This is a genomic window from Paenibacillus algorifonticola, assembly GCF_050481745.1.
Classification (GTDB): Bacteria; Bacillota; Bacilli; order Paenibacillales; family Paenibacillaceae; genus Pristimantibacillus; species Pristimantibacillus algorifonticola_A.
Window position 1 is genome coordinate 57,672 of the sequence record NZ_JBCNGR010000011.1, and the last position, 57,671, is coordinate 115,342.

The following is a 57,671-nucleotide window of genomic DNA, read 5'->3' on the forward strand; positions in this document are numbered from 1 at the left end:
CACCCATGATGAGCTGAACCGCAAGCTCATTGCGCTTCAATCCACCGAAGCCTTTTCATGGGCCAGCATGGCCGGCGTGTTCATTGCTGGCGTTGGTGGCAGTTTTCCAGCAGGCATCTCTTCTTTAATTAACTACAAACAAATGATCCATATGCAGGAGCATCCGTATAAGCAAGCCGAGCGTTTCCTATGCTGCAAATATTGCGGATTCACCAGTGATCAGTACGAGCATATAGCTTATATTCGGTACGCTGTTCATTTGGGTAATGCCTATGATTCAACCGTTGGTGCTTATGCCCATTTAACCGAATTAGCTGAGTTGACAGAACATGGGCCAATTGTTCCAACGGATGAGGATATTCAGAAGTTCACCCAGCTTCTGCACTTCATTGATGAGGCGGAAGACGATGAAACGCCCGGCAAATTGGAGAAGCGCCTCACCGCAGCGAAGCTTCTGAAAGGAACACCTGGCATGCGCCGCAGCGTTTTGCAATCCCTCGCATGGGTGGGCGTACTTCCCAATACGGTTCTCCCCCTCACTCCTGATTCTCGAACGAATATCGAGGACGTGTTGAAGGGCGGGCTCCAGCTAAGCAATACGAAAGGACGCTCTGATTTGGAGATGCCATGGGCAGGCTGGACGGGCGAGCTAGGCGTAGACTGGGATAAAGCTCGGCAGCTGTTCGGGGAATATATTTCAGGCCTGCAACTTGAACTACCTGCGAACGATGTTGTTCATAACGACCTGAAAGCAAAAAAATAGATGTTCCGAATCATAGCTTTCTTCCTCTGTATAAGGCTATAATTTAACCGAATACAACTGTTTATATTTTGTCATCGCGGAGGGCTTATGAAGCAGCTGTTCGAACCTGTTCTTTTTCAAAATCAGCAGTCGCTCGTGTGGAATTATAATCTGTATACGGACGACTACTACAAAGGTTATTATCACTGGCATCAATGCTGTGAAATGATGTACATCCATCGCGGTCAGGGGCATATTGTCGTCAATCAGCAAATGTACGATATTCGCGGAGGCATGCTGTTTTTCTTCCAGCCTTATCAGCTGCATCGCATTTATTCGGACGTTTCGACGGAAAAGCCATTTCATCGCTCGATTTTTTACATCGATCCCCATGTCGCAGAGAAGCTGCTGCTTGGTTTTCCCAATCGGAAGGCGATCTTTTCGGCTCTATGGCAGGGCACAAATGATCGCTGCGGCTTTGATCTGAAGGGGCGTGCCACGGTTATGGAATGGGTGCTTCAGTCCTACGACTGCACGCAACAGCCCAGCGGTTCGATTCTTCGTGAAAATGTTGAAAATATTACGATGCTGCTGCTTCAGCTCGTAAGCTGCCTGGAGCTTGGCGACAGCACCCTGCTGCCTGCCGAGCAGCATCGTTCGCTGCGCTATTCCGAGCGCATGATGCGCTGGATTGAGGAGCATTACCATGAAGAAATTCATTTGGAGCAGCTGGCGGCAGAACTGCATTTGTCCAAATCCTATGTATCCAGACTGTTTCATCAGGAAACCGGCAGCCGGCTTGTCGATTATTTGACTGCCCGGCGCATTAAGCAGGCTTGCCGGCTGCTGCGCACGACCGACTTGTCCGTTGAGCAGATTGGCATTGCCGTCGGTTTTCCGAACGCCTCCTATTTTAACCAGCTATTCCGCAAAGCGCTCGGAACCACTCCGCTCAAATACCGCAAAAATCAGTAATGACAAAATATAAACATTTCTTTATATTCAGTTGCAACTTTCCATGTCTCAAACGGGCTATACTCAGGTCACCACATATTCAAAGTGATGGAGGCCTGTACAATGACTACAACCTATTGGCAAGAAATAATGAATCGGCTGGATGGCAAGGCTGAGCGAATGGTTCAGCAGATTGGTGCGAAATGTCCGCATTTCGCTGGCAAGGATGGGAAATTTGACGATATTGGATCAGACTGGTGGACGACGGGCTTTTGGCCGGGGCTGCTGTGGATTATGCATGAGATGACGGGCAAGCCCGTATACAAGGATGCCGCATGGCAATGGGATGAAACGCTGGAGCAATGGTTTATTAAGCCGACGGTTGAGCTGCATCATGATGTCGGCTTTCAGTTTCTGCCGACTGCGGTCATTAAGCACACGCTCACCGGCGATGAGGACGCATTGCGTCGCGGCATAGAAGCAGCGAACTTCCTCGCTGCCCGCTACAATCCCGTCGGCAAATTTATCCGTGCCTGGAATGAGGACAAATATGGCTGGGTCATTATCGACTGCATGCTGAACATTTCCCTCTTGTTTTGGGCGAGCAAAGTGACCGGAGATCCGCGTTACAAGCATATTGCGATCAGCCACGCCGAGACGACGATGCAGCACGGCATCCGTCCAGACGGCTCCACTAAGCATATCATTTCCTTTGATGCTGAAAATGGCGCTTACCTCGAAAACTTCGGCGGCCAAGGCTACTCGCCGGAATCTTCATGGAGCCGCGGTACGGCTTGGGGACTTTACGGCTTTACGAATACGTATCGCCATACTGGAGATGCGCGGTTCCTGGATACGGCGAAGCGCATCGCCCATTATTTTATCGCTGGCCTGCCGGACGATCAGGTTCCGTATTGGGATTTCCGTCTCGGTGACGATGAGCGCCTGTTCCGGGACAGCTCGGCGGCAAGCATCGCCGCATCGGGCCTGCTGGAGCTGGCGCAGCTTGTGGCACCGGGCGAGAAAAGCTTGTATGCGAATGCGGCGGAGCGGATTTTGCGTTCGCTGACGGAAAATTATGCGACATGGGAGCAGCCGGAGCATGAGGCGATTTTGCTGCATGGAACGGGCAGCGGCACCAGCTTTATCGATGTATCGCTCATCTATGGCGATTATTATTATGTCGAGGCGATCGCCAAGCTGAACGGCTGGAAGCACCGCATTTTTTAACGGCTGGCAGCCTTCCCCCAAAAAACGATTTGAATGAATCAAAAAGAATGCCCTCCGGACATTCATTGCAACGCCTACAAGGGCATTTCAATGAGCTTCCAGAGGGCATTTTACTTAAATAGGAGCGACAGCGAGAACAGGTGCGCCTCGTTTAACGTTAACTGTTAAATAGTGTCGTCATTTCCGCTGCGCTGAGCGCTCGATTGTAAATACGGAAATCGTCAAGTCCCCCGTTTAAGTACGGGTCTCCCGTATATTGCGAACGTCCCAAATAGTTAAGCGTCGTGTTGCCAAGACTGGAAGGCTTAAGCGTCATATTCGCATTGGTGCCAACGAGGACGCCATCTACATACAGACTTGCCGTATTGCCCGAGAGGGTAACTCCGACATGCTTCCATACCCCTGTCGGGAATGCCGTCGTTGTTGAAATTCGCTGTTCCCCTCCGCTGCCGCTATTCGTAATGGCAAATCTTAAGCCTGCACCGCCCGGGCTTGGCGTTAAGAACATGTTCGCCGTTGTTCCCGTGCCAAAATCAAAAATTCGCGTCCAATCGGATACCGAATTCAGCTTCACCCAAGTCGCAATCGTAAAATCATTCAAGCTGCTTACGATGCCGGCTGGCAAGCTGCCATAGCCAGTAGTACCGTTAAAATTGACCGCGTTGGACGCATGCCCTGCAGCCCAAGTGATGCCGCCGCTCAGCGTGGCTGTTTTTCCATTGCCTGATGCATCCGCGGCCGAAGTTCCGCTTGTTTCATTAAATAAATATTGGGCAACGACATCGCTGACTGGCCCGCCTCCGCCTAAATTAATCGTAAACGATTTGGTGACAGGCGTGCTTTGCGTGTCGTAATCCCTTAGCTGAACAGTGAACGTATAGCTGCCTTGCGGCGCATTATTATCAATCGTTCCAGTTAAAGTCCCTTTAAAGCGATCCAGCGTCAGCCCTGGTGGCAGCGAGCCGCTCGTTATATTCCAATCATAGAAAGGCACACCGCCCTTGGCTGTAAGCTGCTGCGAATAAGCAGCGCCCTTCGTTCCGCTTGGCAGTGAGTTTGTTACGATGGACGGCGCTACGAACGGCGACAGATTTTTATTGATTTTCCAACCCGCATTTTCGGCGATCAAGAGACTTAGCTTCGTCATCATCCAGCGCTGGGAAGGAAACTTGTGGTTTCTGCCTCCGCTTTGGCCGCTGATTCGATCCCAATAAAGGGAATTGGCATCCGAAATATGATAGCTGGAATCTAGTGGAACGGCGTTCCCTTGATAAGCGATGACTTCCGCATCATTGCTGCCGCCGGCGCTATGGTAATTCACCATGCCGTTCCAGCTGCTGTGGAAGGCAACCGCATGGCCAAATTCATGAGCAATTAAGCCTAATACATCGGTCTGGCAGTTTGAGGTACAAGCAGATCCAGGCATTTGAGCCAAATAATACTCTTCATCATTCAAAGAGGAGAACGGTGTAAACCCTGAGTAAAAGTCCAAAATCAGTCCATATGAGCGGTGAATCGGACCTTGAACCCCTGCCCGCTTGTGGAACTTGCCGTTATCTGCCGGATAGCCCGTTGAATATGGATCATTTAAGCCGCGCAGAAATACCCATACGCCGTTGTAGGCGGCATTGTTGGTAGCCGTAATGGGATTCAGCCAGTTGTCGCCCGGAATTGAAATATTTTCAGCTCCTGCAGCTACTGTGTCATAAGGCGTCTCATCGAAGAAATAAAACCAGTCCTTGATGCCCTGCTCTGTGGCAGCCTTCACCCCTGCATCGGCAAATATGCCCGTAATCGTATCAAAACGATAATCAAAGTTAATAGGCAGCGACGGTTCTGCATTATCATCCTGATCCAGCACCCGAATCGGAATCGTCTGTGTACTCTGGGTATTATTGCTTTGGATGACCTGCATGCTCAGCGTATAATTTTCGATTTCATTCGGCCCGCCAATACGATCGGGGTGAATCTCTAATTCAAAGTCTAGCTGCTGGGATGCATTAGTAAAAGTTAGCGTTTTGGCCGAGCCCGTTGCCGATAACGTACTCGGCTTATTCATCATCAGCCTGGTCGTTCCCTGTGTACGCAGGTTAATCGTAACGGGGAAAACAGCGCTCGATGGCGGCTTAACCGTGAGCTTAACAGAAGGATTCGCAAGATACCCCTGCCAATCGACCAAGTCAATGCCGTTGTCATTAACGGTCCGCCCGAATATATCCACTACTTCCGCAAAATTGGCTGCCGCATACACCGGTTTTTGCGGAATCGTGCCTATTACGCCTAACAGCAAGGCCAAACAAACAACTGCTGACATCATTTTTTTAATGGATATGCGGTTCGTACCTCTTTTCAACATCGCCAAGCCTCCCTTTTATTTGTGGATTGCCTGCCTTCTGTGTCTAATTCAGCTTAATCTGTTTCTGTCACGCGGATGACCTTCCACTGCTCAATGCCCGTTGAAGTTGTTGGCTTTGCTTTCAGCGTTAGCCGAATTTTCGTCGTCGTCACCGGATCAAAGGTGGTCACATTATACTGGTCCGGCAATACGCCATATGCAGACGGATTGGAAACATGCGCCCAATTCGACCCATCCCAATATTGGATGTAGAACGACTCCGGCAAATCAATGCCGTCATTATCATCAAACCAATACACTTCACTTGATGATAGGGTAAAAGGCTGATCAAAATCATATTGCACCCATTGCTCAGTTCCGTGCGTATTCCAGTTGCCATATACCGGATGGCCTCGGTCTGCGGAGCTCTCCGGTTCGTACTCGTCATTCAGCCCTACCAGGCTCTCCCAAGGCGAGACGTAGGAGGTCGTAATGCTTCCTTCAATCGCCACATTAGGGTTTGCGGGCGCTGGCGGATCAACAACTGGAGGCACTGGCTCATCTGCTGCAAGACTGGCAATCTCAGCGGCAGACAAAGCGCGATTATAAAGCTTGATCTCATCCAAAATGCCATTCCAATACCGTTCATCGCTTTGAGACTTGCCAATGTAATGGTGCTCGCCCTTTAAAAGGGATTCGATCGCTCCCAGGGTCAAATTAGAGGTCCTCGCTGCTTCCGTCCCATTTACATAAAGGACCGCCGTATTACCCGATGCTGTCACCGCCACATGCTGCCATTTTCCAGAGGTTATGCCGCCTCCTGAGATGGTTGTTTCTTCTTTCCCCCCTTTTCTCGAAACCATAAAGCTCAAGGCCCCTTGGGAATCTGTCGATAGTGCCATATACTTCGCATCCGATGAGCCAAAATCAAAAATCCGCGAGCCTGTGTTATACACCGCATCGGTTACGCCAACTGAGCTTGGAGAATAGACACTATCCGTCACATTTACCCATGAAGAGAACGAGAACGCTTTTGCTTTTTTCAGCATGTCACGTGGCAGTTCAACATAATTGGAAGCCCCATTTAAGGCTATCCCACCCCCTCTCGCCCCATCTGTTCTGCTTGCATGCACGGTCGAGACATCGTACCCCGCTCCCGAATAATCTAGGGCAATCGTCCCGTCTGCTTCATCAAACAAATAGCTTCCTAAAAGCTCGCCTTGGCCCACATTTAATGTGAATGTCTTTTGAACGGGGGTTCCAAGCTCATCGTAATCGCGAAGCTGTACCGTAAACGGATAGCTTCCTTCTGCTTGCCCAGACACTTTTCCCGCGATTTTGCCGGTGAAGCGGTCCAATGTCAGCCCTTGAGGCAGCGAACCATCTACAATCGTCCAATCATAAAAAGGAACCCCGCCCTCCGCCTGCAGCTGCAGCTCGTAATTTTTCCCCTGCTTCGCATTTGGAATCGGCATGTTTTGAATGGACGGGCTCAGGAACGGAGTCAGCTTATCGTTCAGCTTCCATCCTGCTTTTTCCGCAATCAGCAACGTCAGCTTCGTCAGCATCCAGCGCTTATTGTGAAAAAGATGCGTCCGTCCGCCATTTTGACCGCTGATCCGGTCCCAATAAGGCTCCTCTCCCGGAATATGATAGGTTCCGTCGAGCGGAACGGGCCCGCCTTGATAGGCGACAATATTGTCCGCCGTGCCCCCGCTTCGCTTATAAGCAGCTACCCCTTTCCAGTTGCCGGAAAATACGAGCGCATGGCCAAACTCATGCATAATGAGGCCGTACACATCGGTAGACGTATTCGACATTTCCGTGAGATACCACTCCTCATCATCCATAGAGGTAAATGGCGTCGCCGTATCGTAAAAATCAAGAATCGTCATTAATGAACGATGAAGCTTATCCGGAATCGTAATGCCGCCGCGCTTATGATATTTTCCATTGTCCGTCGGAGCACCTGTTGAATAAGGGCCACTCAGCCCTCTTAGAAAAATCCACATCCCGTTGAACGGCTCATCATTCGTTACTTCAATATGGCCGTCAAAGTTATCTTCGGGAAGCATGCTTACTTCGGAGTTTGCAGGAACGGTATCAAATGGCTCCATATCAAAAAAATAAAACCAATCCTTTATGGCCTGCTCGCCCGCCTCGCGGATAGCAGGATCACTAAAATAAGGCTGTATCGTATCGAATCGGTAATCGAATTTTAAAGGAAGCTCGGGCTCCTTCTCGTCATCCTGATCCCATACGCGAATAGGCGTCGTCTGCGAACGAACGGCTCCTAGCGCATCGGTTATCGTCAGCTCAAGCGTATAATGCTCTATTTCGCCATTGCCGCCTATTCGATCCGGATGAATTTCCAGCAAAAACGGCTTGCGTTCGCCAGCAGTATCAAAGGCCAGCGTTTTTTGGGCACCTGCTGCGCTGAGTGTACTTGGCCGGTCCATCATCAAGCGTGAGGTGCCTTTAGCTTTAATGTCTATGGTGAGCGGATAAGCAGCATCGGCAGGCGGAATGACGTTCAACTTTACATAGGGGTTGGCCATATAGCCTTGCCAGTCAACCAGCTCCACGCCGTAATGATTGACGGTTCTGCCAAAAATATCTTCAAGCTTCGCTTCGTCGCTCGTTAGTTCCGGCTGAACAGGCTTAGGCTTCGCAGCAGCGGGCATAGCAAAAAGCGAAACGAATAACATACAACAAATGACGAAAGAAATCCCTTTTTTCATCAACAAGCCTCCCTCTACTTCCGCGTATTAGCTTTCCCGAATCCATACCGCCATTTCTCCTTCGCCACGATTCGCCCAAGCATAATAAGGGATAGCCCGAATGCTGCAGGCATGCTCCCCTCGCTTGCGGGATTCATATAGCCTTTGGCTGCTGCCCGGCTGTTCGCCCCGCACGGCCTGCCCTTCAATGACGACGATGCCGCCAAGCAGATCAGGCTTAAAATGCGCAGCAAGCGCCGCTTGCTCAGGCAGCGCAATATGCGATAAGGCCGCCCCGTTATCCGCTTCCTCCAAGCAATAAACGACAGGCCCCCGCTGCAAGGCCACCTTGCCTGCGTTCGCACGAACGAGAGGATGCGCATATAGGCGCTTAATGGCCATCGGAAATTTCAGCGCAATTTGATCTCCCGCCTGCCAGATGCGGTTTATCGCAGCATAACCTTTGTGAAATTGCAGCGAATCTGGCGAGATCGCTTGACCATTTACATTTGTTTCTGCCCCGTCACACCAATCCGGGATACGAACGGCGATCGTAAACGCTTCGTCACGCTCAGGTGTCACGTTAATGGCGACCGTCTCTTCCCAGGGGAAATTAGCTTGCAGGGAAAGGCTTACGTTTTGCCCGGCAACCTTTAGCGTGGTCTCGCTGCCAATATATTGATGGACATAAACCGCATGCTCGTTTTGGGAATAAATATAAGAGCCGAGCGAGGCGATAAGACGTGCCAAATTGGGCGGGCAGCATGCACATCCGAACCATTTTTGCCGGGAAGTCTTCACATGCCTTTTATCTGGACGTTTGCAGGCGGCAGGCCACACCTCCAGCGGATTGACGTAGAAAAAGCTTTTGCCATCCAGCCCCATGCCGCTAATGGTTCCGTTATACAAAGCACGCTCGATAACGTCTGCATATTTGCTGTCTGGATCAAGATGGAGCATGCTCTGCGCCCAGAAAACAAGGCCGATAGAAGCGCAAGTCTCGGTGTAAGCGGTATCGTTAGGCAAGTCATAGTCGAATGAAAAAGCTTCCCCGTCATGATTCGAGCCAATGCCTCCCGTTACATACATCTGCCTTTGCGTCACGTTTTTCCATAACCTCTTGCAGCTTTCGAGCAGCTCTGTATCATTCGTCGCGCCTGCCAATTCCGCCATGCCGGTATACATATATACCGCCCGCACGGCGTGCCCTGTCGCCACCAGCTGCTCCCGAACAGGCAGATGGGCTTGATTGTATTCGTAATTGTTTTTATACAGGAAATAGTAGCCTTCACGGAGCAGTGCTTCCCGGCCCCGTTTCTCAGCCCGCTTCTCTGCTTCAAGCTTGAAATAATGAGGCTCCTGGCCGCGCTCGTCAATAAAAAACCGGCATAGCTTCAAATATCGCTCCTTCCCCGTTACGTTATAAAGCTTCATTAAAGCTAGCTCTACTTCCTGATGTCCGGGATAGCCGCGCAGCTTGCCCTGCTCTTCGCCATACACCGAGTCGATATGATCCGCCAGCTTGCAGGCGATATCCAGCAGCTTGCGCTTGCCCGTCGTCTCATAATAAGCAACAGCTGCTTCAATCAGATGGCCTGCGCAGTAGGTTTCATGATTATCGCGTTCATTCGTCCAGCGCTGGTCCTGATTTTGAATCGTAAAATAAGTATTAAGATAGCCGTTCGGCTGCTGGGCTTTCCCTAGCAAATCGATCGTTTCATCCGCAAGCTTTTCCAGCTCCGCATTTGGATCGGCTTGCAAGCTGTAAGCGACAGCCTCTAGCCATTTGGTTACATCGCTATCTTGAAAAACATAACCGTAAAACGCGCCTTCCGCTTCGCCAGCCGCTATGCGATAATTTTGCAGCGCATGGCTGGGAGAAGCGCCCTCAACCCGGTCATTGATAGCCTCCCATTGATAGGGAATGACCTCATCACGAACGAGACTTCTATAATGGGACCAAAAGGGATCGTGAATTTTGACCGACTTATATGAAACCTTCCGCCATTTTTCTGTGTTTTCAGTTATTTTCAACGTTGCCACAGCCTTTCGCCCACATTTTGTAGACCTGCTCTCTTGCCTTTGGAATGCCCGGATGAAATTGAATTAAAGCGGAAGCCCGTACTTGCTGAACCTTCTGCTTCGCCTCCGCTAGTTTGGTATCGCTTTGCTCGCCAAGCAGCCCAACATCTCTGCAAATGGAAGTGGCTGCAAGCTGTCCCTGTGCCATCGCTACAAGCGCACTTTCGACACCGGTTATATTGCCGGCCACATACAGCCCTGACATAGGCGTCTGCATCGCTTCGCTATGAAGCGGAATATGGCCGCCGAGTTCTTTCATATAAACAAATGGACAGCCGGCCACCGAAGCTAGCTCAGCTAAAGGATATAATCCGCCCGCAAGAGCGACGAAATCAACCGCCTCCTCCCGCTCGCTTCCGGCAATCGTTTCGCCGCGTCCATTTACGTCGGCAAGCGTCACGGATTCTACCTGATCTTTGCCATTAATAGCTACAGCCGAGGTCCGCAGCTTTAAGGGAATATCCCACAGCTTGATCCCTCTTCGCGGAAAAAAATGCGATACTATCCCCGCCATTTTTAGCGAATGGGCCGCTCGGCCTCCCATTCTCATAAACGCGGACGGTGCTAAATGGGACAAGCCGAGCAGCTTTTCTACATTTTCTTTAGGCAAAGCGTCTGTTCCAGAAAGCGGGCTTTGCGAAGGCAGCACGATCGCTGCAATGGATACCCCGCTTACCGACAGCTCACGAGCGATTGCCATCGCTAGCACGTTGACCCCGATAATAAGGCCGCGGCGTCCGGGTTTAACGAAATGTACGTTAGCCATAACCTGCGCTGCGCCAATGGACATGACGCCAGGCAGTGTCCACCCGGGAGACGGCTGCGGAATTTCGGCACCGCCCGTTGCCAGCAATACGTTAGCTGCCGTGATGGAACCATCCGACGTTCTAATGACCCAATGCTGATCGTTTTTCCACATGCCGTGGACGGATACGCCGCAGCGGATATGAACACCTAATGCGCAGCACTGCTCGATGAGATGATGGGCGACCTGCTTTCCTACCCACCAGTGGCCCTTCTCTTCATGAAACTGGCCGAGCATGCGTCCTCCCGGTTCGGGAAACTCATCCAATATGATGACGGCCAGGCCATGTTCGGCAGCTACAACCGCTGCCGACAAGCCAGCTGGCCCAGCACCAACAATAATGAGATCAGGCTGGCTCTCCTTCGTCATAGCAGCGTCCTCCCTGTTATTTCGTTTGGAAGCTGCAGCCCTTCAGCTATACACATTCCTGCTTCAAGCGGAGTAAGACAGGAACGTACCATTCCTTTTCCTGCTACGCTCAGCCGGCATTCCATGCAATGGCCAATGGCACAATAAAGCCCGCGAGCATGCCCCGATTCCTCATGCCTGCGCAGCGTGCGAATATCGGCTGCGAGCAGTGCCGCCGCTATTGGCTCTCCCTTTAGTCCTGTCATTGGTTTTCCATTAAAGGAAAAAGCAACACGTTCACGGGGCGTCTGCCAACGGCCGAGTAGCGGATGGTTCTCAATCCTTTCCATTAATCTTCATCCTTTGCTAGCTGGCCAAACGTTATAGGCCGAATAGGCGGACGGTACGATAATAATTCAGCGTCTCGAGGACCATCTGGATTTTTCACATGAATCCATGTTTCTACAAGGGCTCGGCAAACCCGTCCCTGGCAGGCGCCCATCGTAGCCCTTGTTTTCATCTTCAGCTGACGTGAAGTGCAGCTTCCTGACGCATAAGCTTCTTCCAACTGCTCCATGGTCACTTCTTCGCAGCGGCAAACGACTAAGGATGGATGCTTCATTATATAAGCCCTCCTAGGTGAAACGGCTGTCGCTGTCCTCTGGCGGCGCAGCGCGTTTCATTCCGAGAAATATAGAGACATGATGACACTAGGATATCCTTTCCTATATTTCAAGCGTAAACGGCTGTCGACGTCCTTTGGCGGCGCAGCGCGTTTCAGTCCGAGAAATAGAAATACAGTAAGGCAAAACTTATTCATTCTTATATTCCAAGCGAAAACGGGTTGCTGTCCTTTAAGCGCAATGCTCGTTTCCCAGTAAAATAGACGCTAAAAATAACGGATGGCGCATGTCTTTAATTCCGTATAGAAATCCAAAGCCGCTTGCCCTTGCTCGCGCGAATGCGAGCTGGAGAGCTTCATCCCGCCGAATGGAGACTGATATTCCACGCCCGCTGTTTCCTGATTCACGCGAACCATGCCCGCCTGCGCTTCGTCCAAAAACCGATGGGCGTAGGACAAGTTTTGCGTAAACAGCGAAGCGCTCAGCCCAAAAATCGATTGATTGCATAAAGCGATAGCCTCTGCAAAATCGGAAGCTTGAAGCAGCGCTGCAACAGGTCCAAAAACCTCTTCCTGGATGAGAGGATGCCCCGCATCCAAGCCTGCGGCCACGATCGGCTGGATGTAATACCCCTCGTTTCGTTCAGCTCCAGCTACAGCTGGGCCTTGGGCAACAATCTCCGCCTGCTGCTGGGCCATATGGATGTAAGACATGACCGTTTCATACTGGCTCGCGGAGGCAACGGGACCTAAATAAGCGGCAGGATCGAGAGCAGGTGCCAGCTTAATTTGCGATACTGCCGTGCTGAGCGCTTTTGTAAAAGAAGCATAAATGCCTGACTCGACGATGATCCGGCTCGTTGCTGTACATTTCTGCCCTGCCGAACGGAAGGCTCCGCTGACAATGAGCGGAATCGTCTTTTCAAGATCAGCGTCGTTTAAAACAACAGCGGCATTTTTCCCGCCCATTTCAGTCTGGTATTTAATATTCCGCTTGGCACAAAGCTGGGCAATATGAGTGCCCGTTGAGGTGGAGCCGGTAAAGCTTAACGCGTCGAGCGAAATTTGCTCCAATAAGACGTCACCGATTTTGCTGCCCTTGCCAATAACGAGATTAATGACGCCTGCAGGAAGTCCTGCCTCTGCAAAAATCTCAATGAGCTTCGTTGCCGTTAAGGAGGCAAATTCCGCAGGTTTCCATATAACGGTATTGCCGCAAATAAGCGCAGGCGCGATTTTCCAAATAGGTATGGCAACCGGGAAATTCCATGGGGTAATAATGCCCACGACGCCCAAAGGAACCTTTTTCGTATGCTGCAAAACGTTTGGCTCACTTGAAGGAATGACAACCCCATTGGCACGTACCCCTTCCGCCGCGTAATATCGGAGCAAATTTACTCCGCGCATCACCTCGCCGCGCATTTCTGTAATCGGTTTGCCCATTTCCAAGCTTGCGAGATTCGCTACCTCAGCCAGCCTGGATTCCAGTGCGGCAGCAAGCTTATACAAATGCTCTGCTCGGGCAGCCCCTGTTAAACGAGACCAGACCTCAAACGATTTACGCGCTGCCTGCTCCGCCTGAATAACATGCGACTGGTCAGATAGATGAAGAATGCCAACCTCCTCTTTGATGTTCGATGGATTTTTAACGACAGATTCGCCTGCTGCTGGCGTAATCCACTCGCCTCCGATCCAATTTCGACTGCTCGTCATTTTGCGATCCCTCCTGTTCGGACTAGGCTACTTTAAACTCATCATTCCGTTAATTTGCTGGCTGATTAGGTCTAACCGCGTATTCAAAAGCTTCTCTAATGAGCTGGTAATCCGCTTCTGGCAAAGGCAGGCGGGGCGGACGTGTAGGACCGACCGGGAATCCCGCCAGCTCCATCATATATTTGATCGATTGAACGAGCTGAGGGCTGGCATCCATATGGAACAAGGGCAGCAGACGGCGATAAAGCGCGCTTGCCTCTTGCATTTTCCCTTGTCTGGCAAGGTTAAACAGCTCCACGCCTTCCTTCGGCAGCGCATTGGGCACACCGGAAATCCAGCCTGTTGCGCCAAATAGCGGGCCTTCCATCGCCAAATCATCTACGCCAATCATGACTTCAAGATCGGTTTGGGCCAAAATATCATGCACGCGGCGGATGTCGCCGGAAAACTCTTTTACCGCAACGACATTATCGAATTTGGAAAGCTTCGCAAGAAATTGCGGCGTCAAATCTACTTTATAATCATGGGGATTGTTGTACGCTACAATGGGAAGTCCCACCTCATTCAGCGCTTCGTAATGAGCGACAACTTCATGCTCTAGCGGCTTGTAATTGATAGGAGGCAGCGCCATAACCCCTGCCGCACCTGAATCTTTCGCATGCTGAACCCATGCGACCGCCTGCTTCGTAGAAGGCGCGGCCGATCCAACAACGACGGGCACCCGCCCTGCTGCGGCTTCTATGACCGTCTCCACTACCTTTGCTCGTTCCTCATTGCTCATCGTTGCATATTCGCCAAGAGATCCGGTAGGAACAAGCCCGCTTATGCCATTTGCGATAAGCCAATCGCAATGCTCCGTCAATCGTTTGTAGTCGACGTCATAGGAAGAAGTAAAAGGGGTAACAATTGCCACATAAACACCTTCAAATTTTGCCATTTCAAAATTGCTCCTCTCGAATGTTAATCGTTTAGATTTTTGGCGTTCTAGTACAGCACGAATCCATCAGCCAACGGATCGCTAGAATCGAGTACAAAATTCATAAAGCCCAGCACATAAGCACTTCCTATTAACTGTGGAATGACGGCCTTTTGCCCGAACGCACATATTTCCTCCTCCACGCTGCCAACTGCACGCGTTCCAGCGATGCCTTCATAAACAACCTGCTGCCCCCGCTTCAGCAGCCCCTTGCGGTTCAGAACCGTCATATGGGCGCAGGCCCCCGCTCCTCCGGGAGAGCGATCAAGCTGTTCGCCAGCAAATATGGACCAGCTGCGATAGACCGGATTTGCCGAATCTTCCTCAGCCTTTTCGTAAAAAAACACACCATGAATGCCCCTAATCCCTTCCAGCACGAGATGCTTAACCTCCAGCTGCGCTTCAATGGCTTTGCGGATTAACCCTCCGCATGCTTGAAGCTCAGGGATTGACCGTCTATCGCCAAGTCCGGCAGCATCGACAACCGCATAAAACTCCCCGCTGAAAGCAATATCGACACGTAGTTCAATGTCTTGGATCGTCAATGTAAGAGACTCCGCATAGACGAAACTCGGAACATTGTGGAAGGATACCGTGCGTACTTCCTGCCCTTCGCAGCTAGCAATAGCTTTTACCTTTCCCGCTGGGCAGTCAATTAATATACCTTCGGCGGCAATAGCCGCATCCAGCTGCCCTGTCGCAATCCATGCCGTTACGACCGCGAAGATTCCATGCCCGCTTATAGCTGCAAATCCTTCCTGATTCAGAAACAACAAGCCGAACTGGGCTTCCGCCGATACGGGAGCTGTAACGATGGCACCTGTCATGCCGTAATGTCCTCGCGGTTCAGCCATAAGCAGTGTTCGTACGGAATCATAATGCTGCTTGAAAAATACGGACTTGGCTAGCTGAGAGGCGCCTGCCATTTGCGGCAGCCCACCTGTCAGGATGCGAAGAGGCTGCCCGCCGGAATGCGTATCAATCGCTGCATACCATTTGTTCATTTCCATATCCAAGCCTCCATCAAACCAGCATTAGAGCTAATTCAGAGTAGATTAGAGCAAGAAAAAACCGCTACCCAGCTCATCCTGCTCGTGAAAAACAAACTGGTGAAAGCCTGTTACCCATGCTGACCCTGATATTTGCGGAATGACGGCCGGCAAGCCGCCTACCGTTGTCTCCTCCAAAATTTTTGCCCGGAACATGGAGCCTACAATGCTTTCATGAACAAAATCCTGCTCCTTGGAAAGCTCGCCCTTGGCATGCAGCACGGCTACCTTCGCCGAGGTTCCTGTCCCGCATGGCGAACGGTCGATTCCTCCCGGAGGCACGACGACCGTATTGCGGCAATGGGCAGCAGGCGATACGGGATCGCTGTAAAACTCAATATGGGTTAGTCCGCGAATGACTGGAATTTCGGGATGCACCACTTCAATGCTTTCGTTAATCGCATCCCGAATTTTGATCGCCAAGCGAACGATTTCCGAAGCCCGATTTGGCACTAAGGGCAGCTGCAGCGGACGCGCGTCAACCAAACCGTAAAAATTGCCGCCATACGCAATATCAACGGAAATTTTTCCAATTCCTTCAACTTGGAGCCGGACATCCTTTTTGTACAAAAAAGAAGCAATATTCGTGAACGTCACTTCTTTGACTTTTCCCTGCACAATGTCAAGCTGTGCTTCCACAAGCCCTGCTGGCGTATCCAGCCGAATGACTTTTTTGCTCTCAGGGTAGATTCCGCCCTCAATCAGCGCCGTGCAAAGGCCAATCGTATCATGCCCGCACATCGGCAAATAGCCGCCCGTCTCAATAAAAACGACGCCGATATCGGCCGTTTCGTCACACGGTGGAGTCAAAATACAACCGGACATCACTTCATGGCCCCGGGGCTCAAACATCAGCGCTTTGCGAAAATGGTCAAAATGCTCGGACATGTAAACCATCTTCTCGGTCATCGTGCTTCCGATCAGCTCCGGCGCTCCGCTCGTCACCGTTCGGGTCGGATTGCCTCCCGTATGGGTATCGATGGTGGTCACCAGTTTGGAGAGCTTCATAGGACTACCTCCTGATTAACGCCGCCACGACGGAATCGGTCATAGCGCAGTGGCTGGGCCGGAATGCAGGTCTCGGCTCCGCTTAACATTTCACTAATGACCTTCCCCGTAACCGCGGCAAGGCTGATTCCATCCCCTTCATGTCCGGCTGCTACATAAAAACCCGGTATTTCGTCGATTGGTGACACGATGGGCAAATGATCGGCTGTCCATGGCCTAAGGCCAGCGTACGTTCGAAGCATCGGAATATGCTCGATGACCGGAAAGAAACGGATCGCTCTCTGCGCAATAAGCCGAATGACCTCCTGATCCACGCGGGTATCCATACCAGCAAATTGGCGGCTCGATCCGATTAAAAAGTTTTGGGAAGCGGTTGGTTCGAATACGAGGGCGATGCCATACGCTTCAAACTTGGGATCGACTTGGCGCTTCCCGCCAAACTTGCTGATCAAATAGCCGAATTCCATCACCTTTCGTTTTCCAATATTGGCTGAGCGGGCAGCGACGAGGATATGGCCTTTTCGCGGCTCAATCGGAATATCGATGCCCACCATTTGTCCAATAAGCTTCGACCATACGCCAGCCGCATTAATGACGATTTTCGCTTTAATCGTGCCTGCCTCTGTCTCTACTCCCCGAATTCTCCGCTTCTCATCGAGCAATATCGCCGTCACCGCCGTATGCGTTCGAAAACGGGCGCCATGACGGCGAGCGGTTGCAGCCAAGGAGTAGGTTAGCAATACGGGGTTAACGGTAGAATCCGTTGCACACTCTAAACCGCCTAATAAATCTTCGGCCATATAGGGCCATTCATCTCTGAGGTCCTTCTGATCGAGCATCCGAAAGGGAAGCCCTGCCTGCTTTTGCCGGGAAACCCAGCGCTCAGCAGCGATCATCTCTTCCTCCGTCTCGCAGACGAGAATGCTTCCGGGTGCCCGATACTCGAACTCCTCATCAAGCTCCCGCACCAGTTCAGCGACTAATTGCTGGGATTTCAAGGACATTTGGCTGTCGAAGCCGGGGTCTTTATCAATGGCTAAAATATTGCCGTCGCATTTGGAGGAGGTTCCCCCCGCAATTTCCCCGCGCTCGACAACGAGAACGTCCATCCCTAATCTGGCCGTATAATAGGCGATGGCCATCCCAATGATGCCTCCGCCAATGATGACGACTTCCGCAGATTCAGCATGCATGGACGAGGCCACCTCCTTCTACCTTACAAAACGATTAATTCCTTATTCGACTTCGTCAGCACTTCAATGCCTGTGTCTGTAATCAAAATATCATCCTCGATACGGACGCCTCCAAAATCAGGAATATAAATGCCAGGCTCGACTGTCAAAATCATCCCCGGCTGCAAAACATCGTCCGACTTCTGGGAAAAGCCCATCCATTCATGGATTTCCAAGCCAAACGCATGACCGAGGCCATGGCCAAAATACTCCCCGTACCCGTAGCCAGCAATGCAGTCCCGTCCCAGCGAATCGCCTTCTTTGCCCGTCATGCCTGGCTTTAGTCCATTTAAGGTGGTTTCGTTCGCTTCCAATACAATCTTATAAATTTCTTTATGCCGCTGCTCTGGCTTGCCGATAAACACCGTCCTAGTCAAGTCGGAGCAATAGCCTTCATAGCTCGCTCCAAAATCAAGGGTAACGAATTCGTTCGTTCCCAGCAGCTTGTCGCTCGCGAGCCCATGCGGCAGTGCAGAACGTAAGCCGGAGGCTACAATCGTAGCGTAAGCCGAAGAGGTCGCCCCATTTTTACGCATAAAATATTCGAGCTCGGCAGAAACGTCCTTCTCAGATAGACCCGGCTTCATGAAGCCTAAAATATGTTCAAACGCTTTTTCCGTAATGTCGATCGCCTTGCGAATAAACCCTTGCTCGCGCTCATCTTTAATGCCGCGCAGCTGTTCAACGATATTTTGGGTCGGGACAAGCTCGAGTCCGTTAAAAGATTCCTCGTAGGCTTCATAGCCTGCCAATGTCACATGATTTTTCTCAAACCCGAGCTTGCGGGCTCCGGCAGCGTCGAGCTTCTCCCGTATAAGCTCGAAGGGCTTGCCTGTATACTGGATGACCTCGTATTCTCTCGCCTGCTCCGTCGCTTGACGCGTATAGCGAAAATCTGTGACAAGCAGCGCCTGATCGTTCGTAATCGCCACAAATCCCGCTGTTCCCGTAAATCCGGTCAAATATCTTCGATTGAATGGACTGGCAATGACTATCCCATCTAGCTGCTTGCGTTCCAGCTGTTCCCTAATCCTCTTGAGCCGCTGGGCTTCCATTTGCATCCCACTCCCTTCGTCAATTCAATGAAATGGATGGTGAAAAAGGGCTGCTCTGCATGAAAAATTGGCTTCCGCTTCGCCTGTTCACCATGTTTTTAAATAGAGTCGCTTTGCACACCCAGCTGGTTATATTGCTCGCGATCCACTATCCGAAGGCCGAATACGCGGCGAATGCGTTTTCCTTCTTTGCCTTGGAAGGTAACGGTAACCTTCTCAGCGCCAGCAAGTGCTGCAGCCGGGAGCGGGAAGTTCACATTATAGAACTTATCCTCTTCCGTAAAGCCTTCCCCCACCTCTGTCAGCAGCTCGCCATTCAAATAAACATCAAACTCGCAATTCGGCATCTCCTGTGCCGATGTATAAGTCACGACCAGCATCATTTCACTTTCGGGCTTCACCTTCAAATCGAATGAGAACCACCCGCCTTGGCCCGCCATGCGGAATGGCCTGCGATTCAACATGCCGACGCGAGTCGAGCTGTCGCCTTTAAAATCATGGTCACGCTCCGGCTGCATTTCTCCTGGCTGCGCATAATCAACTGTGCATTGCTCCAGCCTTTGCATCTTTTCCATCACTTTTCTATAATCCGCTTCCGCTATTGCCCAGCCATCCGGCGTAAACAGGTCCCAATATACGGTATAGGAACGGTCAACCATTTGGTAAAATGGCGCGAGCTCCACATTGCGGGGATAACCGACCAGTTTGCTTTGGAAAGCCAAGCTTTTGCCAGGCACAGCTTCCAGCCATGTATCCAGCGGCTTCCCTTTAGCCAGCAAAACTGGCGCATAAAGGTAATCAGAAGCATGGGGATCATCGTGGCTGCCCAGATCACCCGCAAGCAGCACAGGCCCATAAAAAATCGCTGCGCGATCCGCATTGTCCGCCATAGGCTCCAGCCTCAGCGACATTGGAACAACGATCCGAAGCAAGTCCCCATCGATCCACAAGCGGTTGATTGCGATAAAGGAGCCGGGAGACTGGTCAACCTCTACTTTTTCGCCATTGATTTCAATGGAAACCCCTTGCTTCGCCCAGCCCGGATAGCGAATGTTGAGACTGAACCACACAGGCTTCGCGCATGATAGCTTGAGCCCTATCACATCGTCCAACGGATATTCCGTCTCCTGCAGCAGCGTAACGCCCTTTTCCGTCCACGCCAGCTCAGAATGGATAAACTGGTTCACAAACAGCTGGTCTTCCCCTTTAAAATAAATCGCGCTGCCATAGCTGGCCTGGCTTTCCATCCCTGTGCCGATGCAGCAGGTGAAATCATCGAATTTGTCATCAAAAATTTTATGCCCGCCCATTGCCAGCGACAAAAAGTACGTCATGCCGCCAGACTCTGGATTTTGCGACGCGAGTATATGATTAAATAGCGCCCGTTCATAATAATCGGCTTCCGCGGCGGACGCTTTCCACTCAAACAAATGCTTCGTCAGCTTCAGCATATTATAGGTGTTGCACGTCTCCGTCGTTTGCGGTCCCAGCCTGTCATTAAACGAATCCGCATCGCCAAAATATTCGCCAAAGCTATTGCCGCCATTCGCATAGGAATGATGATGAACGACGCTGTTCCAGAAAAACTCAGCCGTGTCGCGGCGCTTCTCATCATTGGTCCATTCATATTCCTTCGCTAGCCCAATCAGCTTCGGAATTTGCGTATTCGCATGCTTTCCGGGCAAGCAGTCCACATGCTCAGCGAGCGGATCAAGGACAAGCTTATGCCAAAACTTCTCGGCTAACGTTAAATATTTGTATTCATTCGTATCGGCATAAAGATCAGCTAAAACCTCATTCATGCCGCCATACTCGCAAATCATCATTTCTTCCATTTGCTCTGTAGACAGCGGGGAAAGAATGCCCTCAACCCAGTCGGCAAGCTTCCTTTCGACAATGAGCGCTTTCTCATTGCCGGTCAGCCGATAAGCATCCCTCAGTCCCGCAAACAACTTATGCAGCGTGTACAAGGGCGCCCATGCCCCATTCAAGTCAAATCCCTTGGATTGAATATTTCCGGAAGCCACTTCATGGAAAACTTCCTTGCCACGCGGGATTCCAGAAACATAACCATCCCCATGCTTATTTTGGCAAAGCTCAAGCTCATCCGTAATATAATCGACTCTTTCCTTGAATTCCGCCTCGGCCAAAGAGCTATACATCATTGAGCACGCCGATAAATAATGCCCTAACGTATGTCCCGACAAGCTCTCTGCTTCCCAGCCCCCATATTGCGGCGCCCGTGGCTCAAGCCCTGCATACTCTCTAAATCTTGCCAGCAATCGGTCTGGCTCAAGCTCCAGAAGATAGCGGCGATTCGTTTCCATCGCTTGCTTAAAAGGCCCCTCCAGCAGCTTAACCTCGCCTAATGCGAAGGCTTGCGCCGCTTGTTTAATTCTCATGCTTGCTTTCATTTGGTTATCACCCTTTCATACCAGTTAACGTAATGCCTTCAATAAAATAACGCTGCCCTATAAAAAACACGATGATGACAGGCATAATGACAAAGGTGGAAGCGGCCATTAGCAAATGCCACTGCGCACTGTGAAGCGACTGAAACATTTGGAGGCCGAGCGCCATCGTAAATTTGCTTTCCTCATTCAAATAAACGAGCGGCCCCATAAAATCATTCCAGGAATTCATAAACGAAAACAATCCAATGACGATTAAAGCCGGCTTAGACAAAGGGATAATGATGCGGTAAAAAATAGTCCAGGGGCCCGCTCCATCGACATACGCCGCTTCATCCAAATCTTTTGGAATGCTCGAATAAAACTGTCTAAGCAGAAAAATATCAAACGCTGAGCCAAACCAGACCGGCATAATAAGCGGAAAATACGTATTAATGAGATCTACCAATCGCCAGCCAATAAAGGTTGGAATCAAGGTGACTGCACTGGGCAGCATCATGCTGGCTAACAGAAGGGAGAAAAAAATATTTCTCCCCGGCCAGCTCAGTCGGGCATAGCTATACGCGCCAAGCGAGCTGCTGATCAGCGCTCCTGCCAAGCAGCTCACCGTAATAGTCAGCGTATTTCGGAAAAAGCGAAAGAAATCGATCGATGTCAGCGCCTCCACATAGTTTTGAAATTGAAACGGGGAAGGAATCCACTTGGGCGGCATTTCAAAAATTTGCAACGACGTCATGAGCGAGCTGCGTATAAGCCAGAACAGCGGCAGCAGGCAAAAAGCGGCTCCTAGGAGCAGGAAAAAATAGACGGTTATTTGCGAGATTCGGCGGCTTCTCAGCATATGGGCTACACCTCGCTTTCATAAAATACCCATGATTTCGAAGTCCGGAAAAAAATCGCCGTTACAATGAGGATGATGATAAAGAGAATCCAGGCAATCGCCGAAGCATGCCCCATTTCCCCAAATAAAAACGCCTCCCGATAAATGTAATAGTTATAGAACAAGCTCGCATTGTTTGGTCCGCCCTGTGTCATAATGAGCGCTTCGGTGAACACCTGAAAGGCGCCAATCGACCCCATAATCAAATTAAAGAAAATAATCGGTGTCATCATCGGTATCGTAATGTGCAGAAATTTGCGCATGGCGCCTGCACCATCGACGATAGCCGCCTCGTACAACGATCTCGGCACACCTTGCAAGCCCGCCAGAAAAATGATGATCGTGCTCCCCATCCCCCACAGGCTCATAAGAACAATAGAAGGAACGACCGTCTCCTCTGAATAAAGCCAGTTTAAAGTTGGGAGACCCAGCACTTCCAGAAAGCTGTTGAATAGGCCCAAGTCCGGACTGAACAACCAAATCCAAATCATGGAAGAAGCGACAGCAGGCACAATAACGGGCAAATAAAAGATCGTTCGAAAAATCGACTTGCCGCGAATAAACTCCATATTAAGCAAAAAGGCGACGATAAAGGAAAACATAAGCCCGAGAGGAACTCTTAAAATCACGTACTTAAAAGTAACCGCTAAAGAGTTGTAAAAATATTGATCCGTGCCATCAAAAAGCCTCGTATAATTGTCGAACCCGATAAATTTCGGCGTATTCACAATGCGATAATCCGTGAAGCTTAGCAATAAGCTCGATAGCATCGGCAAAATGGTGAAAGTGAGCAGGCCCAAAATGCTGGGCAAGGCAAACAGGATGCCGGCAAGCGCAATACGGCGTTTACGAGTGATAAAAAAACCTCCTCTCCGGGCGGATGGCTATCCCCCTGGCTACCTTCCGTAATAGCCCTGAATCAGCGGCTCCACTTTAGGTTCAACCCCTTTTAACGCTTGCTCGGCCGTTTCCTTGCCCGTCCATACCAAATCAAGGGCAGGTGTGACAAGCGCATTGATTTTAGCTAGATTTTTCACCTCAAAGCCAGGCGTCCGTATGCCATTCTCCAGCGTTTGCTTCATAAAGGATTCGGTATAGCCCTCTGGATGCGCCTTGTTTCCTGACGCCCATTTGCTGATCAGCTCTGGATCGGTATACCACGCTTTTTTGAGCGGCATCCATAACCCACCTGCGATCAGCGGCAGCACCGATTCCGGATCAGCCATATATTTATAAAGCAGCCACGCTTCCGCAGGATGTTTGGTTGAGCTGAATATGACCGTTGGTGCGCCATCCAGCAGCGTATTGCTATCTTTTAATTTGGGAAGAACGCCTACGCCTAGATTAAAGTCCTGTTCGGCGAATGCTTGCAGAGCCCAGTTTCCAGATACGGTCATGGCGACTTTTTTCGTCTGCAGCGCCATATCGGGAAGGCTTTTCGTTTGAAGCGGGGTAGGTGAAACATGGTGTACATACATTAGGTCAGCAAGCTTTTGAATCGCTTCGATCGCTTCCGGCTCCACGAGTCCAAAGCCCTTGCCATCTTCCGTCAAGAAGTTGCCGCCATTGGACACAACCGCTGCCATCATGTTGTAAGGATCATATTGAAAGCCGTACTGTTTGATTTTATTTGGATTAAAGGCAGGGTCCAGCGCATTTTTCCCCGTGTCATCCAGCGTTAATTTTTTTGAATATTCGATAAACGTATCCCAATCCCATGCCTTGCCTGCTTCTGTCGGAGGCAGCTCCACACCGGCGTCCAGCAGCATATCCTTGTTGTACATGAGCCCATAGCCTTCTACTGCTGTGCTCATTCCGATTGTCTTGCCAGGCGCGTAGTCATACCAAATTTGATCTAAATAATCTTCCTTCTTAAAATCGGGATCGCCTTCAATGAGCGGGGTGAGATTGAGCAGCTTTCCATCCTCTGCCCAGGTGAGCGCCGCGCCAGAAGACAAATAACCGAGATCCGGTGCCACATTTCCGGCTACCATTGTCGTCAGCTTCGTCAAATAATCCGATGGCACATGCATAGGCTCAACGATGATGCCCGTTTCTTGCTCAAAACGCTTAAGCGCCTCCGTAACCGTCTTCTTCTCGATCGTATCGCCCCAAAAGGAAAATTTAAGCGTAACCTGCTCGCCGTCTTTCGGTGGTTTTACGCCGGATTGATTTTCAGGAGACCCTTCATCGCTGGAGCAGGCTGTCAGTATGACTGTCATGGTGAAAACTGCCGACAAAGCTAATGCGGTTAAACGTTTAGCTTTCTTCATTGGCTCGCCCTCCATCCTATTTACAAATGGTTTATAGTTTTATTGTAAATAAGAGCCGCTATAAAAAGAATTCGAACATTTTTGTATTGGTGGAGGATCTTCGCTTTTTCTATATAGGCAAATGAATTTTCACCACTGTGCCCTGTTGAGGCTGGGAATGAATGGTAACGCCATAGGAATCTCCGTAGATAAGCTTTATTCGTTTGTCGACATTTTGAATGCCGATCGAGCTGCTTTCCGTTTCGGTCAAAGACGCAATTTGGCTCTCTGGAATGCCGATGCCGTTATCTTCGACCGTGAAGCAGCGCTGCTTGTCCTCCAGCCAGCCGCGAATGTGAATAAGCCCGCCGCAATGAATATGGGCAAAGCCATGCACAATGGCATTTTCAACAAAGGGCTGCAAAAAAAGCTTAGGCACCGTGTATGTATAAAGCTCGGGAGCAATGTCATAGGTAACGGCAAATTTCCCTTCAAAACGTTGATCCGTGATAAAAATATAATGCTTGAGCCAATTTAAATCATCATTGAAATCGCCTATGTCCTGGCTATTTGCAGATGTGTACTGCAGCATCGCAGATAAGCTGACGATCATGCTGCTTAGTTCCTTCTGATTATTTTCCAAAGCGGTCCAATTCATAATGTTTAAGGTGTTATACAAAAAATGAGGGTTTAGCTGTATATTCAGCGACATAATTTGCGTTTCTTTCTCCCTTAGCTTGACGATGTAATTCTCTTCAATTAATCGATTAATTTTTACATTCATTTGATTGTATTTATGGATCAGATAGCCCATTTCATTATAGGATTCGACGGGAATTCGGGTGTCGAATTCGCCCTCTCCTGTCTTTTTTATCGCTTTCAGCAGCTGATGAATAGGCTTCGTAATGGAACTCGCGAATATATAAGCCAGCAGAAGCGATACGATAAGCAGAAATACAGCCAGGTACAGCGTATAGGATTTAATTTCCGGCAAAAAAGAGGCCATTAGCTTGCCCGGGGAAATCGTAATGCCCGATATCCACCCCGTTACTTTAGACGTATCAAAGCAAACGATTAATGGCTTTCCATCCTGCATAACGGTTATCGTGCCGCTTTTCATCGCTGCGATCTCATCGAGCCATGCGGGCTTGCCGAGACGGGCTTCTTTAAACATATCCGTGCCAGATATGAGCTCGCCCTCCGGACTCAAAATAAAATAAGAAGCGCCATCAGCAGGAAGTGCTCCCGACAAATGTGCGCCGTACATCTCAGGATTATAGGTCACGACCAGCACCGGCAGCTCAGCCTTCCCTTGCAGCTCGATCACTTCGCTATTATTAATTTGAAACAACTTGATCAGGCGTACACCCGACAATAGATGGGCATATTCTGGCGGCCTCACTTGGCTCGTTTTCCGGTCAAACATCCGATCGAACGAAAACGTCGGCACCCATGCCATCCCCCCGTTTACTGCCCATGCCCTTTGATATAAAGCGGTCTTATTAAAATCCTGATACGGAATAAAAGTAGACGTGCCGATATTTGCATAACTCGTCATCAAATGAATCGAGTAGATTTGATTTAAGTCGAGAAAGTATTTGCTGAGGACTTGATTCACTTTTTTCTCCATCGTAATCATGCTGTATTCGTCCGTAGGGTCCGCATGCAGGTATTGGTCATACAGCACCTGATCGGCGAACATGGCCAGACTGCTTTCTTCCACCCGTGATAGCTCTTCATCAATGATTTCATTGTTTTGCTTTACGATTGAATAGAGGTTTTGCCGGGCAAAATCCGCAACAAATTCCCTACTGGAATAAAAATATTTTGAGCTCAATATGACGAGCGGCAGCGTGACGATTAAGGCATAGGTCAGCAAAAGCTTGGAGCGCAAGCTAAAATGCTTTTGAAAGCGATGTAAAAAATAAGGCGTCCGCAGGCTAAGCCCCTCCTTTAGCGAGTAGCAGATAAATGACGGTATTCCTCTGGGCTGCTGCCATACTCCTTGCGGAACAGCCTTATGAAATATTTTACATCCTTATAGCCAACGTTTTCGGCAATTTGGTATACCTTTTGCGAGGTTTGCAATAATTGCCCGGCTGCAGCCTTCATTCTCGTTTGCATAATATATTGGTTGATCGTCGTATGAGTATGCGTTTTGAATAACAAGCAAAAGTAGGAAGCATTAAAGTGAAATTTCGCAGCGATCATACTGAGGGATAATTCTTCGTTATAGTGGTTTTCAATGTAGGCTTTGCAGGCATCAATAATCGCTTCATTTCGACAGGATGCAGTTCGATTATCCAAACCATCGGCCAACTCGAAAATCCATGCCTGGGCCGTATTTTTTAATTGCTCGATGGTATGGCATTGCAGCAGCGCTTCCTCAAATGCAGCACTATTAATAGCAAGCAGCCCTTTTTCCAATAAGCAGGAGGTTAAATGATGGATAGCAGCAGCGATGGCATATACCAGCTTTTCAGGCTGGGGGAAGCCGCTTGCGGTCGCCTGATTCATCGTCGCATCCAGATAAGCTTGAATGCCAGCCTTATCGCCCGCAACAACGGCGTCTGTCAAAAAACGCACATCAAGCTTGAGCAGCGCCTGATGCCCGCTGTCATTTATTTGGTCCGCTTCGAGCACAATGCCTCCGCCTTTGTAAAATCTCGTTTGCAGGGCGAGACTAGCTTGTTTAAAAGATTTTCTGGCTTCATTCTCCCACTTGGTGAAGCAACAACCTAATCCAAACGTTAATTCGGCTCCATGCTCAGCCGAGAAGTGGCGAATAATCATCCGCAGCCTTGCTTCCCATTCAGGGGTGACGATGGCTCCGTTTTCCTCGCTAATAATCAAGGTATAAAGCGCCTTATCGGACATATAGAAAGCAAAGGGAAATTTTTGCGCCTTCAAGGCTGCCTCCAGCCTCGCTTTGAGCTCATTTTGCATCCATTTAAGATCGCCTGTCCCTGTTTTCACATTCAGCACCGCAGCCATCACCATCCCCTGCTTAACAGCTGGAAAGGATCTTTCAAGCCGCTGATAATCGTCTGCATCCGGTGATCCTTCAAACAATTCGGCAAGGGAAGCTTCCATAGAAGCGAGGCGTATGGCGTGCATTTTAAGCTCCGTTTTCGCAAGCAGCTGAACGATTTTTTGTTCCTCAACCGGCTTCAGCAAATAATCGTTAGCCCCCAATTGCAGGGCGCGCTGCGCGTATTCAAAGTCCGAATAAGCGCTCATTATAATAATGCTTTCGCTTCCCCCGCGTTCGATGAGACGCTCCATAAATTGGAGGCCATCCATAATCGGCATCTGAATATCTGTAAATACCAAATCAATCGGATGATTGCTCATGCTCTGCAAGGCGTCAGCGCCATCCATTGCATCATAAATGGTATATTCCGGCCGCAAATTTTTAAGCATCCGGGATAGCCCTCTTCTGTGCTTCGGTTCATCATCAACTACTAAAACGTTCAACATCTTCCATCCCCCTTCATTTCAATAGCTTTTCTTTAGCAATATCAATGGGATGTTTCTAGCTGTTATCGTTTACACGTCCTATTCTATATACAATCTTAATAATTACAATAAAGATTCAGAAGCAATACTTTCATTTTTTCAACCAATTGCGTTTATTGGTATCCCATTGCCCAAGTATGCAAACAGCAAACAGCGGCAAAGGCTGCGCACCTTATCCCACTCGGCGGGACGAAGATGCGGCTGCCTTGCCGCTGCTTTAGCTGATTGATTGAACACATGCGTTGCTGACTGCCTGCTCGCCCTTATCCTTTTACCGACCCGAGCATAACACCTTTGGCAAAATGCTTTTGCAAAAACGGATACACGAGCAAAATCGGAATCGTCGCAAATACGATGACCGCCATCCGAATCGTTTGCGGCTGAATCGCCGTTTCATCGAATCCGGTATCGCCAATGCGGCTTTGCGCCAAAATGACAATTTCCCGCAGCAGCACCTGTACCGGCCACTTATCGCTGTCGTTAATATAAATGATGGCGCTGAAAAACTGGTTCCAATGCGATACCGCATAAAACATGCCGAACGTTGCAATGGCAGGCATCGATAGCGGAATGACAATGCGGAACAGCACACCGACGTCGGTACAGCCATCAATTCGCGCGGAATCCTCTAGTCCATCAGGGATTTGCTGAAAAAAGTTTTTCAGCACAATGAGATTAAACGCGCTTATGGCATTCGGGATCATCAGCGACCACAGCGTATTCGTCAGCCCCATGCCGCTTACGACAAAATAAGTCGGAATGAGCCCGCCGCTGAACAGCATCGTGAACAGCACCGCCATTAAAATCGGCTGCCGCCCGCGCAGCGTCTGCTTTGCAAGCGGATAAGCCATCAGGCAGGTCAATAGCAGATTGATGGCCGTGCCGAGCGTCGTCACATAAATCGAGACGAGCAGGCTGCGCATTAGCGTATCGGTCGAGAAAATATATTGATAAGCCGACAGCGAGAACGACTTCGGAAAAAGAATAAAGCCCCCTTTTGCCGCCTCCTCTGGACTCGTAAAAGATACAGCCAAAATATAAATGAACGGCAGTACCGTCACCAAAGCAATAATCGTCAGCACGATGAAATTGGCGCCGTCAAACAATTTATTGCCCAGCGTATTGTCAACGCGAACATAAGACTGATCCTGACTCATTGTCCTCTCCTCCTGTTCTCATAATGGCGCTAGTAAACCCCTTCCTGCCCAAACTTCTTGGCCATCCAGTTGGCTCCCAGCACCAGAATGAGGCCGATAAAGGATTTGAACAAGCCAACTGCCGCGCTGTAGCTGTACTGGGCCTGCGTCAAGCCTTTCACGTACACATACGTGTCGAATACTTCGCCTACATCGCGGTTCGTCGGAGCAAGCATGAGGAAAATATGCTCGAACCCGGAATCGAGAAACGTGCCAAGCCGCAAAATAAGCAAAATAACGATGGTGCTGCGAATGGCCGGCAGTGTAATATGCCACAACTGTCTTAGCCGATTGGCTCCGTCAATCCGCGCTGCTTCATACAGCTGCACATCAACGCCCGACAGCGCTGCGAGAAAAATAATCGTGCCCCAGCCTACTTCCTTCCAGATCGACTGTGACATAATAATCGTTCGGAACCAGCTCGGCTCCAGCAAGAAGGCAATTTTATGCCCGGTCAGCGCAAACAGCATTTCATTGATAATGCCGCCTTCCGTCGTCAGGATAATGTAGAATACCCCTACGACGACGACCCAGGAGACGAAATGGGGAATATAAATCATCGTCTGCACAAACCGCTTGAACCGCTCGACCCGTACTTCATTCAGCATCAATGCAAGCACAATCGGCAGCGGAAAGAAAAAGACGATGTTGTAAATCGCCAGCAGCAGCGTATTGCGGAACAGCTGCCAAAACTGCGGCTCCGAGAAAAATCGCTCGAAATGCTTAAGTCCCGCCCAGCTGCTCCCCATTACACCCTGATAGGGTTGATAATCCTGAAACGCGATAATGACGCCGTACATCGGGACATATTTGAAAATGATGAAAAATAGTACGCCTGGAAGCAGCATCGCATACATCCATTTATCCTTGATCAGCTCCCGCAGCCACTCGCTGCGTCTGCTTACCCGCTCCTTGCCAAGCGTTGATCCGCCTGGCCTGCTACTGCTGCTGCCCGTCGTGCGGATTTGTGCGTTCATGCGCGTCCCTCCCTTGTTAGCCTCCAAGCTCTACGAAGGACGACTCATATTCCTTCACGACTGCATCGCCGCCAGCCTTCGCCCATTTGTCTACTTCCGCCTGAAAGCCTGCACCGTCAATTTGGCCCATAATATATTTCGTTTCCGCATCGCGAATAATGAGATCAAGCTCTACTCCACGTTCATTATAGGTTGGCGAATTGAGCGTCAGCGCGGGATTCGGCACCGCATATTGAACGTTATCCCTCGCCATTTTTGTGCCTTTTAGAGCAATTGGCGTATCATCAATTTCCGGGACATTGTAGCCTTCGATGTTAAGCAGTCCGTCACGATAAGGCTTGACCTCCCGCTGGAACAACGCAAAATCCGTAAACTTCGTTTTAGTGCCATCCACGACCTCATAATGCTTGCCTTCAATGCCGCGCATTTGCAGCGTGGACATCGGCTCATCCATCAGCTTGTCGAGGAAGGTCAGCACGCGCTTCAGCTCCGCCTCATCCTTGACTGCCGATTTGGGAATCGCCAAAAATCCAAAGTTGCCCGGCTCGCCTGCGATGCGCGGACCATCTGGCCCAGCGAACGGCGCAATATCCCATTCTGCCGTCGGAATCGTTTCCTTCATGGCGACAGAGTAGCTCTGTACATTTTGCGCCGACACATTCAACCGCATGCCGACCCTGCCGTCATACATCGCCTTATCCAGCTCCGTTACATCGTAGACGGCAAAATCCTGATTAATCAGCTTGTCTGCATACAGCTTGCGGAACAGCTGGAGCACCTCCATATATGGCTGTGTCTTAAACTCCGGCGTGAATTTGCCATTGTCCTCACCCCAGCGATTGACGCCGCCAATGCTGACCGCCAGCCTCGTAATGACGGGCTGCGTTCCGGCGTTGTAATTTTTAAACAGCATCGTGCCATAAGAATCCTGCTTGCCATTGCCATCTGGATCACTTTCAGAAAACGCTTTCATAACGTTATACCAATCATCCATCGTTGCGGGCAGTGATAGCCCGGATTTATCAAACCAATCTTTGCGGTAGACGACGGCTGCCCGGCCAATGTCGCGGTAGTTCGGGATGCCGAACAGCTTGCCGTCGATTTTTATATTGTCATAGTAGCGCTGATCCTGCGCCGCCAGATTCGGATAATCCTTCAAATACGGCCCCAGCTCCCAAAACAAGCCGTTGCGCGCGGCATTCATTACGTTTGGCACATAGTTGACCTTTAAAATTTGCGGAAGCTCATTGGAAGCAATCATCACGTTGATTTTATCATCGAACGCTGCTTGCGGAATCCACTGAATCGCAAGCTCCGTATTCGTATACTTTTCAATCGCCTGCTCCACCTCATTGCCCTTCGCTGGAATATCGCCCACTTGGCGCAGCGCAATCGACAGCTTATATGGCTTGCCCACACCTGCATTCTCCCCGGTATTTCCCCCGCTGCTGCCTGCTTTCTCTCCTGTTCCCGCACAGCCCGCGGCGAGCCCCAGCGTCAATACGCCGGAGCAGATGAGGTTCACCCACCGCTTGCTGCTGCTTGCTAAAGGCTGAATCGGCTTGCTTTTCATGAGTCGTCTCCCCTTTTAATAGGAATGCTTGCCACTGCTGCTCTTTACAACCTTTTACTGCTTCGTTTGCGACGTGCGATCCTGCAGCTGATGGACGGATAGCGCTCCCCAGCTTAAATCCGGCACTCGGTATTGCTCGATTTTATCCGGGTCCAGCTCCATCCCAAGCCCTGGCTTGTCAGCACCTGGCACGATCAGATAACCTTCCTCGTAACGAACCGACTCCTTGACCACATCGCCGACATATAGCTCCGGTCCCGTCGGGTCCGACGTATAATTCAGGTTGACGAGCGTGCTTCCGAGATGTGCCATGGCGGCTGTGCCGATCGACAGCTCCTGCGTCGTGCCCAGCAGACAGCCTTTGCCTGCAACTTCCGCGGCAGCTGCCGCTTTCCGGGCAGAGGTCAGGCCGCCAATGAAAATCGGCGAAATATTGAAAATATCTACGCTGTCCTGCCGCAGCATCTCATGCTGCTGGCGGAAGCTCCACACATGCTCGCTCACGGGATAATCCGATTTCATGCGAACTTGCCGCAGCCCTTCGAAATCATTTTGCGGAGCCGGGCTCTCGACCATTTCAAAGTCATAAGCAGATAAGCGGCGTATCGCCTTAAGCGATGCCTTCCAGTCCAGCAAATGGCTGAAATCAAGCGATTTAATTTTCACCCGTGAGCCGAACTCGCGCTGGACCCCGTCCAGAAACGCCTCATCCGCATCAAGGTTTTTGCCGACATACAGCCGGAATACGTCAAACCCCTGTGCCAGCCGCTCGCGGACGACAGCGATATTTTCTTCAACCTCCTCCATAAACCGGTGTCGGAAGATCGGAAAGCATACTTTAATTTTGTCCTGAATAGCCCCGCCCATAAATTCAGACACCGACTTATTCAGTGCCTTCGCGCACAAATCATGCAGCGCGGCATCAATGCCATTGCGGATAAAATTGCCTTTCTCATAATAAAAGTTGGCTTCGGGAAAATGGCTTTTCAGCTCCATATTGATGCGCGACAGCTGGAAGGGATTTTGTCCGATCAGGATGCCCTTGAGCACTGTCGCCAGGTCATTCAAATCAATCGAATAATAAGGAAGATGGGAAAAGTCCGACATTTCGCCGATGCCCGTCAAGCCCTCATCGGTCATTAGCTCTACTATGACATGCTTGCTGACAAAGCCGGTAGAACGCGGCACGCCAACGACGGTTAAGCGCAGATCAGACAGCTTCATGAATCGAAACACTCCCTTTATTGTTAGGCTGTAGCCCTTCATGTAGGGCAAGCAATGCCAAGCCTTGCGTAAACGGCGTAATTTCATACGGGATTTGATTATAGGCTTCCGCATCCGCCTTCACAGGAGTACCTGACGAACCGCCTGTTACATAACCTTCTTCATCAATGCTTGCCACTACTGCATCAAGCGCCCGCTCCGCCACCTCGCGGTACTGCTCCGAAATAAGGCCGAGCCTGATCCCTTTCAGCAAGCCATAAGCAATGCCAGCGGTAGCGGACGTTTCCGTATACGTGTCCTTCCGGTTCAGCACCGTTCTCCACAGCCCTGAAGCCTCTTGCAGCTCGGCTAGCCTCTTTACTTGCGCATGGAGCGTTTCCAAAATCGCCTCCCGCTCCGCAAACTCGGACGGCAGCAGCTCCAAAATATCAACGATGCCCGCCGTCATCCACGCATTGCCTCGGCCCCAATGAACGCCGATCCACTTCCGCTGCTTATCGTTCCAGCCATGATAAAATAGCTTCTCTTCAGGGTCGAACAGCAGCTTGCAATGCAGAGCGAGCTGTCTTCCGGCTTCCAGCCTGAACCGCTCATCATGGAGGATTGCTCCCCGCTGCGCCATATAAAGCAAGCTCATAAACAGCGTATCGGCCCATACCTGATCCGACCAGTCATTGTCCAGCACTGTATGCTCCAGAGCTCCTGAATCGGTGCGCGGCCCGCTATTCAGCAAATAATCGTCAAATGTCTGAAAAAAACTCGCATATTGTCCCTCATCGTCCTGATCCCGCAAATGCAGCATCGTCAGCAGCAGCGAGTTGGAGTTTACGCAAACCTTCTCAAAATGCGCTTTGATTCGCCCATCAATCCAGCCTTTCAGCATCAGGTCATAGGGTGCATCTCCCGCTGCCTCTCCTGCCTTCACTACCCCATAGAAGGCAACCCCGATGCTCCAATCCCAGCGCCGCCAGCGTATGCCTCCGGGTTCATCCGAAAAGGTATGGCTCAGCGCCAGCGTCCGCTCAGCGGTTCGACTTAGCAGCAATTGCCGTTCTGATCTGTTTTGCTCCGCCATTTAACTTCCTCCTTTTTGATTAAAATCCATTTAATGCGCTTACATGAGGTGAAACGGCTGTCGCCGTCTTTTAGTGGCGCTGCGCGTTTCAGTCCGAGAAATATAGAGAAAGGATGAAAAATTCATATACTTTCCTATATTTCAAGGTGAAACAGCTGTCGCCGTCTTTTGGCGGCGCGGCGCGTTTCAGTCCGAGAAATATAGAGAGGAGATGGGAAAATCATATACTCCCTATATTTTTATAAAAGGAATTGCCCCTATACGGGCTGCAGCAAGCCCCATTCCCTCAGCATGCCTGCTACCTCTTCACATTCCTTGCTCGTTAATGTGCTGATAGGCGGGCGCACCGCTCTCGTTGCGATCAGCCCCAGCTGGTACATCGCTTCCTTGACTACGCTTACATTATTGCCATTTCGATGGCTTTCCCGCAGCTGCTCGAATGGAAGCACCTCGCGCCAAATTTCCATCGCTCGCTCATAGTTTCCTGCTTTCAGCGCCTCCAGCATCGCAAACGATCTTTGGGTATCCACATTGACCATTCCCGACGTAAAGCCCTTCGCCCCGGCCGCATAAAACGTCGGCGCCCACATTTCAGCCGTGCCGCATATCCACACGATGTCGTCCTCCACAGCTTGTACAGCGCGGCTAAAGGATGGCGGATGATTAATCGCATATTTGATGCCCACAACATTCGGTATGGCGGCAGCCTGTACAATCGCCTCATGCGTAATTTGCTCACTGCGTATATAAAGCACCATGGGCAGCGAGGTTGCGGCCGCGATTTGCTTATAATAATCGACTACGCCCTGCGCCAGCAAATAGGGATGAACCGGCTGATGCACCATAATGCCGTCAGCGCCGCATTTTTCCGCATGTAGGGCTAGCTCGGAAGCTGTATTCGCATCATAGCCCACCCCGGCAATGACCAAACTTTCGTGGTTAACGGTGTCTGTCACAAAACGCGTAACCTCCTTAGCCTCCTCCACGCTCAGCGCATAAAATTCGCCTGTGTTGCCGCAGGGATATATCGCTTGAATGCCTTGGTCAAGCAAATAGCGAATGTTGCCTTGCAGCGATGTCCAATCAATGCCGAGCTGTCCATCAAACGGTGTCACATTAATCGCATTGATGCCTCTTAGTTTAGCTTTAATGCCATCGTGCATCGTCTCAGCATCTCCCTTCTCTTCATCTTCTGTTGTTTGCTCCAGCGGTTTGCCTGCGGAATAAAGGCCAGCCATCGTTTCATTCCGCCCGCTGCCTAAGCTGTTGTTGCTAATGCTTGGTGTCTGTCCCGTCTACTCCCAGCATGCTAGCCCTTCGCTTTCGAGGCTGCCTTGCTTTCCTTCACAAACTCAATCGTCCGGCGAATATGCCCGATCATCAGCTTCTCGGCAAGATCAGCATCTTTCGCCACAATGGCCTGATAGATGGCATAATGCTCCTGAAAGCCCCGCTCTAGCTCATCCTCATGCGACAGCGCCTTTTTACGGAAGGAACGGTCAAAGGAATGAATCGCTTCAATCTGTTGAAAAATATAATTATTTTTCGCATAGGTTCGGATCAATTTGTGAAAATGGCCATTAAGCGCAATGAGCTGCTCTGTATTTTTCGCTTCGGTATAAATGCGCATTTGCTCCGTTGTTTCCGTTAGCACGCTGGCTTCCTCGTCCGTTATTTTGAGCGCCGCGAGCCTTGCGGCTACACCCTCCAGAGCCGATCGCGCCCAGTTGATTTCTTCAACCGAATTCATAATGTCGCTGGAGACGAACGTTCCCCGTCTGGCACTTGTCGTAACAAGCCCCTCCTGCTCCAGCCTTCGCAGCGCTTCCTTCAGCGGCGTTGTGCTGATGCCGAACTGCTTCGCCAGCTCTCGTTCCTTCAAATGATGGCCCGCCTTATATTGCTCGGACAAAATCGCTTCCTTCAGCTTCTCGTATATGACGTCGCGAATCGAGCGCGTCTGCAAAGCTATATCTTCCTCATGACCATGTATGCTCATCATTACCGCCCCCTAATTTTGCAGCAGGCCTCGCGCCTGTTTCTCAGGATTTAATAAATACGGTTTTGATAGAGGTGAAAAATTCTATCGCTGCCTGCCCTTGTTCCCGCGAATGCGAGCTTGACTGCTTCATGCCGCCGAACGGCGCTTGCAGCTCCACACCCGCACTCTCCGAATTGATTCGAATAAGGCCCGCATCCATGTCCTGAATAAAGGATAGCATATGAGCGATATTTTGCGTAAATATGGAAGCGCTTAAGCCAAATTCCGTATCATTTGCAATCGCTAACGCTTCCTCTATCGTATCAAATCGGAGGAGCGCCAGCACCGGGCCAAAAATTTCCTCACGCGCAATCGCCATACTCGCATCCACCTGATCAAAAATCGCTGGCTCAATGTAATAGCCTTCCTGATCAAGCCCTTCCGGCTTCCCGCCGCCATGCAGCAGCACCGCACCTTCCTCTACGCCTTGGCGAATATAAGAAGCGACATTATTATATTGCTGCTCGCTGGCGCAAGGCCCCATCCATGTATCGGACGCCAGCGCGCTGCCGACTTTAAGCTCCTCCGTTCGTGCCAGCAGCTTCGACACAAACGGCTCGAAAATATCATTTGCAATAATAACCCGGCTCGTAGCCGTGCATTTCTGACCGGTTGAGCGGAAGCCGCCGTTTACAGCCGCTTCTACCGCCTGATCGAGGTCAGCGTCAGCAGCGACGATTAGCGGGTTTTTGCCGCCCATCTCCAGCTGATATTTCGCTCCCCGGGCGAGCGCCGCCATGCCAATCCGTTTTCCCGTCTGGTTCGAGCCGGTGAACGTAATTCCTTGGATGAATGGATGCTCAGCCATCGCTTGACCAACGACGGAGCCTTTGCCCGTTACGAGATTGACCGTCCCGGCTGGAAAACCCGCTTCTGCCAAGCATTCCATCAATTTGACAGCGGTTACAGCAGTTTCCGTAGCTGGCTTTAGCACAACCGTATTGCCATAAATAAGGGCGGGAGCCATCTTCCAAAGTGGAATAGCTATTGGAAAGTTCCACGGCGTAATGACGCCAACGACGCCAAGCGGGACACGGGTTGTCAGCATAAGCGCTTCGCTGTCCGTTGACGGAATGACATCGCCTGTCTTGCGCATGCCTTCGCCAGCGTAATACCGCAATATCGCCACGCCTCTTGCCGTTTCGCCCTTCGCCTCAGGCAGAGTCTTGCCCATCTCGCGTGCCATCGTTTCAGCAACTTCATCGAGCCTTCGCTCAAGCGCCGCTGCTGCCTTAAACAAATATTCGCCTCTTGCCGGAGCCGCCAGCTTGCGCCATATGGGCTGTGCTTCTCGCGCGGCCAGCACTGCTGCATTCAAATCATCAGTGCCGGAGCTTTGCACCCAGCCGACAATTTCGCCTTTGGCAGAAGGATTCAAGCTCGCTTCTACTTCGCCCGACGAGGAAGATATCCACTCTCCCCCAATGTAATTGAAAGCGGTATGCGTAGACATGGTTACCAATCGCCTCACCTCTGCAACTTTATATTTGATATCTGATATATCAGATATTATATTGAATCTCTTTAATCGTCAACCCCTTTTACGAAAAAAACTCCCGCCAGCAAAATGGCAGGAGCTTTTTACGGCTATGCTCGAACAATTGCTATCCTTATTCAAATTCATGAATCCGATAGCCTGCACGCGTGGCGAGCGCTTGAAGCTTGCTAATCTCCTCGGTAGGAACGGTGATCAGCACGCAGCAGAATCCAAACCATCCCACACTGCTCGCCCTCCCTATTACAATCGGATGATACGTCTAAACCGCAAATTGCTGATAATGTCCTCGAAGTCTAGCTCAAACGCATTCGGATCGCGATAATAGACCGCTGCCGCTGGCAAATAACCGACAACTGGGCCTGTTCCGCCGCATACTAGACTGCCTCCATCTCCGCCCTTTGGAAAAAACTCCCCATCCTTCAGCGTCATTTCATATTGATAAGGATCACCCGAGAAGCAAATGCCGAAAGCATTCGGCTGCTCCAGATCATAAGGCCTGTTCTCATATTCGGTGAGCTCTTCAAAATGCCTGAGCTTCAGACCATAGTCAAAGCTGTCGCCCCAAGGATACAATGTCCGGCAGCCGCCACCGTAAAGAAATTCCCACTCATCCTCCGTGGGCAGGCTAAAGCCGGATTGCTCGATTTCCTCAGCGACGATATCCGCGTCCAGCTCATCGTTAAACAAATAAGCGGTAATGGCCTCTCCTTCGCGTACGAATCGAAAATTTTGGTGACGCTCATATTCAGAATAGGCGCTCAGCTTGAATTTTTCCAATTCCTCCTGAAAATCCTCGTCATCCGCCAAATCCTCGTCATCAAGCTCGATCTCGTACCAGCCTAGCGAATGCGTCTGGCATTCGACGAGCAAAGCGCCAATTTCCACCTCGCGGACCGGCGACATTTGATCACGAATAAAGGCATCCCGATCCTCAACCCCAAATTCATCGAGCGTCTCCTGAAAATCTTCAGCTGTTGCAGCATCCAAGCCCTGCTCCCAGCGATCCCAGCCCAGTGTTGCTTTATCTCCTGGCACAAAAACGAACTTATAGCCCTCATAATCATAGATTCCCGTTTCCGCCTTGCTGCCATAACGTTCGAACGTTTCCAATCCTTTATATTCAAAGCCTTTCGGAAGCTTTTCCAGCAGCATTTTCAAGACGATTTCCTTCTCCTGGCTCGGCAGTCCGTTCCAGACGGATCGATTTAATGTTTCCATTATGCGTCCACCTTTTCTATTAAGTTAACAATTTACAATTATGAGCTCCCAAAAAAGCGGTTATTTGTTGCAAAAACGGCTCCTGCCCCTCCTCATAGAAAACGGCAACCTCCAGCCTGTAAGCATAATTAAACCGAATATATCCGCCTAAAGGCTGCAAAAACAAAGTGCACGTATAGGCATTTTCAATCTGAAAATCCGGCTGGAAGCTTTCCTTGCACTCACGTGCCAGCTCCGGCAGCTCATATCCGGCCTTATCCGGGGCAAAATGAAAAAATTGATGCTTACGCGTTTGTGTCCATGGCTCAAAATAAGGCGGAGCTGCCGCTTCCTGAGCCAGCTTTTTGCTATAAATCTGATCCAGAAGCTCCGTATAATCGGCATGCTCATTCGCGCCCTCAGCATACAGCTCAATGATTTCCGAGTGCCGCGGCAGCCAGAGGATGCCCTTCACAACCGGATGCACCGCGAGAAAATCGCCATCAATGGTCGTGCCAATCGACACGCATTCGGCAATTTGCTGCTGCGTAATCGGACAGGCATCATCATGCTCCCAAAACTCCTCCTCGGCAAACGGCTCAAGCACGCCGGGATTGGGCACTTCAATATTAAACCAGCCTCGATAAGTGCCGGGCCCGTGAAGAGTCAAAAAGCTCACATACGCTTCAGGCAGTGTCAACTGTCGCTCCTGTTCCAACCGATGCAGCTTCGCTGCCGATATAGGTGAACCATTAGTCGATACGATATACATGGGCAGGTCTCCTTTTATAAAAGCGCTTCACACAGCTCATTTGCTTATTTACTTATTTACTTATTTACTTATTTACTTATTTACTTATTTACTTATTTGCTCATTGCTCATTTGCTCCCGCTCCTGCATGCGCTGCTCACCCTGTATTAATAGGCGGCTTGCAGCAGCTGCTCCATGAGCGGCTGGCACGTATCCTTCGTTTTGCGAGCTGCTGCTTTCAGCTTGTCAGTCCCGCCCCAGATCAAATAAATGAGATGCTCCACTTCATCATTTTGCAGCCCCGCCACCTGCTTCAGCAGCAGCGCCAAATTGGCTTCCTCTTCGAACGCTGGCTTGATTTTGAGCTTGAGCTCCTCCGTGCTATGCAGCATGCAAACAACGAGCGTTGCGATAGAATCAGCATTAACGCCATAGCGCGCCGCGAACTCGGCGGTAAATTTATTTTGCACCGATTGATGCTCCACATCAACCAGCTTCATATACTGCTCGACTAGCGAAAAATACCGGTGATCGGCTAGGCCCAGGCCGAAAACAGCATAGCTCCCCGGCATGCAGCTTTTCTCATCCTCCGCATCGCCGTACCATTCGAACTCCTCCATCGCCTCGCGCGCATATTGCTCCAGCTGCGGATGCAGCTCATCAAAGGCGAGTGCATTTGCAAAAAAACGATGTGTATCCGATTTGGCCAGCCCTTTCAGCGGCAAATATTGCTTTACGCTTGATTTAAGCTTGATCTTATAGCTTTTGGGAAAGCCTTGCTGCAGCAATCGAATGATGAACGACACCGCTCGTCCGTAGCTGTGCTGCTCCTCCTGCTTGATGACGATCGTAATCGTTGAAAATACGTCATTCGCCTTGCAATGTACAAACGCATCCCTATAGTCGCTATCTTCCTTCGGATAGGCGCCGCTGCCTTCTTCCAGCAGCTGTGCTGCTTTGTCGCTGCCGAGCTGTCGGGCACAATTGATAAAGCTAAGCCCCTTCGGCTTGCTGTAGCTTGGCTCGAAGCGGAGAATAGCGACAGCTGCATAAAGCAGGAGCGCGAGCTGTCCAGGCTGTACGGCCTCGCCAGAAGTAACGGGCTTCAATATATACTGCTTCCCCCCGTCCTCGCCCTCCTCAATCGTGAAATGCATCGGCAGAAATTGGTCTTCAACCCAGGCTTTCAGCATCATAATGATGTAGCTGCGATGTTCTTGGAGCGCGTCTTTACGGGTTTTATTGAGCTCTAAAATTTTCTCGAATTTGGCAATGATCCATTCGCCGTCCAGCTGTGGGAAAAGCTGCTCACTCAGCAGGTGCCGCACCAGAAAAAACGTATCCAGCGGCTTCGTCGGAAATTTGCCGGCATCCAGCTTTTGCGCTGCATAAGTTTGAATATGTCCCAGCAGTTCCTGCTTTTTCGCCTCATTCACGTATTGTACGAGCGTGAGCTCGAAGACGCTTTCCATAGCCCGGAACTTCCCGCAAAAAGTAAAGCGGTAATCCGTAACAGGTGAATTCGCCAGCAATGCCCAGCGTTCCCCAATTAATTCAACAAGCTGTGGCTTGACGAGCGTCTCGATCTGCTCTATCGTAAACAGCGCATGCGGATCAGGCTGCTCATCCTTTGCATCCGGCCAACCAAATCCCAGATCGTGATCTACAATTTGTATGGGCTCCGCCGTACAGTCCATTAACGCATAATCAGAGATGCCTACTTGCAGCTTCGTGCGTTTGACAGTATCCGCTGCATCCTGCTTCCCCAATTGATCGAACCACTGGTGAATCTCTCGTTTCATCTCATCTATTGCCGATCGTTGTGCCGCTTCCATCCCAACTGTTCACCTTCCACTTTCCATATTTAAAGTTAAAGCAATAAGCGTTATGTTTCCCATCCATTAAATACCCGATTTCATTAAACCTGAACAGCCCGCTTTGGAAAAAAATGAAAGGGCACCCGCAGCGGGTACCCGGCTTTTAAGCACAGCTATGATCATCTTCAGGTGCATGCTTCCAGCGTCAACTGCATACGAAGCTTGTCCTCTTATTTTATCCGCGGCAGATGCCGGGAACAATAAGTCTTATGGACGGTTTCTCCCCTAATTGCTGGTAAAGAAGCCCTCAGCTTAGCTGCACAGATTTCAAGTTTGAACAAGCTCGGTTTAATGATACAATAGGAGCGTAATTGACCAAGCTTAACCCCAACTCAAACCTACGAAGGAGTGACGTAAGTGGCTGTTCAGGCATATTTGAATTTTAATGGCAACTGTCGTGAAGCGGTATTGTTTTATGCAGAGGTTTTCGGAACAGACAAGCCTGAAATTATGACATTCGGGGATTCGCCGCCAAATCCGGAGTATGAGATGCCGGAAGCAGTAAAACCTTTGGTTATGCATACGCGGCTGAAAATAATGGGCAGCACAATTATGTTTTCTGATGTATTCCCAGATATGCCTTTCGTTGAAGGCACGAACATCAGCCTTTCCGTCGTCAGCAAGGACCTTGAAGAACTGCAGTCAGTCTTCAACAAGCTCAAAGAAGGCGGCACCGTCGAGATGGAGCTTGCGGAAACCTTCTGGTCCAAAGGGTATGGCAGCCTGAAGGATAAGTTCGGCATCCACTGGCAGATCAACCAATCCGACGAAGAATTTTAATCGCGCCTCATCCCTAAAGGCTTTGCATATAAATACCCGCCTGCCCTGTTTGGAATCCTCCAAGCAGCGGCAGGCGGGTATTTTTTCACTCAATACTATTAAGACTGAAAGGATCTTGTGCTTTCCAACGTTCGCATAAAAGCCTCTATATTGTCTTTAATGAACCCCGTATTATCAAATCCGGCATTGGCAGTGATGTCCTTGATATCATTGATGAACGCAGTCAAGCTGGCAGTAGAGGCCTTCTCGAATCTGTTCTCGCCGACAATGTCCCCGATCGGTTTGGCAGCTTCTTCTCTGTATGCCTTCACCCAATCCGTATTTGTCGATGCTTTCTTAGCAAAGGTTTGCAAGATGCTGTTCCAGTCTTTTCCGTTCACAATTGCATCTTGCAGCTTGTCCAGCGTATTCGGCTCGAATTTCTTCATCATGTAGTTCAAATCAATATAATCGTCTGGAGCCCCAATAGGCCTTTGCGGCGGGGTTTCGTAATGGAATTCATTCGTTTCAGGGTCTACCGTTCTTGTTTGAGAGATCGCGCCGATTTGACGAATCGTATTCATAAATTCCGCCGCTTCATCATCCTTCATATAGTTGTCCGCGATATACTTAGCTTGAGTAAGTCCCAATTCTAATAAGGCTGCTCTTTCCTCTTCTCCAGATACGTCTGTAATGATATTGGATTGAATGATGCCGTAAACAGCTTCCTTCACCTCCGCGGGCTGATCTTTAAGAACCCGGTTGAGCGAATCATTAATTTGAACAGTTCCAAAATATTTAGCCGAATGGTTCACAATATCGGATTGCGCCAACTGTCTGGCGGCCGGGCTGATCTCGATTGTATCGGTGTCATGCGAAAGCCCGGGTATCGTGCCTGTAACCAAGGCCGGTTTATCGGCCTGTTGTTTCGAATTGGTATATAAATTTAAATCGTACTGGGTCGAGCTGTAAATCTTCATCCTTAATGCACTCCTATCCCGCTGATTTATTTCAGTTATTCTCTTCTATTTATAGTATCGGAATATTCTTTCATATTTTTTATATTAATTCGCAAATAAAGAGGTTAGCAATAGGAGAACGCGGATTGAATTTGTTAAAATATGATCATATAAATGGAGTCAATATTGGGCGGTGAGCCAGACGTTTGATCCGTACTTGATTATTTATATTTCAGATCGAAAGGTTTTACCGAGCTGATCACCTAGAGCGAAATAATGACGAAAATTATAGATGAGGGGACTCCATTTTTCAGGATCGATATGATTACCTTCAATGATTATTTCTTTGTGTGCATGTACCTGCACAGCTTGCGATTCAATAATTGCAAAGTTAGGGGAATGATCCGGAATTCGAATGTTTTTTACTCTTGCTTCAATTTGTAGTGGACATTCCCTAATTCGAGTAGGCTTTACCAACATAGACGCAATAGGAGTTAATCCACTAATCGCATATTTGTCATTTTGATAGGCACATCCATATTTTTTCTTATTATCTGGAACGGGGTTTTTCCCTGTGTAAGGGGCTAGTTGTTCAACATTCTCCCAAAGAGAAGGACTCGGAATATTAATTACACACTCCGGAAGCTGTTCTAAATTTTCAAATGCTTTCCCCTCAAGACCTATTCCAAATACAATACAATCTCCCAATGCCCATGATGATGATATAGGGCTAATATTTACTGTTCCATCCTCATTCCATGTATTCAGCAAAATCACAGGAGTACCATAATAAAGAATTTTAGGTTTGATCGTTTCTATTTCGGGAATCTGTTTCGTAATATTCAAAGTATTTCTCCTCCTATTTCTATGTTCTCGCTAATTGTATAATATAAGTAGTTCAATTATCATCGAAGTATGGATTACAAAGTGGAGGTCAAAATGAAAGCAAATGCGAATGTGGCGATAATCGCTTCTCTTGTGAGTGAGAATTCTCGCGCAGCAATATTAACTGTCTTATTAGACGGAAGGTTTCATGCAGCAAGTGAGTTAGCATATATGGTAGGAATCCAACCTCAAACAGCAAGCTTCCATTTAGCAAAAATGGTCAATGCGAATGTGGTTGCCGTCGAAAAACAAGGGAGACATCGATACTATGGGATTCAAAACCAAGAGGTCGCCCAGGTTATGGAATCCTTATTATCAATCGCTCCACCAATTGAAATTAAGTCTTTCAAACAAGCTTCAGAAGATAAAGCGCTGCGTTACGCAAGGACATGTTATGATCATCTTGCGGGGAGTTTAGGCGTGCAATTAACAAATACATTGCTTAGAATGGATATTTTGCGTGAAAAAAAGGAAGGGTTTACGGTTACTGAGAATGGGAAGAAGTTCTTTACAAATTTTCAAATTGACTTTGAAAATGTTAAGAACAAACGCCGCTCATTTTCAAACAAATGTCTGGATTGGAGTGAAAGACGTCACCACCTTGCTGGAGCATTAGGAAATGCCCTTTTGGAGAGGCTTTTAGAGCTAAATTGGGTGCAGCGTCTTCCTAAAACACGAGCGATAAAAATAACTCCTGAGGGTAAAATAGGCTTTAAAGAAGTATTTTCAATGGATATCTGAGAACATTGGACAACCGCAGCAACAGCAGATGTTTTGCAAGAGCAAAAGACATCTGTGCGCATAAGCAAAAATACGATGACCGATATGGTGAACTCTTGGATTTTCAAGAAATATAAGCTCATAATGAATAGCAAATAGGCTGCAATCGCTTAAAGCGGCTGCAACCGATGTTTTTTTACTATTTTGGTCACGTTCCTATTGCTTACTTCAACGGGTGGAGCGTCAATAGACGTAATCAACACATACATCGAAAACCAAGGCATGAGCAACAAACCAATTAAGATTCCAAGGCTAAAAACCAGAATCAAAATCAAGCTGCACCGTCCATTCGTGGGGCTTATCAAATCATGCATGATTTCCAAATCACCAACGGGAAACGCCAAATGGCCGCTTAACGGGCATTCTTTGAAAACTAAGCCGTTGTTTTGGCAAAAACGATAAAAAACAGCACAAGCTCCAGAAGCACGATCGTCGGCGGCACGACAACGAGCAAGTTCACGCTGAACAAAGCAATTAAAAGCAGCAACAGCAGCGCAATATGCTTCACAGTCGGGCGCAAATGTTCAAAGCGGTAGCTGTATAACACGCACATAACCGACAGAAAGTAAATGAACACGGAGCCAAAAACAAATCCAAGCATAAAGCCATATTCCAGTTTGTCCAAAAACACCAGCTGGATTGAAGCAGCGATCATGCAAAGCGATAAATAGATAAATAAATGGCCGTAAATAATCGTCTGCCCCGCCGTTCGCTTCGTTTTATCCACGTTTTTCTCCATGTTCTCGAAATATTGCCACCAAATCGCAATGACGAGTATAAAGGAGAGCGCAACGAATGCAATAGAAGTAAAGCTCATATCTCCGGCATCCAAAATCGAAAGCAGGCTAACGACCGATTCACCGAGCAAAATTAGCGTAAACAGCGAAAAACGCTCCAGTAAATGCGGGGTATGGATTGGCGTGACAACGAGATGCTTGCGGCCAATTAACGGAACAATAATGTCCAAAATGATGCCCGCATACAAAATGGAGTAACGCAGCCACGAATCGAAAAACAAGGAACACGAAGATATCGCTATCCCCAGCCAAAAATAGGTACCGAAAAATCTTGCGGTTTGCAGCTTATGCAGCACCTCTGAACGCGCCGTCAGCAAATATTGCACGGTCGTTATAATCCGAAGCCCGATGTAACCAATAAAAAAGGGCACATAATACGCGTCAAAATCAACATTCAGGCTTGCCGTCATAATGAGGACGAAAAACATTTGCACTACGATAAATAATCGATGCTTCAATGTATCCTGACCAAAACGATTGTTGTACATCGTCTGTCCAACCCACGCCCACCAAATCGGCACAAAAATCAAAATGAATTTGGACAAATGCTCCCAAGTAATGCTGCTATGCTCCACATGAAGCAGCACATGAGTAGCCTTGGAAACGGCCGCTACAAACAATAAATCATAAAACAGCTCCAGCCACGTTACTTTTTTCTCTGGCATCATCGCTATGATGTGCTCCTCTCTTGGCATTCGTTCAATTACACTCTCTATCTCTACTTCGACTCAACTATTATAAGCATCCAGCCGCTCATTAGGCAATAAGCGAAATAAGGCCTGGAGCCAATGCCCCAGACCTTATTTCCTATCTATCGTTTTGAAAAAATAGAGCGGCTGGCAAGCGTATGATTCGCCTTTCCCAAGCTCGCCTGCTATAGCCTGCAGCGGAGCCTCTAGTCGTGGAAATTAAGCCCCGACGTCGTAGCCTTCACATAGCCACTACGAATGACGAAATCTCCGAAATGCTCGCCCTGCTCGCGCTCTTTCGCGAAGCGGTTAATAATAGGCGTCAATGTGCTGATGATTTCCGTTTCATCAATATTTTCCTTGTACATCTTGTTCAAACGGTCGCCGTTGAAGCTAGCTCCCAAATACATATTGTATTTGCCCGGCGATTTTCCGATAAATGAAATTTCACCCAGCGCTGGGCGGCCACAGCCGTTCGGGCAGCCTGTCATGCGAATAACGATGGACTCGTCACGCAGACCAGCTTCATCCATGACCACATCCAGCTTGTCGATCAAAGTCGGCAAATACCGTTCCGCTTCCGCCATCGCAAGGCCACAGGTAGGCAGCGCTACGCAGGAAATCGAGCTGCGGCGCAAAGCAGAATAATGCAGGCCATCCGTCAGCTTATATTGCTCGATCAGCTCCAATATTTTGCGTTTTTTCTGCGTTGTAATATTGGCAATAACGAGATTCTGGTTCGGCGAAAGGCGGAAGTCTCCGGTATGGATCTTCGCAATTTCACGGAGGCCCGTCATCAGCTTGTAGTCGCCTTCATCTTGAATCCGCCCGCTTTGAATGTACAGCGTCAGGTTCCATTTGCCGTTCGTGCCTTTAAGCCAGCCATAGCGGTCGCCATTGCTGTCGAAGTGGAATTCGCGCGGCGCTTCCAGCTTCCAGCCCATTCTTTTGTGCAGCTCGTCAACAAACCAGTCCAGACCGTGGCGGTCAATCGTGTATTTGAAACGGGCATTTTTACGAACGGAGCGATTCCCATAATCGCGTTGAATCATAACCGTCTTCTCGGCAACGTCAATCGTTTGCTCAGGCGTACAGAAGCCAATAACGCGGCCAAGCTGCGGGTAAGTCGCCGTATCGCCATGCGTCATGCCCATGCCGCCGCCAACGGTTACGTTGAAGCCGACGAGCTTGCCCTTTTCCAAGATCGCAATGTAGCCCAGATCCTGAGAATAAACATCTACATCGTTGGATGGCGGAACGGCCATCCCGATTTTGAATTTACGCGGCAAGTAAACCGGTCCATAGATCGGCTCCACTTCGCCAGCAGCTTCCGAGCTTTCTACCTTCTCGCCATCCAGCCAAATTTCATGATACGCAGGTGTGCGCGGCGCGAGGTGATTGTTGATGCGTCTCGCCCACTCATTCACCTGCTCATGAGCCTCAGACAAATGCGGGTTAGGATTGCTCATCACATTACGGTTAACATCGCCGCAGGCGGCAAGCGTCGTCATGAGCTTGTCATTGATCGTACGGATCGTCTTTTTCAAATTCCATTTCAGCACGCCGTGCATTTGGAAAGCCTGACGAGTCGTCAGACGCAGCGTTCCGTTGCCGTACTTATGGGCCAGTTCGTCCATTGCTAGCCATTGCTCGGATGTCGCTACACCACCAGGCACAACGACGCGGAGCATGAACTGGTAAGCAGCCTCCAGCTTCTGTTTCTCGCGCTCATTGCGCAGGTCCCGGTCATCCTGCATATAGCTGCCGTGGAATTTCATCAAGCGGTTGTCATCCTCCGGCAAGCTTCCTGTAACCGGATTGCGAAGCGTCTCAACGAGCGCTCCGCGCAAGTAATTGCTCTCTATTTTAATAACTTCAACGTCGCTCGGCGGGCCGCCGATCGGCTTTACGATTTGGTCATTTGCCATTGCTGCTTTCTCCTCTCGCACTCGCTTTAAGTCCGTTTAGTACACATCGCGCTGGTAGCGCTGCTGCTGCTGCATGTCGGCAAGATAAGCTTCCGCTTGCTCGCGGCTAATGCCGCCTTCCTGCTCAATAACTGTAATTAGCGCAGAATGTACATCATGTGCCATATGCTTCTCGTCGCCGCACACATATACATGGGCTCCGGCTTGCAGCCACTCATACAGCTCCTTGCTTTGCTCCAAAATACGGTGCTGTACGTACACCTTTTCTTCCGAGTCACGTGAGAATGCGACGTCCAGCTTCGTCAGAACGCCGTCCTTCAGCATGCGCTGCCAGTCCGTTTGATACAGGAAGTCCGTCACGAAATGGCGGTCACCGTAAAACAACCATGATTTTCCTTCTGCTCCCGTTTCCTCGCGCTCCTCCATGAATGCCCGGAACGGGGCTACGCCTGTGCCTGGACCGATCATAACAATCGGCGTTTCGGCGCTTGCCGGCAGCTTGAAATTCGGGTTGTTTTGAATATAGATCGGCACCGTATCACCTGGCTCCAAACGCTCTGACGTATGAATCGAGCATACGCCGTAACGCTCGCGCCCATTTGCTTCATAACGCACGGCGCGGATCGTCAAATGCACCTCGTCCGGGTTGGCCTGGAAGCTGCTCGCAATGGAATAAAGACGTGCTGGCAGCTTGCGCAAAATACCGACAAATGCAGCAGGCGACCAGTTCCAAGGCGCAAAATCCTGCACCAGATCAAGCAAATCGCGGCCGTTGATGTAATCCTTAAGCTCTTTCTCTTTGCCGGGCGCTGCAAGCTCTTGAAGCCCGCTATTTGCCGAAAGCTTCGCAGCCTGCTCCAGCAGCGGCTTCGTCAATACTGTAATTTCGTAATGCTTCAGAAGCGCTTCGCGCAGCGAGCCTTCTTCGCCTTTTTTGTTAAATGGAACCTTCTCATCCGCGCTCCAGCCCAAAGCCTGGATCAGCTCGTCTACAAGCTTCGGATGATTTTCAGGAAATAGGCCGAGGCAATCGCCCGGCTCATATTGCAGGCTCGATCCGTCAAGCGACAGCTCCAGATGACGCGTCTCGCGGTCTGAACCACGGCCGTTCAAGTTAATGTTCGCGAGCACTTCCGCATGGAACGGATTTGTACGCGAATATTCGGATTCAGTTGAGCCAACCAAAGCGGTTGTCGATACAGCTGCTGGCTGGGCAGTGGCCGATCCATTCAAACGCTCATTTAACGCAGCAGTAACCTGATTGAACCACTCTGCTGCCAGTTCATCATAATCGAGGTCGCAATCTATGCGCGGCGTCAGGCGCTTACCGCCCAATTCCTCAAGACGAACGTCGAAATCTTTACCCGTCTGGCAAAAGAATTCATACGAAGTATCCCCGAGCGAGAGAACGGAGAAATGCAATTCATCCAGCTGTGGCGCTCTTTTACTATATAAGAACTCATGGAAGGAGATTGCATTATCCGGCGGTTCGCCTTCTCCATGGGTACTTGCAATAATCAATAAATTTTCAACCTTCTTCAAGCCATTAGGCTTGAATTTGTTCATTGCGGACAATGTAACCTGGAAGCCGTTTGCCTCAAGCTTGCTTGCAAGCTTGCCAGACAGTCGCTGGCTGTTGCCCGTTTGTGATCCAAATAAAATCGTCACTTCTCGCGAGCCTGCTGGCTGAGCCAGTGCTGACAGCGCTTCCCCTTCTACAGCAAGTGCTGCGCTTAATTGCGGCTCTGCACTAATTGGTGCAAAAGCTGCTGTGCTCTGAACTGCGGACAAATATCCGCATAACCATATCTGCTGCGATTCCGTCAAAGTTGGCAGAAGGCGGTTAAGAAGCTCAACCTGCTCCTGATTAAAAGGACTGTTCGTCACCTGAAGTTGCAACAAAATCCACCTCTCATAAACATGAAATCATACTGTTTTAAAATATAGGAAAGGATATGATTTTCTCATCCTTTCTCTGATATTTCTCAGACTGAAACGCGCCGCGCCGCCAAAGGACGGCTTTCGGCCGTTTCACCTTATAAACTGCGTTTACACACTTTAGTCCATCATTTATATTCAAACTAACATATTAATTGCAATCGGGCAATCCACATGCAATCACCTAATTTTACCCAATTCTTCGTTTCGGAAGCAAAATAAGGCTAAATCCGAGTGAAATGGGGGTATTTCGCCCTGATTTAGCCTTATAAATTAAGAATTATGATGATTTCCATTAGAAAAAGTGATAGACGATTATGATGTTTTTTTGCAAGGTGAAACGGCTGTCGCCTTCCTTTGGCGGCGCGTTTCATTCCGAGCAATATAGAGAAAGGATCGCGCTAGAATATCCTTTCTCTATATTTCAAAAAAAACACGCTTCTGGTAGAAGCGTGGTTAGATGTCCTTAGCCGGGTACTCTTATGAAATCAGCCGCCGATATGAGACATTTCGATTTTCGCTGGCGACTGGGTGCGGGTAGCTCGTTCCTCCGAATAACGATCATCGCGATTCGTCCATATGCGGGCGATGGATTCGCGAATCGACTCATCCGTTCCGTCACCGCGCAGCAGCTCCATTAAATTATAGCCCTTCGAGGCGAACAGGCAGGTGTACAGCTTGCCTTCCGCGGAAATGCGTGCCCGTGTACAGGTGCTGCAAAAAGCGTCGCTTACGGAGGAAATGAAACCGATTTCCCCCGATCCATCCAGGTAGCGATAGCGTGAAGCAACCTCGCCTACATAATGGGCTTCCACCGGCTCAAGCGGCAGGTGCCCTTCCAGAAGCTGCAAAATCTGCTTGCTTGAAAAAACGTGATCCCACTTCCAGCCATTTGAATTGCCCACATCCATATATTCAATGAACCGAAGAATATGCCCCTTTTCGCGAAAATAAGCGGCCATCGGCCATATATCCTGATCATTGATGCCCTTCTGGACAACCATATTGACTTTGACTGGCATGCCTGCCGCAGAAGCCGCTTCAATGCCATCCAGCACGGCCTGCACGCCGCTGCGGTTTCCGTTCATTAGCCGGAACCGCTCGTCATTCAGCGAATCCAGACTGACCGTTACCCGCCGCATTCCAGCTTCCGCAAGTGCAGCAGCTGATTTGGGCAGCAGAACCCCGTTGGTCGTGAGCGCAATATCCTCAACGCCCGGGATGGCATTCAAGCGCTTGATCAGCGTTGGCAAATCTTTTCTAAGCAGCGGCTCTCCGCCGGTAATTCTAAGCTTCTTGACGCCGAGTGATACAAAAATCGTTACGAGCCGTTCTATCTCATCAAAGCTGAGCACCTTGTCCTCAGGCAAAAACGGATAGTCCTTGCCGAAAATTTCGGCCGGCATACAATAACGGCAGCGGAAATTACAACGGTCGGTAACAGATAAACGCAGGTCCCGCAGACCACGGTTCAATTGATCCTTTATTGAATGCTCCAAGCTCCTCACCTCAGATTATGCAAAAGAGAATGTTGTTAAATGATAGTCTCATACTTTACACTATGGTAAATAGCGAACAAGTTCCTTACATTATGAATAGAGGTCAAGTATTTGTCAATGTTCCTGACATCAACGAATGATGGAAAGCAAGGTGAACGAGGATGAACCTGGAAGCTATTGTGCTTGCCGGAGGAGAAAGCCGTCGCATGCAGCAGCGTAAAGAATTGCTCCTTATTAATGGCAAGCCTGTTATTCAAATCATAACCGAGCAGCTAAGTGTTCTAACAGACCGCATTTCTATCATTACGAATGAGCCTGAATTATATCCCTTCCTTGCTCCCTCTATTACGATTAAGCCTGATATCTTTCCAAGTCTGGGCCCGATTGCCGGTCTGCATGCCGGGATGAGCGATCAAGAACCGGACACGGTTTACGTTGTCGCAGCCTGTGACTACCCTCTGCTTACCGCGGAGCCTTTTATTGAAATGCTGGCGCTGCTTGGCAGCCATCCAGCCAAAGATGCTGTCGTCCCGATCATCGAGGAGCGAAGCCACCCTTTGTTTGCCGTCTTCCATGGACGTACACTGGGAAAATGGGCCGCCGCGCTGTACAGCCGCAATCTGAAGGTCATGGACGTACTCCACCAGCTGTCCGTCATTCCTTACAAGCCCGACAATCCGTCGATTGCCGGGCAGTTCATTAATATGAATACACCGGAGGATTATCAGGCCATTCTGTCAAGGTTAAACGGCTGACGCCATCCTTTGGTGGGTATCAATGCTTATAATTTCAAGAAATCGTTTCGCCTCAACGGCTAAACTGTGCTGTATTGGGCTTGATGCAGCTTGCTGTAAATGCCTCCTGCTGCAACCAGCTCTTGGTGCCTTCCTTGCTCGGCTATGCCGCTCTCGTCGACGACAATGATGCGATCCGCATTTTTGATCGTCGTCAGGCGGTGGGCAATGACTAGCGTCGTTCTGCCTACGGACAGGTCGGACAGCGATTTCTGAATCGCGACTTCCGTCTCCGTATCCAGTGCCGACGTCGCTTCGTCGAGGATGAGGATCGGCGGGTTTTTCAAAAACATTCGAGCAATCGACAGGCGCTGCTTCTGTCCGCCCGACAGTTTGACACCACGCTCTCCAATAATCGTATCCAGCCCTTCAGGCATTTTTTTGATCAAATCTTCAAGCGATGCCCGGCGCGCCGCCTCCCAAATTTCGTCCTCTGTTGCCTTCAAGTTTCCATAAGCAATATTTTCGCGAATAGAGCCCGAGAACAGGAACACATCCTGCTGCACGATTCCGATATTTTTGCGCAGCGATTCCAGCTTAATGTCCCGAATATCTTTGCCGTCTACGGTAATGCTGCCCGCAAGCACATCATAAAACCTTGGCAATAGACTGCAAATCGTCGTTTTCCCTGCGCCAGACGGCCCGACGAATGCCACAGTCTCTCCAGCGTTAATATCCAAATTGATTTTCTGCAAAATCATATTGTTCGTTTCATAACCAAAGCTCACGTCATGAAAACGGACATTACCAACGACTTTTTTGAGTTCCGTTGCATTGGTCCGATCCTCAATGTCAGGTTCTGTATCAATGATCTCCGTGTAGCGTCTAAAGCCTGCTATGCCTTTTGGATAGCTTTCGATAACCGCGTTGATTTTCTCAATCGGACGGAAGAAAATGTTCGAAAGCAAAATGAACGCCATAAATTCACCCATATCCAGCTTGCCCTGAATAAAGAAATAAGCGCCGCAAATCATCACAAAAATCGTAACGAGCCGCATCATCATATAGCTGACGGAAATGCTTTTCGCCATCGTTTTGTAAGCGAGCAGCTTCGTCAGGCGGAAGTTTTGGTTGTCTACGGAAAACAGCTTTTTCTCATGCTCTTCGTTCGCAAACGATTGAACGACGCGAATGCCGCCGACATTGTCTTCAATACGGGCGTTAAAGTTGCCGACATCGCCGAACAAGCGACGGTACGTTTTGCTCATTTTGCCGCCGAAGACGATAATCAGCCAAGCCATAACGGGAATAATGATGAAGGTTATAAGTGCAAGCTCGAGGTTAATGTAGGCCATAAGCGAGAAGGAGCCGATAAGCGTCATAACCGCAATAAATACATCCTCCGGCCCGTGATGCGCTACTTCGCCAATATCATTCAGGTCATTCGTAATGCGGCCAATCAAATGCCCCGTCTTATGATTGTCGAAGAAGCGGAAGCTGAGCTTCTGGATATGGTCGAACATTTTGCGCCGCATATCCGTCTCGATGTTAATGCCTAGCATATGACCCCAGTAAGTAACGACATAATTGAGTGCCGTATTGAGCGCATAAACGGCAAGCAGCCCCGCACAGGCAGCAACGATCAGCGTCCAGTTCTGGCTGGGAAGCAAATCGTTAATAAATTGACTGACCGCGAGCGGAAAAGCCAGCTCCAGCAATCCGGCAAGAATGGCGCAGCCGAAATCAAGAAAGAACAGCCCCTTATAGGGACGATAATACGAAAAAAATCGACGCAGCATTTCAAAATCACTCTCTCATCTCTAGATTAGGTTCACGAGAGTATCCCTGCTCATCCGAATCATCCCCACAAACCCATGCCCCAATTATAGCATGATTGCAGCGGACTGGCGTGTGATTTCATACTGTCAAACCGACATTATAAAAACAAGCCCCGCCGTCACGAACCCAGCGACGTTGGAGCTTTATAGCGAAGGATTTATTCACCTATAAAAAATACACCCAATAATGCAGCTGCGACTGCTCATCATGCGAGACAAAGCGCGGCCCGGCCTTCGTCTGCTCCAGCAGCGTATGCTGCTCCTCGAACACCGGAACCGACAGAAACTGCTCCTTGTTAAAATAAAACAACAGCTGTGTTCCATCGCTTGCCGCCGCCACCTTAAACAGCGTATACGGCTTCGGAAGCGTTTGCTGCTCGCCTGAACGATCCTCCATCCAAACTTTGATGCGGGAGCCCGCATAAGGCATCAACTCATCGATCAAGCGCTGCATCGCCATCATGAAGCTGCTCCTGTTTTAAGAGCCGCTTGCTCGCCGCAGTGCCTGCATTCCTCGGGACGCTTCAAATCCAGCTCCAGCCGGTAACCCTGAATCCACTCCCAAAATTCCGGAGGTGCCTGCTCTTCAATAAACAACAGCACCTCATCTTCCTTCTCCCAGTCGCTGTAGCCTTTCACTGCCGCATTGACGATCTCAAGCTCCCCCTCCTGCTTCTCTTCCAGAAACCAGGAGAATTTCTTGACAAACAGCTGTTGAAGCAGCGCTTCAATGGATTTAGTAAATGAGCTTCCCAGCTCCTGTTTGCGGATGAAGCATAAATCCAGCATAAATTCCGATTTCATCGTCAATCCCTCCCTGAGCATCTATCAAATGGAGCCTGACCTATAGCCTTTAAGATTTAACCATATCCCCCGTCAGTCTATTTCTTGTGCTGTGGTCGTTTTGAGCGTTTTGAGCATTTTGAGCGTTTTGAGCGTTTTGCTGAATGAGGCGCTCAGCATGACCAAGCTTCTCTTGATAGAACAGCCAAATGACGAGGATTAAACTCGCCAGTGCAACCTCAGACAGTGCCATGAAGCCGATCGCATAATGGCCGGTCCAGTTGTACAGCACAGACAGCAGCAGTGGCGGGAAAAATCCCCCCAGCCCGCCCATAGCGGATATTAAACCATTCGCAATGCCCGCCTGCTTAGTGAAATACAGCGGCACCAGCTTGAAAATCGTCCCGTTGCCTGTACCGGCACAAAGGGCAATGATAAGGCAGCCAACCGTATACATGCCGATGGATGGTGCGAAAGACAGCACGACCGCTGACAGCGTAAGCCCGCCAAACACGAACATCAAAATCATAAATGGATTGAAACGGTCTCCTAGCCAGCCACCAACAGGACGCATGATGGTCGCCAGTACGATGAAGCCAGCTGTGCGCAGTCCTGCATCCACCTTGCTCAGCTCAAAATGCGAGACGAGGAAGTTCGGCAAATAGACCGTGAAAGCGACGAAAGAGCCGAAGGTAATAAAATAAAACAAACAGAGCGCCCACAGTTTTTCATTACGGTATACCCCTTTGATCTGCTCCGACAAGGAAGCCATCACCTTCGACTCATTGCGATCTCCCAGCACAAAATTAATCACGATGAATATGGCCAGCAGCACCAGATACAGCAGCACTGTTTTGCTCCACCCCAGATAGTTAGCCACTACGGGAGCAGTAAAGGCCGTAATCGCCGTACCCAAATTTCCGATGCCATAAATGCCGTTCACAAAGCCATGCCGTTCCTTCGGGTAATATTTCGGCAGAGAAGTGACGCCAACCGAAAACACCGCGCCCCCGATGCCAAGGAAAATCCCGCCGATAATCAAATCGATAAAGCTGTCTGCAAGACTGACCCAATAGACAGGAGCAAGCAACAGGAGAAAACTAAACCCAAACAGCTTGCGTGCGCCATAGCGATTGGTCCAATAGCCGACCGGTATTCGAAGCACTGAGCCGAATAGCACTGGAATTGCTGTCACCCAGGCAAGCTGGCCTGATGTCAGCTGGATATCCTCCTTAATAAACGGAATAAGCGATGAAAGAATTACCCAAACCATAAACCCAAGAATCAGGCTTCCCGTCTGAATCGATAACTGCGTTTTATTTCCGTTCATCTGCGAACCTCCTTTTTATAAATCCATAGGGCCAGCGGGAAAAGCAGTACATTCAGCAAGGCAAAAACGAGAACGAGCTCATACTTTTCATGAAAATAATGATTAACGACATACTGCGTACAAACGATATTCAAAAAAAGCACCGCGCACAGCAGCAACACCCCTCTGTAGCTACGTTTCATACCGCTTCACCCCTGTCGCATAAATCGCTCCGCCTTCGATTTCAACCAATACCTCAGGCAGCGCTCTTCTCGGCGGTCCAGCTGTCGGCTTGCCCGATTGGGGGTCGAAAAAGCCATGATGGCAAGGGCAGACGAGCTGATCCTCTTCCCGACTCCAGAACACCGGGCATTTCAAGTGCGTACAGGCATTTTGGTAAGCCTTGTATTTATTGTCGCCCAGACGGATCAGCAGTGCAGATTCATGGTCGCCGGGGTAGTGGAATTCCACCGCCTCTCCTACTTTAAGCGCCTGCACATCGGCGATTTTTTTCTTCGGATGGCTGCTTTTTCCAAAGCCCATCAACTCCTTTGCGGCAAGTCCGCCCCACGGAAGCGTGGACACGGCGAACACACCGGCTGCGCCAACCATCGTTTTCAGAAAGCCTCTGCGGTCCAGCTGGCGTTCATTGTTTTTATGGATGTTATGCGTGTAATTATCCTCTTCAAAGGGCACTTTATTGTTTTTGCCTGCTTCATTGTCCATTGCATCCGAACCTCCTTCTACTAGCTAACGTTCCAAGCCGCATCATGATGCCAAAGCCGGTAAAGCCCAATCGTTTAAAATAGTTTCTGGACGCCCTGCAAAATGCCAGGAAGGCTGATCTTCACATTCGTCTCGCCTTCAAGCGGCTCGAACGGCTGGTGGCTGGAAACCCATTTGCCAAGTCTGTGGCGTTCCTGCTTCTCTGCCAGCTCTTCTTCTGTAATCCATTGCAGCGTATTGGTCGGACAGACGGAAGCGCACATCGGCGGAATGCCCTCCTTCGTCCGGTCGTAGCAGAGGTCACATTTATACATTAAATTTTGCTCTTCATCAAATTTAGGAATGCCATACGGGCAAGCGATCGTGCAGTTTTGGCAGCCGATGCATTTCTCGACAAGCGCGGACAGCACGGCGCCCTCCTCGGTAATTTGAATCGCTTGCGCCGGGCAGCTTCTCGCGCACGCCGGATTGACACAGTGCAGGCACATGAGCGGAATCGTCTGGCGATCCACCAGAGGGTTGACGTCATACACATAGTTGCGGTTGCGCTCGTCGTGTCCGCCGCATTGCGTACAAGCGGCGAGGCAACTGCGGCAGCCGATGCAGTTGTCCATTTCGATATACAGCAGCTTCTTCATTGTGACGCCTCCTTTGCAGCGTCAGGCAGCTTCGTGATTTGTGCGGCACAGACTTTAAATTCCGGCA

General features: G+C 49.7%; 48 protein-coding genes and 1 pseudogene (2 of these 49 cut by a window edge). 6 read left to right on the forward strand and 43 right to left on the reverse strand.

Translation table 11 applies throughout. The features are described 5' to 3' along the window. The 3 genes from ABEW34_RS13130 to ABEW34_RS13140 form a co-directional block, all read left to right on the forward strand. A protein-coding gene (locus ABEW34_RS13130) for a hypothetical protein (protein WP_430159306.1) crosses the window boundary here: on the forward strand, window positions 1-763 show its 3' portion. Its footprint begins 164 nt before the window's first position; 763 of the gene's 927 nt are visible here — the last part of the coding sequence; its start codon lies off the left edge, out of view; its stop codon occupies window positions 761-763. Between the two features lie 87 nt (window positions 764-850). Beyond that, a complete protein-coding gene (locus ABEW34_RS13135; RefSeq protein WP_430159308.1) occupies window positions 851-1,717 on the forward strand; it encodes a helix-turn-helix domain-containing protein in 867 nt (288 codons plus the stop codon). 102 nt (window positions 1,718-1,819) lie between these two features. Continuing rightward, complete coding sequence (locus tag ABEW34_RS13140; RefSeq protein ID WP_430159311.1) at window positions 1,820-2,926, forward strand: glycoside hydrolase family 88 protein; 1,107 nt, start codon at window positions 1,820-1,822, stop codon at window positions 2,924-2,926. 157 nt (window positions 2,927-3,083) lie between these two features. Here the strand turns inward: ABEW34_RS13140 and ABEW34_RS13145 are convergent, their stop codons facing one another. From ABEW34_RS13145 to ABEW34_RS13285, 29 genes are all read right to left on the reverse strand, one after another. After that, a complete protein-coding gene (locus ABEW34_RS13145; RefSeq protein ID WP_430159313.1) occupies window positions 3,084-5,282 on the reverse strand; it encodes a LamG-like jellyroll fold domain-containing protein in 2,199 nt (732 codons plus the stop codon). A gap of 53 nt (window positions 5,283-5,335) precedes the next feature. After that, complete coding sequence (locus ABEW34_RS13150) at window positions 5,336-8,002, reverse strand: LamG-like jellyroll fold domain-containing protein (protein ID WP_430159316.1); 2,667 nt, start codon at window positions 8,000-8,002, stop codon at window positions 5,336-5,338. Between the two features lie 27 nt (window positions 8,003-8,029). Beyond that, on the reverse strand, window positions 8,030-10,015 hold the full coding sequence (locus ABEW34_RS13155) for a glycoside hydrolase family 127 protein (protein WP_430159319.1): 1,986 nt from the start codon (window positions 10,013-10,015) through the stop codon (window positions 8,030-8,032). Further along, entirely contained in the window at window positions 10,002-11,237 is a 1,236-nt protein-coding gene (locus ABEW34_RS13160; RefSeq protein WP_430159322.1) for an NAD(P)/FAD-dependent oxidoreductase, read from the reverse strand. Before ABEW34_RS13160 ends, ABEW34_RS13155 begins: the two co-directional genes overlap by 14 nt. Next, window positions 11,234-11,566: a (2Fe-2S)-binding protein gene (locus tag ABEW34_RS13165; RefSeq protein WP_430159325.1), complete on the reverse strand. Its 333-nt coding sequence runs from the start codon at window positions 11,564-11,566 to the stop codon at window positions 11,234-11,236. The genes ABEW34_RS13160 and ABEW34_RS13165 overlap by 4 nt, the downstream gene beginning before the upstream one ends. After that, on the reverse strand, window positions 11,566-11,838 hold the full coding sequence (locus ABEW34_RS13170) for a (2Fe-2S)-binding protein (RefSeq protein WP_430159327.1): 273 nt from the start codon (window positions 11,836-11,838) through the stop codon (window positions 11,566-11,568). Before ABEW34_RS13170 ends, ABEW34_RS13165 begins: the two co-directional genes overlap by 1 nt. A gap of 267 nt (window positions 11,839-12,105) precedes the next feature. Next, window positions 12,106-13,551 carry an aldehyde dehydrogenase family protein gene (locus tag ABEW34_RS13175; protein ID WP_430159330.1) on the reverse strand — a complete coding sequence of 482 codons (1,446 nt, stop codon included), beginning with the start codon at window positions 13,549-13,551 and terminating at the stop codon, window positions 12,106-12,108. Window positions 13,552-13,600: 49 nt separating this feature from the next. Beyond that, entirely contained in the window at window positions 13,601-14,488 is an 888-nt protein-coding gene (locus tag ABEW34_RS13180; protein ID WP_430159332.1) for a dihydrodipicolinate synthase family protein, read from the reverse strand. A 47-nt stretch (window positions 14,489-14,535) separates the two neighbouring features. After that, entirely contained in the window at window positions 14,536-15,537 is a 1,002-nt protein-coding gene (locus ABEW34_RS13185) for a proline racemase family protein (RefSeq protein ID WP_430159334.1), read from the reverse strand. A 45-nt stretch (window positions 15,538-15,582) separates the two neighbouring features. Next, window positions 15,583-16,584, reverse strand: coding sequence for a proline racemase family protein (locus ABEW34_RS13190; RefSeq protein WP_430159337.1), 1,002 nt, complete (start codon window positions 16,582-16,584; stop codon window positions 15,583-15,585). Continuing rightward, a complete protein-coding gene (locus tag ABEW34_RS13195; RefSeq protein ID WP_430159339.1) occupies window positions 16,581-17,777 on the reverse strand; it encodes an NAD(P)/FAD-dependent oxidoreductase in 1,197 nt (398 codons plus the stop codon). The genes ABEW34_RS13190 and ABEW34_RS13195 overlap by 4 nt, the downstream gene beginning before the upstream one ends. 23 nt (window positions 17,778-17,800) lie before the next feature. Beyond that, entirely contained in the window at window positions 17,801-18,871 is a 1,071-nt protein-coding gene (locus tag ABEW34_RS13200) for a M24 family metallopeptidase (protein ID WP_430159341.1), read from the reverse strand. 98 nt (window positions 18,872-18,969) lie between these two features. Next, a complete protein-coding gene (locus tag ABEW34_RS13205) occupies window positions 18,970-21,285 on the reverse strand; it encodes a beta-L-arabinofuranosidase domain-containing protein (protein WP_430159344.1) in 2,316 nt (771 codons plus the stop codon). Window positions 21,286-21,292: 7 nt separating this feature from the next. Next, window positions 21,293-22,123 carry a carbohydrate ABC transporter permease gene (locus tag ABEW34_RS13210; protein ID WP_430159347.1) on the reverse strand — a complete coding sequence of 277 codons (831 nt, stop codon included), beginning with the start codon at window positions 22,121-22,123 and terminating at the stop codon, window positions 21,293-21,295. A 5-nt stretch (window positions 22,124-22,128) separates the two neighbouring features. After that, a complete protein-coding gene (locus ABEW34_RS13215; protein ID WP_430159457.1) occupies window positions 22,129-22,932 on the reverse strand; it encodes a carbohydrate ABC transporter permease in 804 nt (267 codons plus the stop codon). Between the two features lie 126 nt (window positions 22,933-23,058). Then, window positions 23,059-24,435, reverse strand: a complete 1,377-nt coding sequence (locus ABEW34_RS13220) for an ABC transporter substrate-binding protein (protein ID WP_430159350.1) — start codon at window positions 24,433-24,435, stop codon at window positions 23,059-23,061. Window positions 24,436-24,544: 109 nt separating this feature from the next. Then, on the reverse strand, window positions 24,545-26,308 hold the full coding sequence (locus ABEW34_RS13225) for a sensor histidine kinase (RefSeq protein ID WP_430159353.1): 1,764 nt from the start codon (window positions 26,306-26,308) through the stop codon (window positions 24,545-24,547). A 59-nt stretch (window positions 26,309-26,367) separates the two neighbouring features. After that, the gene (locus tag ABEW34_RS13230) at window positions 26,368-27,894 is read right to left on the reverse strand and encodes a response regulator transcription factor (RefSeq protein ID WP_430159356.1); all 1,527 of its coding nucleotides are present in this window, start codon (window positions 27,892-27,894) and stop codon (window positions 26,368-26,370) included. Between the two features lie 302 nt (window positions 27,895-28,196). Next, window positions 28,197-29,090, reverse strand: coding sequence for a carbohydrate ABC transporter permease (locus ABEW34_RS13235; RefSeq protein ID WP_056028386.1), 894 nt, complete (start codon window positions 29,088-29,090; stop codon window positions 28,197-28,199). A 29-nt stretch (window positions 29,091-29,119) separates the two neighbouring features. Further along, window positions 29,120-30,106: an ABC transporter permease gene (locus ABEW34_RS13240; protein WP_430159359.1), complete on the reverse strand. Its 987-nt coding sequence runs from the start codon at window positions 30,104-30,106 to the stop codon at window positions 29,120-29,122. A 16-nt stretch (window positions 30,107-30,122) separates the two neighbouring features. Further along, entirely contained in the window at window positions 30,123-31,679 is a 1,557-nt protein-coding gene (locus ABEW34_RS13245; protein WP_430159362.1) for an extracellular solute-binding protein, read from the reverse strand. Window positions 31,680-31,733: 54 nt separating this feature from the next. Then, the gene (locus ABEW34_RS13250; RefSeq protein WP_430159365.1) at window positions 31,734-32,903 is read right to left on the reverse strand and encodes a mandelate racemase/muconate lactonizing enzyme family protein; all 1,170 of its coding nucleotides are present in this window, start codon (window positions 32,901-32,903) and stop codon (window positions 31,734-31,736) included. Beyond that, window positions 32,890-33,978 (reverse strand): glycoside hydrolase family 88/105 protein, encoded by a 1,089-nt coding sequence (locus ABEW34_RS13255; RefSeq protein ID WP_430159368.1) that lies wholly within the window; start codon window positions 33,976-33,978, stop codon window positions 32,890-32,892. The genes ABEW34_RS13250 and ABEW34_RS13255 overlap by 14 nt, the downstream gene beginning before the upstream one ends. Window positions 33,979-34,235: 257 nt before the next feature. Next, complete coding sequence (locus tag ABEW34_RS13260) at window positions 34,236-35,216, reverse strand: dihydrodipicolinate synthase family protein (RefSeq protein ID WP_430159371.1); 981 nt, start codon at window positions 35,214-35,216, stop codon at window positions 34,236-34,238. A 71-nt stretch (window positions 35,217-35,287) separates the two neighbouring features. Beyond that, window positions 35,288-35,977 (reverse strand): GntR family transcriptional regulator, encoded by a 690-nt coding sequence (locus ABEW34_RS13265; RefSeq protein ID WP_430159374.1) that lies wholly within the window; start codon window positions 35,975-35,977, stop codon window positions 35,288-35,290. A gap of 43 nt (window positions 35,978-36,020) precedes the next feature. Then, window positions 36,021-37,472 (reverse strand): alpha-ketoglutaric semialdehyde dehydrogenase GucD, encoded by a 1,452-nt coding sequence (gene gucD, locus ABEW34_RS13270; RefSeq protein ID WP_430159377.1) that lies wholly within the window; start codon window positions 37,470-37,472, stop codon window positions 36,021-36,023. 285 nt (window positions 37,473-37,757) lie between these two features. Further along, entirely contained in the window at window positions 37,758-38,735 is a 978-nt protein-coding gene (locus ABEW34_RS13275) for a hypothetical protein (protein ID WP_430159380.1), read from the reverse strand. 19 nt (window positions 38,736-38,754) lie between these two features. Further along, window positions 38,755-39,486 carry an SMI1/KNR4 family protein gene (locus tag ABEW34_RS13280; protein WP_430159383.1) on the reverse strand — a complete coding sequence of 244 codons (732 nt, stop codon included), beginning with the start codon at window positions 39,484-39,486 and terminating at the stop codon, window positions 38,755-38,757. Between the two features lie 146 nt (window positions 39,487-39,632). Further along, entirely contained in the window at window positions 39,633-41,300 is a 1,668-nt protein-coding gene (locus tag ABEW34_RS13285) for a DUF6138 family protein (protein WP_430159387.1), read from the reverse strand. A gap of 399 nt (window positions 41,301-41,699) precedes the next feature. Here ABEW34_RS13285 and ABEW34_RS13290 point away from each other — a divergent pair, with 399 nt between their 5' ends. Further along, window positions 41,700-42,122 carry a VOC family protein gene (locus ABEW34_RS13290; RefSeq protein ID WP_430159389.1) on the forward strand — a complete coding sequence of 141 codons (423 nt, stop codon included), beginning with the start codon at window positions 41,700-41,702 and terminating at the stop codon, window positions 42,120-42,122. 98 nt (window positions 42,123-42,220) lie between these two features. Here ABEW34_RS13290 and ABEW34_RS13295 read toward each other — a convergent pair whose 3' ends face one another. Beyond that, entirely contained in the window at window positions 42,221-43,081 is an 861-nt protein-coding gene (locus tag ABEW34_RS13295) for a hypothetical protein (RefSeq protein ID WP_430159392.1), read from the reverse strand. Between the two features lie 204 nt (window positions 43,082-43,285). Beyond that, a complete protein-coding gene (locus tag ABEW34_RS13300; RefSeq protein ID WP_430159394.1) occupies window positions 43,286-43,906 on the reverse strand; it encodes a flavin reductase family protein in 621 nt (206 codons plus the stop codon). Window positions 43,907-43,999: 93 nt separating this feature from the next. Between ABEW34_RS13300 and ABEW34_RS13305 the strand changes: the two genes are divergently transcribed. Beyond that, entirely contained in the window at window positions 44,000-44,686 is a 687-nt protein-coding gene (locus ABEW34_RS13305; protein ID WP_430159396.1) for an ArsR/SmtB family transcription factor, read from the forward strand. 412 nt (window positions 44,687-45,098) lie between these two features. Here the strand turns inward: ABEW34_RS13305 and ABEW34_RS13310 are convergent, their stop codons facing one another. The 4 genes from ABEW34_RS13310 to moaA form a co-directional block, all read right to left on the reverse strand. Then, a complete protein-coding gene (locus tag ABEW34_RS13310) occupies window positions 45,099-46,187 on the reverse strand; it encodes a low temperature requirement protein A (protein WP_430159460.1) in 1,089 nt (362 codons plus the stop codon). 230 nt (window positions 46,188-46,417) lie between these two features. After that, window positions 46,418-48,139: an assimilatory sulfite reductase (NADPH) hemoprotein subunit gene (gene cysI, locus ABEW34_RS13315; RefSeq protein ID WP_430159399.1), complete on the reverse strand. Its 1,722-nt coding sequence runs from the start codon at window positions 48,137-48,139 to the stop codon at window positions 46,418-46,420. Between the two features lie 36 nt (window positions 48,140-48,175). Further along, the gene (locus tag ABEW34_RS13320; protein ID WP_430159463.1) at window positions 48,176-50,038 is read right to left on the reverse strand and encodes an assimilatory sulfite reductase (NADPH) flavoprotein subunit; all 1,863 of its coding nucleotides are present in this window, start codon (window positions 50,036-50,038) and stop codon (window positions 48,176-48,178) included. Between the two features lie 527 nt (window positions 50,039-50,565). After that, entirely contained in the window at window positions 50,566-51,576 is a 1,011-nt protein-coding gene (gene moaA, locus ABEW34_RS13325) for a GTP 3',8-cyclase MoaA (RefSeq protein ID WP_430159401.1), read from the reverse strand. Window positions 51,577-51,737: 161 nt separating this feature from the next. Here moaA and mobA point away from each other — a divergent pair, with 161 nt between their 5' ends. Next, a complete protein-coding gene (mobA, locus tag ABEW34_RS13330) occupies window positions 51,738-52,331 on the forward strand; it encodes a molybdenum cofactor guanylyltransferase (protein WP_430159404.1) in 594 nt (197 codons plus the stop codon). Between the two features lie 59 nt (window positions 52,332-52,390). Here the strand turns inward: mobA and ABEW34_RS13335 are convergent, their stop codons facing one another. From ABEW34_RS13335 to ABEW34_RS13370, 8 genes and pseudogenes are all read right to left on the reverse strand, one after another. After that, the gene (locus tag ABEW34_RS13335; protein WP_430159407.1) at window positions 52,391-54,109 is read right to left on the reverse strand and encodes an ABC transporter ATP-binding protein; all 1,719 of its coding nucleotides are present in this window, start codon (window positions 54,107-54,109) and stop codon (window positions 52,391-52,393) included. Between the two features lie 205 nt (window positions 54,110-54,314). Then, window positions 54,315-54,611 carry a hypothetical protein gene (locus ABEW34_RS13340; protein WP_430159409.1) on the reverse strand — a complete coding sequence of 99 codons (297 nt, stop codon included), beginning with the start codon at window positions 54,609-54,611 and terminating at the stop codon, window positions 54,315-54,317. Beyond that, entirely contained in the window at window positions 54,608-54,952 is a 345-nt protein-coding gene (locus ABEW34_RS13345) for a hypothetical protein (RefSeq protein ID WP_430159412.1), read from the reverse strand. The genes ABEW34_RS13340 and ABEW34_RS13345 overlap by 4 nt, the downstream gene beginning before the upstream one ends. Before the next feature lie 163 nt (window positions 54,953-55,115). Next, window positions 55,116-56,261: pseudogene (locus ABEW34_RS13350) on the reverse strand (nitrate/nitrite transporter); the annotation flags it as partial. After that, window positions 56,258-56,443 (reverse strand): hypothetical protein, encoded by a 186-nt coding sequence (locus ABEW34_RS13355; RefSeq protein WP_341278048.1) that lies wholly within the window; start codon window positions 56,441-56,443, stop codon window positions 56,258-56,260. The pseudogene ABEW34_RS13350 and the gene ABEW34_RS13355, both read right to left, overlap by 4 nt. Further along, window positions 56,433-56,966 carry a Rieske 2Fe-2S domain-containing protein gene (locus tag ABEW34_RS13360; protein WP_056028502.1) on the reverse strand — a complete coding sequence of 178 codons (534 nt, stop codon included), beginning with the start codon at window positions 56,964-56,966 and terminating at the stop codon, window positions 56,433-56,435. The genes ABEW34_RS13355 and ABEW34_RS13360 overlap by 11 nt, the downstream gene beginning before the upstream one ends. Window positions 56,967-57,040: 74 nt before the next feature. Beyond that, window positions 57,041-57,604, reverse strand: a complete 564-nt coding sequence (locus tag ABEW34_RS13365) for a 4Fe-4S dicluster domain-containing protein (RefSeq protein WP_046233445.1) — start codon at window positions 57,602-57,604, stop codon at window positions 57,041-57,043. Then, on the reverse strand, window positions 57,601-57,671 hold the end of the coding sequence (locus tag ABEW34_RS13370) for a molybdopterin oxidoreductase family protein (protein ID WP_430159414.1). It continues 2,107 nt past the right edge of the window; 71 of the gene's 2,178 nt are visible here — the last part of the coding sequence; its start codon lies off the right edge, out of view; the stop codon is at window positions 57,601-57,603. Before ABEW34_RS13370 ends, ABEW34_RS13365 begins: the two co-directional genes overlap by 4 nt.

Excerpts from the sequence above, each read along its gene's own strand:
- ABEW34_RS13310 (WP_430159460.1), bottom strand. The coding sequence starts at position 46,187 with ATGCCAGAGAAAAAAGTAACGTGGCTGGAGCTGTTTTATGATTTATTG.
- cysI (WP_430159399.1), bottom strand. The coding sequence starts at position 48,139 with ATGGCAAATGACCAAATCGTAAAGCCGATCGGCGGCCCGCCGAGCGAC.
- ABEW34_RS13170 (WP_430159327.1), bottom strand. The coding sequence starts at position 11,838 with ATGAAGCATCCATCCTTAGTCGTTTGCCGCTGCGAAGAAGTGACCATG.
- ABEW34_RS13160 (WP_430159322.1), bottom strand. The coding sequence starts at position 11,237 with ATGACGAAGGAGAGCCAGCCTGATCTCATTATTGTTGGTGCTGGGCCA.
- ABEW34_RS13215 (WP_430159457.1), bottom strand. The coding sequence starts at position 22,932 with ATGCTATCGAGCTTATTGCTAAGCTTCACGGATTATCGCATTGTGAAT.
- ABEW34_RS13345 (WP_430159412.1), bottom strand. The coding sequence starts at position 54,952 with ATGAAATCGGAATTTATGCTGGATTTATGCTTCATCCGCAAACAGGAG.
- ABEW34_RS13140 (WP_430159311.1), top strand. The coding sequence starts at position 1,820 with ATGACTACAACCTATTGGCAAGAAATAATGAATCGGCTGGATGGCAAG.
- ABEW34_RS13200 (WP_430159341.1), bottom strand. The coding sequence starts at position 18,871 with ATGGAAGCCCAGCGGCTCAAGAGGATTAGGGAACAGCTGGAACGCAAG.
- ABEW34_RS13295 (WP_430159392.1), bottom strand. The coding sequence starts at position 43,081 with ATGAAGATTTACAGCTCGACCCAGTACGATTTAAATTTATATACCAAT.
- gucD (WP_430159377.1), bottom strand. The coding sequence starts at position 37,472 with ATGTCTACGCATACCGCTTTCAATTACATTGGGGGAGAGTGGATATCT.
- ABEW34_RS13245 (WP_430159362.1), bottom strand. The coding sequence starts at position 31,679 with ATGAAAAGCAAGCCGATTCAGCCTTTAGCAAGCAGCAGCAAGCGGTGG.
- ABEW34_RS13355 (WP_341278048.1), bottom strand. The coding sequence starts at position 56,443 with ATGAAACGTAGCTACAGAGGGGTGTTGCTGCTGTGCGCGGTGCTTTTT.
- ABEW34_RS13275 (WP_430159380.1), bottom strand. The coding sequence starts at position 38,735 with ATGGAAACATTAAATCGATCCGTCTGGAACGGACTGCCGAGCCAGGAG.
- ABEW34_RS13180 (WP_430159332.1), bottom strand. The coding sequence starts at position 14,488 with ATGGCAAAATTTGAAGGTGTTTATGTGGCAATTGTTACCCCTTTTACT.
- ABEW34_RS13165 (WP_430159325.1), bottom strand. The coding sequence starts at position 11,566 with ATGGAAAGGATTGAGAACCATCCGCTACTCGGCCGTTGGCAGACGCCC.
- ABEW34_RS13365 (WP_046233445.1), bottom strand. The coding sequence starts at position 57,604 with ATGAAGAAGCTGCTGTATATCGAAATGGACAACTGCATCGGCTGCCGC.
- ABEW34_RS13220 (WP_430159350.1), bottom strand. The coding sequence starts at position 24,435 with ATGAAGAAAGCTAAACGTTTAACCGCATTAGCTTTGTCGGCAGTTTTC.
- ABEW34_RS13230 (WP_430159356.1), bottom strand. The coding sequence starts at position 27,894 with ATGTTGAACGTTTTAGTAGTTGATGATGAACCGAAGCACAGAAGAGGG.
- mobA (WP_430159404.1), top strand. The coding sequence starts at position 51,738 with ATGAACCTGGAAGCTATTGTGCTTGCCGGAGGAGAAAGCCGTCGCATG.
- ABEW34_RS13250 (WP_430159365.1), bottom strand. The coding sequence starts at position 32,903 with ATGAAGCTGTCTGATCTGCGCTTAACCGTCGTTGGCGTGCCGCGTTCT.
- ABEW34_RS13255 (WP_430159368.1), bottom strand. The coding sequence starts at position 33,978 with ATGGCGGAGCAAAACAGATCAGAACGGCAATTGCTGCTAAGTCGAACC.
- ABEW34_RS13150 (WP_430159316.1), bottom strand. The coding sequence starts at position 8,002 with ATGAAAAAAGGGATTTCTTTCGTCATTTGTTGTATGTTATTCGTTTCG.
- ABEW34_RS13210 (WP_430159347.1), bottom strand. The coding sequence starts at position 22,123 with ATGCTGAGAAGCCGCCGAATCTCGCAAATAACCGTCTATTTTTTCCTG.
- ABEW34_RS13305 (WP_430159396.1), top strand. The coding sequence starts at position 44,000 with ATGAAAGCAAATGCGAATGTGGCGATAATCGCTTCTCTTGTGAGTGAG.
- ABEW34_RS13175 (WP_430159330.1), bottom strand. The coding sequence starts at position 13,551 with ATGACGAGCAGTCGAAATTGGATCGGAGGCGAGTGGATTACGCCAGCA.
- ABEW34_RS13185 (WP_430159334.1), bottom strand. The coding sequence starts at position 15,537 with ATGGAAATGAACAAATGGTATGCAGCGATTGATACGCATTCCGGCGGG.
- ABEW34_RS13235 (WP_056028386.1), bottom strand. The coding sequence starts at position 29,090 with ATGAGTCAGGATCAGTCTTATGTTCGCGTTGACAATACGCTGGGCAAT.
- ABEW34_RS13145 (WP_430159313.1), bottom strand. The coding sequence starts at position 5,282 with ATGTTGAAAAGAGGTACGAACCGCATATCCATTAAAAAAATGATGTCA.
- ABEW34_RS13135 (WP_430159308.1), top strand. The coding sequence starts at position 851 with ATGAAGCAGCTGTTCGAACCTGTTCTTTTTCAAAATCAGCAGTCGCTC.
- ABEW34_RS13190 (WP_430159337.1), bottom strand. The coding sequence starts at position 16,584 with ATGAAGCTCTCCAAACTGGTGACCACCATCGATACCCATACGGGAGGC.
- ABEW34_RS13280 (WP_430159383.1), bottom strand. The coding sequence starts at position 39,486 with ATGTATATCGTATCGACTAATGGTTCACCTATATCGGCAGCGAAGCTG.
- ABEW34_RS13205 (WP_430159344.1), bottom strand. The coding sequence starts at position 21,285 with ATGAAAGCAAGCATGAGAATTAAACAAGCGGCGCAAGCCTTCGCATTA.
- ABEW34_RS13260 (WP_430159371.1), bottom strand. The coding sequence starts at position 35,216 with ATGGCTGGCCTTTATTCCGCAGGCAAACCGCTGGAGCAAACAACAGAA.
- ABEW34_RS13360 (WP_056028502.1), bottom strand. The coding sequence starts at position 56,966 with ATGGACAATGAAGCAGGCAAAAACAATAAAGTGCCCTTTGAAGAGGAT.
- ABEW34_RS13195 (WP_430159339.1), bottom strand. The coding sequence starts at position 17,777 with ATGCATGCTGAATCTGCGGAAGTCGTCATCATTGGCGGAGGCATCATT.
- ABEW34_RS13240 (WP_430159359.1), bottom strand. The coding sequence starts at position 30,106 with ATGAACGCACAAATCCGCACGACGGGCAGCAGCAGTAGCAGGCCAGGC.
- ABEW34_RS13285 (WP_430159387.1), bottom strand. The coding sequence starts at position 41,300 with ATGGAAGCGGCACAACGATCGGCAATAGATGAGATGAAACGAGAGATT.
- ABEW34_RS13340 (WP_430159409.1), bottom strand. The coding sequence starts at position 54,611 with ATGATGGCGATGCAGCGCTTGATCGATGAGTTGATGCCTTATGCGGGC.
- ABEW34_RS13265 (WP_430159374.1), bottom strand. The coding sequence starts at position 35,977 with ATGAGCATACATGGTCATGAGGAAGATATAGCTTTGCAGACGCGCTCG.
- ABEW34_RS13335 (WP_430159407.1), bottom strand. The coding sequence starts at position 54,109 with ATGCTGCGTCGATTTTTTTCGTATTATCGTCCCTATAAGGGGCTGTTC.